The organism is Agromyces aurantiacus (genome assembly GCF_016907355.1).
GTDB lineage: Bacteria > Actinomycetota > Actinomycetes > Actinomycetales > Microbacteriaceae > Agromyces > Agromyces aurantiacus.
Map to the genome: position 1 here is coordinate 2,596,013 of NZ_JAFBBW010000001.1, position 57,158 is coordinate 2,653,170.

The window sequence follows — 57,158 nt, forward strand, 5'->3', positions numbered from 1 at the left end:
CGCCCCGACCTCGTGCTGCTCAACGACGACGACCTCGCGTACGCGAAGATCCGCCTCGACGCGGCGTCGCACGGCGTGGCCCTCGCGAACCTGTCCGAGATCGACGACTCGCTCGCGCGCGCGCTCGTCTGGGGCTCGGTGTGGGATGCCACGCGCGACGCGGAGACCCGCGCGAGCGACTACCTCGCGCTCGTGCTCGGCAACATCGCGAGCGAGACCGGGTCCACGACGCTGCGCATCGTGCTCGCCAACTCGATCCTCGCGGCGAACGCCTACACCGATCCGGCGCACCGCGCCGACGCGCTGCGTCGGCTCGCCGACGGCTTCTGGGAGCTCTCGACCCAGGCCGAGCCCGGCAGCGACGCACAGTTCCAGTTCGTGAAGTCGTTCGCAGCCGTCGCCGAGCGCGGCACCCGCCTCGACGACCTGCAGGCGCTCTACAACGGCACGCTCGAGCTCGACGGCCTCGCCGTCGACACCGACCTCGGCTGGGAGCTGCTCGTCGCGCTCGCCGCGGCCGGCCGTGCGACCGACGCCGACATCGACGCGCGCCTCGCGACCGACGACACCGTCACGGGCCGCGAGGCGGCCGCGAAGGCCCGCGCCGCGATCCCCACGCCCGAGGCGAAGGAGCGAGCGTGGGCGTCGATCGTCGAGGTCGACACCGCGTCGAACTCGGTGGTGCGCGACACGGCCGCCGGGTTCCTCCGCGCGGCCGACCCCGCACTGCTCGAGGCGTTCGTCGGGCGCTACTTCGACATGCTCGAGCGGGTGTGGGAGCAGCGCAGCTACGCGATCGCCGAGAAGCTCGTCGACGGGCTCTACCCGTCGCCGCTCGCGAACGCCGCCCTGGCCGAGGCGAGCCGCGGATGGCTCGACGCCCACCCCGACGCGCCGCCGGCACTGCGGCGACTCGTGGTCGAGAGCCTCGCGGGCGTCGACCGCGCGATCGCGGCGCAGCGCCGCGACGCACAGGAGGCGTGAGCGTGGCTCGTCCCGAGCTGACGCGGGCGGAGGCCGAGGAGCGCGCCGCGCTCATCGGTTCCCCCGCGTACGAGGTGACGCTCGACCTGACGGGCGAGGGCGGACGGTTCCGCTCCGAGACGCTCGTGCGGTTCACGGCGACGCCGGGCGCGTCGACGTTCATCGAGTCGACCACGGCCGAGCTGCACGAGGTGCGTCTGAACGGGGTCGCGCTCGACGCGGCATCCGTGTCCGACGGGCACCGCATCCGGCTCGAGGGGCTCGCCGCCGAGAACGAGCTCCGCGTCGTCTCGACGCGCGAGTACACGAACACGGGCGAGGGACTGCACCGCTTCGTCGACCCCGTCGACGGCGAGACCTACCTGTACACCGAGTTCGCGGTGGCCGAGGCGAACCGCGTGTACGCGGTGTTCGACCAGCCCGACCTCAAGGCCTCGGTGCGGTTCACCATCACCGCACCCGGGCACTGGACCGTGCTGAGCAACGCGCCGTCGCCCGAGCCCGCCGCGGGCGCGGCATCCGGCACCGCCACCTGGGCGTTCGAGACGGGCCCGGTCATCTCGAGCTACATCGTCGCGATCATCGCCGGGCCGTACGCGTCGTGGCGCGCGTCGGCGACGAGCCGGGACGGCCGCGAGGTGCCGCTCGGGCTGTTCACGCGACGCTCGCTCGCGCAGCACGCCGAGCCCGACGTGATGTTCGAGCTCGTGCGCGACGGCCTCGCGTTCTACGAGGCCGCGTTCGACGTGCCGTACCCGTACGGCAAGTACGACCAGATCTTCGTGCCCGAGTACAACTGGGGCGCGATGGAGAACGTCGGCGCGGTCACCTTCAACGAGGGCTACCTGTTCCGCTCGCGCGTCTCCGACGCGCGCCGCGAGCAGCGCGCGATCGTCGTGCTGCACGAGCTCAGCCACATGTGGTTCGGCAACTCCGTGACCATGAAGTGGTGGAACGACCTCTGGCTCAACGAATCGTTCGCCACCTGGGCGTCGACCCTCGCGACCTCGCGCATCACCGAGTTCGCCGACGTGTGGGCGACGTTCGCCACCGACGAGAAGACGCACGCGGCCGAGCAGGACCAGCTGCCCTCGACGCACCCGATCGTGGCCGACATCGAGCGGCTCGGCGACGTCGAGGTCAACTTCGACGCGATCACCTACGACAAGGGCGCGTCGGTGCTCAAGCAGCTCGTCGCGTGGGTCGGGCTCGATGCCTTCCAGCGCGGCGTCGGGGCCTACCTCGCGAAGCACGCCGGGGGCAACGCCACGCTCGCCGACCTCCTCGCCGAGCTCGAGGCCGCCAGCGGCCGTCGCCTCGGCGACTGGTCCGCGAAGTGGCTCGAGACGGCCGGCGTGAACACGTTGCGGCTCGTCGTCGAAACGGATGACGCGGGCACGATCGTCTCGGCGCGCGTCGAGCAGTCGGCGGCCACGTCGCATCCGACGCTGCGACCGCACCGGATCGCGATCGGCGCCTACGACGAGGTCGACGGCCGGCTCGAGCGCGTGCACCGCGTCGAGCTCGACGTCGACGGCCCGTCGACCGAGGTGCCCGGCCTCGTCGGGCTCGCCCGGCCCGCACTGCTGCTCGTGAACGACGACGACCTCACCTACGCCAAGGTGCGGCTCGACGACCGGTCGTTCGGCACGGCCCGCGACCGGCTCTCGGAGATCGCCGACCCGGTCGCGCGCGCCGTGATCCTGGGGTCGGCGTGGGACGGCGTCCGCGACGCCGAGCTGCCCGCGTCCGACTTCGTGCGGCTCGTCGTCTCGAGCGTCGGCCACGAGACGCAGTCGGCCGCGCGGGGCCTCGCGCTCGCGCGCCTCGAGATCGCGGTGAACCGCTACCTCGCCGAGGAGCACCGTGCGGAGCTCGCCGAGGAGGCGGCCGACGCGATCTGGGCGCTCGCCGAGCTCGCCGCTCCCGGCTCCGACGCGCAGCTCCAGTTCGCCAAGGCGTTCACGCGCCTGGCCTGCGCCCCGGCGCACGCCGACGTGCTCGACGCCCTGCGCACGGGCGAGGCGCGGCTCGACGGCCTCGAGATCGACCTCGACCTCCGCTGGGAGATCACGATCGCCCGAGCGGCGCTCGGCGCGGCCGACGAGGCCGAGATCGACGCGGCGCAGCGCGCCGACGACACCGCCAAGGGCCGCCAGCTGGCCGAGACCGCGCGCGCCGCGCGGCCCGAGCAGGCCGTGAAGGATGCCGCGTGGCACCGCGTCGCGACCGACGACTCGCTCTCGAACGACGTCGCCCGCGCGATCGCCGAGGGGTGGCAGCGCACGACCGATCCGGCGCTGCTCGCCGGCTCCGTCGACGGCTACCTCGGCATGCTCGAGCGGGTGTGGTCGGAGCGGAGCTTCACGATGGCCTCGCTCATCGTCAAGCGGCTGTACCCCGCTCCCGTGATCGACGCCGAGCTCGCGCGCCGCACGCGCGCGTGGCTCGACGCGCACGCCGAGCCAGCGCCGCTGCACCGTCTGGTGGCCGAGCAGCTCTCCGAGCTCGAGCGGGCGCTCGCCGCGCGCGAGCGCGACGCCGACGCGGTGCGCGAGGCGGCCGCCTGATCCGGACCCCGTGAGCGGCGGGGGCACGGGCATCACGCCCAGCCCCCGCCGATGCGGCCTCGCATTCTCGTCAGGTGGACGATGCCACCAACCAGATCGCCCCGAAGGCGGCCACGCCCATCGTGACGACGGCGACCCGATAGCTTCGGATCTCGAGCGTGGCCGACAGCAGGTTCAATGCGATCAGTGCGATGAGGGCGATGGGTGCGATGGGCAAGCCGTACCGGAACACGAGGATCGCGGCCGCGGCCGCGGACAGTCCGTCGAACACTGCGTGTGCGCTGATCCAATTGAGTCGCCCCGTGCCATTCGACCGCGGATCCAACCTGAGCCATCCGTGAATGCCGCGTCGCGCCTCGTCCGACGGATCGCGCAGCAGTTGGACGGGGATCTGCACCCGCATGATCAGCCCGATGGAATCGGCAGCGATGATCCCTGGAGGCACCAGCCACATCGCGCCAGGAACCTCCATGGTCGCGACGAGGGCGACCCCACCGATCCATAGGGTGTTGCACACGATCACCGTGATGACGGCTCGGATCCAGCCTTTGCCGCCCCTGATGCGCTGCGAGACGGTCAGCCCGGCTCTCAGCCCCATGAGTATCGAAGCGAAGCCCAGGAGAAGGCCGAAGACGAACACCACGAAGAACGCGATGACGGGAACGGTCGTCTCAACGACTGGACGATCGACCATCCGGAGCACTGGCACGATGAACGCCACGGCGGCAGCCGTCGAGATCGCCACCGGCGGGGCCACACGGCTGACACGTGCCGCGCGCGCCGAGAGCCGGTCGTAGTCGAGTCCGAGCGAGGCCGCTCGTTGAGCGGGCGACGCCGTCGACCATACGACGTCAACGCCCGGATCCCGCAGGCCGGCAGGAACCTCGGAAGGAATGGTCACGCCCCGAACCTAGGGCACACGCGGTCACCGATGCATTGCGGATCACGATGACGCCCGGCAATCGGGTCGAATCATCGCGCCCAGCCCCCGCCGATGCGGTCTCAGTACACTTCAGGATCATGCGTCCGTTCGAAGAGACCCCCGCCGAGCAGACCGACATGTGGGCACAACTCGATGCGTTCTGGGCGACCCCGTGGGGTCTGTTCCTGTCCAACGTGATCCAGGTCGCGCTCATCGTCGTGATCGCCCTGATCATCCGCTGGGTGCTCCACTTCGTGATCCGGCGCACGGTGAACCAGATCGTCAGCGGCGTCAAGCGCAAGCAGGACGTCACCGACACGCAGGCGCTCAGCGCGTCTCCGCTGGCGGCGGTCCGGCTGGTGCAGCGCACGCGCACGCTCGGCTCGGTCCTGACGAACATCGTCAACGTGACGCTCTTCGTAGTGGTCCTGCTCATGATCGTCGGCACCCTCGCGCCCGATGTCCTGGGCTCGTTCACGCTGCTCTCCGCGGCGGTCGGCGCGGGCCTCGGCTTCGGCGCGCAGAACATCGTCAAGGACGCACTGAACGGCCTGTTCATGGTCGTCGAGGACCAGCTCGGCGTCGGCGACATCGTCGACCTCGGCTTCGCGACGGGCATCGTCGAGGAGGTCCGGATCCGCGTGACGAGCGTGCGCGACGTCAACGGCACGCTGTGGTTCGTCCGCAACGGCGAGATCCTCCGCGTCGGCAACATGTCGCAGGGCTGGGCCCGCGTCATCGTCGACCTCGCGGTGCCCTACGACGCCGACATCGACGAGGTCGAGGCCACCCTGCTGCGCACCGCGACTGAGATGGCCCAGTCGGGCAAATGGCGTTCGCGGATCCTCGAGAAGCCCGAGGTCTGGGGCCTCGAGTCGATCTCGGCCGACGCGATGGTCATCCGGGTCGTCATGAAGGTGCGCACCTCCTCGAAGGACGACGTCGCGCGCGAGCTGCGCGTGCGCCTGAAGCGGGCGCTCGACGAGATGGGCCTGAAGCTGCCGAGCCTCGCGAGCGTCGTGCTGACCGGCTTCGACGGCGTCACACGGGTCAAGGGCGCGAAACCCCCGAAGACCGCGCCCAACCCCGTGCTCGACCGGCAGCCGCCGACCAAGCGCTCGCTGCGCGCGAAGCGCGCGGCCGAGTCGGTGACCGGCGCGGGCAGCGTGCCGAGCGATCCGGCTCCGACGACGACCGTGACGAAGCCCGCGAAGGCTGCGAAGACCCCGAAGACGGCGGATGACGCATCCGCCGCCGACCCGAAGGACGCCCCGTGACCCTGCCCTCCCCCAGCTTCTACGACCAGGTCGGCGGTCGCGAGACGTTCGTCAGGCTCGTGCACGAGTTCTACCGCGGCGTCGCCGAGGACCCCGTGCTGCGGCCGATGTACCCCGAGAAGGACCTCGGCCCCGCCGAGGACCGGCTGCGCATGTTCCTCGAGCAGTACTGGGGCGGCCCGACGACGTACAGCGACCAGCGCGGCCATCCGCGCCTGCGGATGCGGCACCTGCCCTTCAAGGTGAACCCCGACGCGCGCGATCGATGGCTCGCGCACATGCGCGCGGCGGTCGACACGCTCGACCTCCCGCCGGTCGCGGAGGCGACGCTGTGGGACTATCTCCAGCGGGCGGCCTTCGCGATGGTCAACACCTTCGAGGAGTAGGCCGGGCCGCCCCGACCCCGCACCCGTGCGGCCTGCGCCCGGCACCCGAGCCGAGCGGATGCCGCGACCGCCCGACGACGAAGGAGTCCACCGTGGCCGCACCCTCCCCCGCCCCGCACGCCGAGTTCGACGCGATCGTCGTCGGGGCCGGCCTGGCCGGCCTCGTCGCCGCAGCCGAGCTGGTCGACGCCGGCAAGCGGGTCGCCATCCTCGACCAGGAGCCCGAGGCGAACCTCGGCGGGCAGGCGTGGTGGTCGTTCGGGGGGCTGTTCCTCGTCGGTTCGCCCGAGCAGCGGCGCCTCGGCGTGCACGACTCGCTCGAGCTCGCGCGCGAGGACTGGCTCGGAACGGCCGGCTTCGACCGCGACGACGACGAATGGGGGCGCCGCTGGGCGGAGGCCTACCTGCAGTTCGCGGCCGGCGAGAAGCGCGCCTGGCTGCGCGAGAAGGGCATCCGCTTCTTCTCCGTGGTGGGCTGGGCCGAGCGCGGCGGTGGCATGGCGATCGGGCACGGCAACTCGGTGCCGCGCTTCCACATCACGTGGGGAACCGGCCCCGGCGTGGTCGCACCGTTCGCGGCGAAGGTGCGCGCCGGGGAGGCGGCGGGGCTCGTGACGCTGCAGTTCCGGCACCGCGTCGACGGACTCGTCGTCGAGGGCGGTGCCGTGGTCGGCGTTCGCGGCGCCGTGCTCGCACCCGACGACGCGCAACGGGGGGCGCCGTCGAATCGCGAGGTGATCGGCGAGTTCGAGCTGCGCGCCCCCGCCGTCGTGGTCGCGTCCGGTGGGATCGGCGGCAACCACGACCTCGTGCGCGCGGCGTGGCCCGAGCGTCTCGGCACGCCGCCGGCCACCATGCTCTCGGGCGTGCCCGCGCACGTCGACGGGCGCATGCTCGGCATCGCCGAGGCATCCGGTGCCCGGCTCGTCAACGGCGACCGCATGTGGCACTACACCGAGGGCATCCAGAACCACGACCCGATCTGGCCGCTGCACGGCATCCGCATCCTCCCCGGCCCCTCCTCGCTCTGGTTCGACGCGACCGGCCGACGCCTCCCGGCCCCGCTGTTCCCCGGGTTCGACACGCTCGGCACGCTCGAGCACCTCGCGAAGACCGGGCACGACCACTCGTGGTTCGTGCTCACGCAGCGGATCATCGAGAAGGAGTTCGCGCTCTCGGGCAGCGAGCAGAACCCCGACCTGACGAACAAGGACCTGCGCCTCCTCGCCGAGCGGCTCGGCTCGGGCGCCCCGGCCCCCGTCGAGGCGTTCAAGGAGCGCGGGGCCGACTTCGTGGTCGCCGACACGATGCCCGAGCTGTTCGACGGCATGCGCCGGCTCTCACCCGAGGGCCTCCTCGACACCGCCAACATCGAGCGCGAGATCGTCGCACGCGACCGGGAGGTGGACCACGAGTTCTCGAAGGACCTCCAGCTCACCGCCGTCCGGGGTGCGCGCACCTACCGCGGCGACAAGCTCATCCGCGTCGCCCCGCCGCACCGGATCCTCGACCCGAAGGCCGGGCCGCTGATCGCCGTGAAGCTGCACATCCTGACGCGCAAGAGCCTCGGCGGCATCCAGACCGGCCTCGACTCGCGGGCCCTCGGCGCCGACGGACGGCCGGTGCCCGGCCTCTACGCGGTCGGCGAAGCGGCGGGCTTCGGCGGCGGCGGCGTGCACGGCTACCGCGCGCTCGAGGGGACCTTCCTCGGCGGCTGCCTGTTCACGGGTCGCGCCGCGGGCCGCGCGATCGCCGGCCGCGCGACGTCGTGACCTCCTGACCGCCCGACGGCGAGCGCACGACGGCGAGCGGATGGTGCGGCGCGCGAGCGCGCCCCGCCGGCTACGCCTTGAGCGTCCACGCCTTCCGGCGCACGAGCACGTGCCCGCGCCGCGAGCTGAGGCGCGTCCACGGCCCGGTCTCGAAGACCGAGATCGGATCGTCGCCGAGGAAACCCAGGCTGAACGCGGCGAACGCCGCGCCCGCGGGGACGTACTCGAGGCCCTCGATGCCGCGCCCCCACACCTCGGCGCGCACGCGCTGCACGAGCTGCTCGCCGGTGCCCTCGGGGATGGCCGTGGCGATCTCGTCGATGCCGGCACGTGCGGCGCGCTCGAGCGTCGCGGCGTCGGTCTCGCCGAGCGGACGCCAGCCGCCGCGCGGCGGCGAGATGCCCGCCCAGGTCACGGTGTTCACCTCGGGCGGTCGCGTCATGGTGACGGGTCGGCCCTCGACGTCGGCGTCGTCCTCGCCGAGCTCGCCGCGAGCCCGCACGATCCGGTCGACGACCGAGCGCATGGGGACGACGACGTCGAAGTCGTCGGTCTCGAACAGCTGGAAGGTGCGCAGGCCCAGCACGGTCGGGCTCTCGTCGAGGATCCCGCGCGGGTAGAGGATCGCGGTGTACACGGCGAGGATGTCGTTGCCGGCGACCAGGCGCACGGCACCGTCCTCGACCCGCGCAGCGCGCTGCAGGTACGTGTGGAGGTCGCCGAGCGACAGGCTGTCGGCGAGCGTGAATTGCTGGACCATGGCCTGTCTAGACTACCGAGAGAGCGCCGCGGCCCCCGCCGCCGCGCGCCCGCCGGTGAGCGGGCCGGGCGGACGGCCGACCCAGACGGAGGAACGATGAGCGGTTCGATCGACGGCCTGCTGAGCACCCTGCGGCTCACCGACACCGGGGCGCGCACCACCGAGGACATCTTCACGGGTCCATCGCAGTGGATGCCGCTCGGCCGCGTGTTCGGCGGCCAGGTGCTCGCGCAGTCCATCATCGCGGCGACCCACACGGTGCCCGAGGACCGCACGATCCACTCGATGCACGGGTACTTCCTGCGCCCCGGCGATGTCGAGCACCCGATCACGTTCTCGGTCGACCGCATCCACGACGGGCGCTCCTTCTCGACGCGGCGGACCCAGGCGTTCCAGCACGGCGAGCCGATCCTCTCGCTCATCGCGTCGTTCCAGACCCACGACGAGGGCCTCGAGCACCAGACGGAGATGCCGGTCGACCTCCCCGACCCCGAGAGCCTGCCGTCGACCGCCGACGTGCTCGGCCACCTCGACCACGACGTCGCCCGGTACTGGTCGAGCGAGCGCGCGTTCGACGTGCGCCACATCCCGTCGCCGGTGTACCTCTCCGTCGAGGGCGAGCGCGTTCCCCGGCAGGCCGTCTGGATGAAGGCCTTCGGCAAGCTGCCCGACGACCCCCGCCAGCACCGCGCCGCGCTCGCGTACGCGAGCGACTACTCGATCCTCGAGCCCGTGCTGCGGGCGCACGGCGTCGCGTGGGCGACGCCCGGCCTCAGGGTCGCGAGCCTCGACCACGCGATGTGGTGGCATCGCGATGCGCGCGTCGACGAATGGCTGCTGTTCACCATGGCCTCGCCGTCGGCCAGCGGCGGCCGGGGACTCTCGGTCGGACGCATCCACACGCGCGACGGACGGCTGGTCGCGACCGTCGCCCAGGAGGGCATGGTCCGCGTGCCCGATCCGGGCGCCTTCGACTGAGTCCCGGCGGCGCGGCTGGGGGAACGCCGAGCAATCCTCCCGACGCGGCGTCCGGGGGCGCAGAATGGCAACGATGCCGTGCGCGACGCGGCCGGAGCAGGGAGGCGGCACCAATGGACGATGCTCGTGGACTGACACGCCGGACGGCGATCGCGCTCGGTGGCGCCGGCGCTCTCGGCGGGGTGGTCACCCTGGCCGGTTGCACGACGGGCGGCGGATCGGGCGGGACCGACACGTCCGCGACGCCCGACACGAGCGCGGCGGCCGGACAGGAGGTCGCCGCCCTGGCCGACATCCCCGTCGGCGGGAGCATCGACGCGACCATCGGCGGCGAGCCCGTGCTCGTCGCGCAGCCGACCGCCGGCGAGGTCGTCGCGTTCAGCGCGATCTGCACCCACCAGGGCTGCGTCGTCGCCGCCGCGGGCGACCGGTTCGAGTGCCCCTGCCACGGCTCGGTGTTCGATGCCGCCACAGGCGACGTGCTCCAGGGACCCGCGCCCGACCCGTTGCCCTCGGTCCCGGTGAGCGTCGAGGGCGACCGCGTGGTGGCGGGCTGACGATGGAGCTCCAGATCGCCGGGCTCCCGCTGCACATCCTCCTGGTCCACGTCGTCGTCGTGGGAGTGCCGCTCCTCGCGGTCGTCCTCGTCGTGCTGTCGGCGTGGCCCGCCGCGCGTCGCGCGCTCTGGCTCGTCACGCTGATCGCGGCGCTCGTGCTGCTCGGCCTGACCTACCTCACGATCGAGTCCGGCGAATGGCTGGAGGATCGGGTCGCCGAGACGCCGCTGACCGAGCAGCACACCGGTCAGGGCGAGGACATCCTGCCGTGGATGATCGCGCTCACCGTGGTCGCGGCACTGGTCGCGGCGCTCGCGATCGTGGAGCGCCGCGAGCGTCGCGGACGCACCGATGCGGAGGTCGCCGCGAACCGCGGCATCACGTCGACCGTGGCGCGTCGGAGCCCGGCGCGCTCGGCGATCGCGGTGCTGCTGATCGTCGCCGCGGTCGGGGTCGGCATCGGCTCGGTGTGGACGATGGTCCTCATCGGCGACTCCGGTGCGCGCGCCGTCTGGCAGGGGTCGTTCAGCGATCAGCCGTCGGGCGAGGGCGAGGGCGGTGACGACTGACCGCGGCGGGCGCCGAGCTCAGCGACGCCGGAACGCGATCGGCTCGCCGAGGTAGGGCTCCCACGCCGCCCGCTCCGCCTCGGTGATGCGACGCGGCGTCTCGGTGGCCGCGTCGACGAGCACGATCGTGGTGACCGCGCGCGTGTAGAGCGTGCGCGGCTCGGACCCGACGGGCGAGTACACCTCGTAGCAGACGTCGAGGCTCGCGCCGCCCATGTGGCCGATCCACAGCTCGATGTCGAGCGGGAGGCGCTGGTACGGGATCGGCGCGAGGTACTCGACCTCCTGCCGGGCGATGAGGGTGAGCGTCGCCGATCCGGGCGTCGCGTCGAGCACCGCGGTGGAGGCTCCGACGGCGTGCTCGGCGGTGCCGTCGTCGTTCACCCAGAACGCCTGGATGCGAGCCTCCTCGAGGAGGCTCAGCATCCGGGCGTTGTTGACGTGGCCGTACGCGTCGAGGTCGCTCCAGCGGAGCGGCGTGGGCACGTGCAGCCGCACGTCAGTCCCTCGTGAGCTTGCGGTACGTGGAGCGGTGCGGCTTCGCCGCGTCGGCGCCGAGGCGCTCGACCTTGTTGGCCTCGTACGCCTCGAAGTTGCCCTCGAACCAGTACCACTTCGACGGGTCCTCGTCGGTGCCCTCGTAGGCGAGGATGTGCGTGGCGATGCGGTCGAGGAACCACCGGTCGTGCGTGATGACGACCGCGCAGCCGGGGAACTCGAGCAGCGCGTTCTCGAGGCTGCCGAGGGTCTCGACATCGAGGTCGTTGGTCGGCTCGTCGAGCAGCAGCAGGTTGCCGCCCTGCTTGAGCGTGAGCGCGAGGTTGAGGCGGTTGCGCTCGCCGCCCGAGAGCACGCCGGCGCGCTTCTGCTGGTCGGGACCCTTGAAGCCGAACGTCGAGACGTAGGCGCGGCTCGGGATCTCGGTCTTGCCGACCTGGATGTAGTCGAGCCCGTCGGACACGACCTCCCAGAGCGTCTTGTTCGGGTCGATGCCCGTGCGCGACTGGTCGACGTACGAGATCTTGACGGTCTCGCCGATCTTCAGGTCGCCGCCGTCGAGCGGCTCGAGGCCGACGATGGTCTTGAAGAGCGTGGTCTTGCCGACGCCGTTCGGGCCGATGATGCCGACGATGCCGTTGCGCGGCAGCGAGAAGCTGAGCCCGTCGATGAGCGTGCGGTCGCCGAAGCCCTTCTCGAGCTTCTTCGCCTCGAGCACGACGTCGCCCAGGCGCGGGCCCGCGGGGATCTGGATCTCCTCGAAGTCGAGCTTGCGCGTGCGCTCGGCCTCGGCCGCCATCTCCTCGTAGCGGGCGAGGCGCGCCTTGGACTTGGCCTGCCGGCCCTTGGCGTTCGAGCGGACCCACTCGAGCTCCTCCTTGAGGCGCTTCTGGAGCTTCTGGTCCTTCTTGCCCTGCACCTGGAGGCGCTCGGCCTTCTTCTCGAGGTACGTCGAGTAGTTGCCCTCGTACGGATAGAGGCGACCGCGGTCGACCTCGCAGATCCACTCCGCCACGTGGTCGAGGAAGTACCGGTCGTGGGTGACGGCGAGCACGGCGCCGGGGTACTTGGCGAGGTGCTGCTCGAGCCAGAGCACGCTCTCGGCGTCGAGGTGGTTGGTGGGCTCGTCGAGCAGCAGCAGGTCGGGCTTCTGCAGCAGCAGCTTGCACAGCGCGACGCGGCGCTTCTCACCGCCGGAGAGCACGGAGACGGGGGTGTCGCTCGGCGGGCAGCGCAGCGCATCCATCGCCTGCTCGAGCTGCGAGTCGAGGTCCCACGCGTCGGCGGCGTCGATCTCCTCCTGCAGCGTGCCCATCTCGGCGAGGAGCGCATCGAAGTCGGCGTCGGGGTCGGCCATCGCCGCCGAGATGTCGTTGAACCGGTCGAGCTTCGCCTTGATCGGGCCGACGCCCTCCTGGACGTTCTCGAGCACGGTCTTCGACTCGTCGAGCTCGGGCTCCTGCATCAGGATGCCGACCGAGTAGCCGGGGGTGAGCCGCGCCTCGCCGTTGGAGGGCTGGTCGATACCGGCCATGATCTTCAGGATCGTGGACTTGCCCGCACCGTTCGGACCCACGACGCCGATCTTCGCTCCGGGAAGGAACGCCATCGTGACGTCGTCGAGGATGACCTTGTCGCCGACCGCCTTGCGGGCGCGCACCATTGAATAGATGTAATCCGCCATGTCGCTACCAGTCTATGGGGCGGGTGGACCCGACCAGACAGCCGCCCGTGCCGAGCGCGGGGCGGACGGCACTGTGGTACCCGTCGGACTTGGGCCCGTACTGGCCGATCAGGCACTCCCCCGCGAATTCGACCGAGAACTGGATCGAGTCGGCCGGGTCGCCGATGGTCGTGGTGTCGGCCGTCACCTGCATGGCCGCGCGATCGAATCCGGCCGCGGTGAGCGCGTCGACGAACGCACGGCCGCCCGCCCCGGCGTCGTCGGCGATCACGGCGCGGCTCACCGCGTCGAAGTAGGCGAGGTTGTCGGCTGCGGAGCCCTCGGGCCGCAAGGCGGGCGGGGGCTGATCGGCGGCTGGTGTCGCGCTGGGTCCGGCGGACGCCGACGCCGTCGGGCTCGCCGGCGGCGCGCCAGTCGGGTCGGTCGGCGCCGCCGAGGTGCAGGCCGAGAGCGCCACCACCGCGCCCGCGCCGAGCGCGCCGAGTGCCGACACCGCCATCCGCCGACCCATCGCACCCCTCGTCCGTCACCCAGCTGCCGCAGCGCCGAGTCTACGACGGCGCCCGGCGGCACGCCGGCCGCACCCCGCAGGTCAGACGAGCATGCGCTCGGCCTCGACCTCCTCGACTTCGGACGAGTCGACGTGCTCGCCCGCGTCGTCGCGGTCGTCGCGGTCGTCGCGCTCGTCGCGGTCGTCACCCCCGAGCGGCTCACCCGTGACGGTCGCCGTGGCGTCCCACCCGTTGCCGGGGACCGCCCAGGCATCCTCGACCGCCGCAAGCGACGTGCCGCCCGCGTGGGGAGCGTCGGCGGGATCGCCCTCCGGGACCTCCGCGGGCTTGGCGACGCTGCGCTTCGCGTACTGCGCGACGCCCCACGTCAGGTCGTGACCGAGCGACTCGGCCTCGATCTCGATCGCGGTGCCCGACTTCTCCTCGGTCTGCCACGCGCGCACCCGCAGCCGCCCGTGCACGACCACGCGCTGGCCCTTGCGGATCGACTCCGCGGCGTTCAGCGCCAGCTGGCGGAACGTCGAGACGGTGTACCAGTTGGTCTCGCCGTCGGTCCACTGCCCGGTCGAGCGGTCGAAGTAGCGCCGGGTCGACGCGAGCCGGAAGTTCGTGATGGGGAGTCCGGCGGGGGTGACGGTGTGGCGCGGGTCGTTGCCCACGACGCCGGTCACCGTGATGAGGTCGGTCATGTTCTGCTCCACAGGGGTCGGCGCCGCCGCGGATCGGCGGCTCGCGGCATCCGGGGCCCTCGTGCCGGAACGACCCCGGATGCCGCTGACCTCAGCGTGCCGGGACCCACGCGATCCCCGGGCCCACCCAGGCCCGACCGGGGCCGGCGAACGGCGCGGACCGCCTGTGGAGGAGGAGTCAGGCGACGATGTAGTCGGTGTATGAACGCCGGATCTTGTTGACCTTCGGCAGCGCGACCGCGAGGCAGTAGCCCTGCCCGGGGTTCTTGGCGAAGAAGTCCTGGTGGTACTCCTCGGCGCGGTAGAACTCGCCGAGCGGCTCGATGGTCGTCACGATCTCGCCCGGCCACCAGTCGGCCGCGCGCTCGCGCGCCTGCTCGAACAGCTCCCGCTGCGCCTCGCCCTCGAAGAACATCGCGGAGCGGTACTGCGTGCCGACGTCGGCACCCTGCCGGTTCAGCTGCGTCGGGTCGTGCAGCGTGAAGAAGACGTCGAGGATCACCTCGCGCGGGATCACGTCGGGATCGAAGTCGACCCGCACGGCCTCGGCGTGGCCGGTCGCGCCGGTGCAGACGAGTTCGTACGACGGGTTCGGGAGCGAGCCGCCCGTGTAGCCCGACACGACGTCGTGCACGCCGCGCAGCGTGCGGTAGACGGCATCCAGGCACCAGAAGCAGCCGCCGGCGAGAACGAAGCTTTCCATCGCCATAGGCTAACCGCATGACCTTCGCCGCTGTTCCCGAGCGCTACGACCGCATGACCTACAACCGGATCGGCCGCAGCGGCCTGAAGCTCCCGGCGCTCTCGCTCGGGCTGTGGCATAACTTCGGCCACGACCGGCCGCTCGACACGCAGCGCGCGATCGTGCGCCGCGCGTTCGACCTCGGCGTCACCCACTTCGACCTCGCGAACAACTACGGGCCGCCTCCCGGCAGCGCGGAGGAGAACTTCGGCCGGCTGCTCGCCACCGACCTGAAACCCTACCGCGACGAGCTCATCGTGTCGTCGAAGGCGGGCTACCTCATGTGGGACGGCCCCTACGGGGAGTGGGGTTCGCGCAAGAACCTGCTCGCCTCGCTCGACCAGAGCCTCGGACGTCTCGGGCTCGACTACGTGGACGTGTTCTACTCGCACCGCCCAGACCCCGAGACGCCCGTCGAGGAGACGATGGGCGCCCTCGCGCACGCCATGCGGCAGGGCAAGGCGCTCTACGTCGGCGTCTCCAACTACTCCCCCGAGCAGACCCGCCGCGCGGCCGAGGCGCTCGCGGCCGAGGGCGTGCCGCTGACCATCCACCAGCCGAGGTACTCGATGTTCGACCGGCACATCGAGGAGGGCCTCTTCCCCGTGCTCGACGAGGTCGGCGCCTCGGCGATCGTGTTCTCGCCGCTGGCCCAGGGCCTGCTGACCGATCGGTACCTCTCCGGCGAGGTGCCCGCCGGCTCGCGCGCCGCGACGAGCCACTTCCTGCCCGCCGACCGCATCAGCGAGGAGTACCTCGAACGCGCCCGCGCGCTCAACGAGATCGCGCTCGGGCGCGGCCAGTCGCTCGCGCAGCTCGCGCTCTCGTGGGTGCTGCGGGTGCCCCAGGTGGCGAGCGCGCTCATCGGCGCCTCGAGCGTCGCGCAGCTCGAGCAGAACGTCGCGGCGCTCGACGCGGCGCCGCTCACCGACGACGAGATCGCGGCGATCGAGCCGTTCGCGGCGCACGGCACCGCCCTCGGCTGACGCCGCCCGGCCGGTCACCCGGCACGCGGGAACGGCCCGCGGTGGCACGCCGACCGGCCTGCCGGGCGGCGCGCCCGCGCGGCGCTACCCTTCGCTCATGCAGTGGTGGAATGACTTCGTCGGCTGGGTCCTCTCCGATGCCGCTCGCCCGATCCTCTTCGCGGCTGCGGTGATCTTCGTCTCGCTCATGGCCGCCGGGCTGCTCTCGGCGTGGATCGCGCGCCGCGCGGTGCGCGGCATCATCCGCCAGCGCGACCGCGAGCTGCGCAACGCGGCCGTCGCGGCGCTCATCGACGCGGCCACCGAGGCATCCGTCTGGAACTCGCTCACGCCCCAGGAGCAGGTGCTCGCCGACCGCGCGGTCGGGCAGGCCGACATCCAGGTGCGGCTGCTGCCCATCAAGGGCTCGGATGTCGCGGCCGACTGGGCCGCGCACCAGCTGCACGAGCTCAAGCGGGCCTCGGCGACGTTCGGCTACCAGCTCGACCCCGCCGTGGTGGAGTTCCGCGAGCGCCTGCTCGAATGGCAGCGCCACCCGTCGCGCACCCGCCGCGACTTCCGGAACGACCTCGACCGCTGGCGCGCGCAACGCGACGAGCCGGGCCAGGCGCTCGCCACCGAGCAGGACGCGTGGGTCGCCGAGCAGCACCACGACCGCTACGCCGACGCGCCCCTGCCCGAGCCGTCCGCCACGCCCGCGGCGGACACGGCGGCGATCGACGCCACCCCCGCCGACGACGCGATCGCCGACGCCGACACGGACCGTCGGCCGGTGGGGCAGCGCGACACCGTGGCGACGGACTGACCGCGCCCGGTCAGGCCCGTCGGATCAGCCGCGCCACCAGTCGTCGAACATCGTGACCGGCTCGGCGCGCTTGTGCCGGGTCTGGAGGAACCTGGCCTCGATCTTCTCGGCGACCTCGGGGGCGATGTCGCCGCCCTCGAGGTACTCGTCGATGTCGGAGTAGCGCAGCCCGAGGTTGGCCTCGTCGGCCTGGCCCGGGTCGTGGTCGAGCAGGTCGGCCGTCGGCACCTTCTGGTGGAGCCGCTCGGGCGCACCGAGGTGCACCATCAGCGCACGACCCTGGCGCTTGGTGAGCCCGGACAGGGGCAGCAGGTCGGCCCCGCCGTCGCCGTACTTCGTGAAGAAGCCCGTGACCGCCTCGGCGGCATGGTCGGTGCCGACGACGAGGAGCCCGCCCTCGCCGGCCAGCGCGTACTGCGCGACCATCCGCATGCGGGCCTTCACGTTGCCCTTGCCGAAATCGCTCACCGGCGTGCCCGCCGCAGCCTCGAACTCGGCCGCGAGGCCGTCGACCCCGCCCTTGATGTTGAAGGTCACCGTCTCGGCGGGCCGGATGAAGTCGAGCGCGAGCTGCGCGTCGGCCTCGTCGCGCTGCACGCCGTACGGCAGTCGCACCGCCACGAACCGCGCCGCGCGGCCCTCGTCCGCCAGTTCCTCGACCGCCAGCTGGCACAACCGCCCGGCGAGGGAGGAGTCCTGGCCCCCGCTGATGCCGAGGATCAGCCCCTTGGCTCCTGAGGCCACGACGTAGTCCTTGAGGAAGCCGACGCGCCGGCGCACCTGCTCGGCCGGGTCGACGACGGGTTCGACGTGGAGTTCTTCGATGATCCGAGCCTGGAGGTCGCGCATGCCACGACCCTACGGCACGCATGTGACGGGCGGATGTCGCTCGCAGCCCACGCACGGCTCGCGCTCGGCGCTCTCGCGGGGCATGCTCGGCGCCCTCGGCAGGAATCGAACCTGCGACCAAGAGATTAGAAGGCTCCTGCTCTATCCGCTGAGCTACGAGGGCCGATCGCCACCACGATACCGCAGCCGCCCGGGACGCTCCCGGACATGCACGGGGCGGTGTCGGGGCGCACGATTAGACTCGCGGCATGGCTTCCTCGAGCGACCGACTGGTCTGGATCGACTGCGAGATGACCGGACTCGACCTCGAGGTCGACGAACTGGTCGAGATCGCGGTGATCATCACCGACTACGACCTGAACCCCGTCGACGAGGGGATCGAGATCGTCATCAAGCCCGATGCGAGCGCCCTCGAATCGATGAGCGACTTCGTGCGCGCCATGCACACCGAGTCCGGGCTGATCGAGGAGATCCCGAACGGCGTCTCGGTGGCCGAGGCCGAGTACGAGGTCCTCGAGTACGTGCTCAAGCACGTGCCCGACGAGCAGCGGGCCCCGCTCGCCGGCAATTCGATCGGCACCGACCGGGCCTTCATCTCGCGCTTCATGCCGCGCCTCGACGCCCACCTGCACTACCGCAATGTCGACGTCTCCTCGATCAAGGAGCTCGCGAAGCGCTGGTATCCACGGGCGTACTTCAACGCGCCGGCGAAGGATGGCGGGCACCGCGCGCTCGCCGACATCCTCGAGTCGATCCGCGAGCTGCAGTACTACCGCCGCGCCGTGTTCGTGGCCGACCCCGGTCCGACGAGCCAGGAGCTGCAGGCGATCGCCTCCGACATCGTCGCGTCGGCCACCGCCGACGCACCGCCGGCGGGCGCCGACGTGTCAACGACCACCCCGAACGTGGTGTAATCTCGTAGGGTTGCGAATCGCGGAACGCGAGCGCACATGGTGGGTATAGCTCAGTTGGTAGAGCGCCTGGTTGTGGTCCAGGAGGTCGCGGGTTCAAGCCCCGTTACTCACCCCAATACTCCCGGGAGCGACCGTGGAACTCGACGCAGAGGCCTTCGAGCAGCTCGTCGTCGATGAGCTCGATCTGCTGCCCGACGACATGGTCGACGGGCTCGAGAACGTCGTGTTCGTCGTCGAGGACCGCCCCGAGGACGGCTCCCTCGACCTCCTCGGCCTCTACGAGGGCACGGCGCTGACCGAACGCGACCGCTACGGGTTCGGCGAGATGCCCGACCGCATCGTGCTGTACCGCGAGCCGCTGCTCGCGGTCGCCGAGACCGAGGAGGAGCTGCGCGACGAGATCCACGTGACGCTCGTCCACGAGATCGCCCACTTCTACGGCATCGACGACGACCGGCTGCACGACCTCGGCTGGGCGTGAGCCCCGCCGCGTTAGCCTGATCGCATGAGTCCTTCCCCCGGCCGCGTCGTCGGCATCGCCGTCGGCGCGCTCGCGATCCTCGCCGTCGGCGTCTACGGACCGGCGATGCTCCTCGGCCCGCTGCCGGAGGTCGCGGTCCGCATCGACCAGGCCAGCGCCGCGGCGCCCGAACCCGCTGCGGTCGCCCTGCCAGAGGACGGCGCATCCGCCGTCGCGCTGGTCGACGAGGAGGGCGAGGCCGAGCTGGTCGCGTCCGCAGCGGACGAGGAGGCCGCCCCGATCGGCGGAGCGGCCAAGCTCGTCACGGCCCTCGTGACGGTGGACTCGCTGCCGCTCGAGGCCGACTCGGACGGACCCGCCATCCGGATCGCCGCAGCCGACTACTCGTCGTACCTCGCCTACCAGCGTGAGGGATCGCGTGTGCTGCAGGTCTCCCCCGGCGAGTCGTGGACCGAGCGCGACGTGCTGCGTGCGGTGCTGCTCGCCTCGAGCAACAACCACGCCGACACCCTCGCGGCCTGGGCGTTCGGCAGCGTCGACAACTACGTGCGCGAGGCGAACGCCTGGCTCGAGGAGCACGGGTTCGAGCAGGTCAGGGTCGCCGACGCGACCGGGCTCTCCGGCGAGAACGTGGGCACCGCGGGCGAGCTGACCCGGCTGGCGGCGATGGTGCTCGCCGACCCCACGCTCGGGCCGATGTTCGAAGGCGACGAGGGGCCGCTCGCGGCCGACCAGCGCCGCATCCCCGACGTGATCGCGCATCTCGACGGCGACGACATCCGCGCCATGAGCCGCAGCTACACCGACGAGGCCGCGCTGTCGTTCGTGTTCACCTCCACGATCACGGTGGCCGACGAGGCACGACGCATGGTCGGCGCGATGACCGGCGTCGACGACTACGAGACGCTCGACCCCGCGGTGCTCGCGGCCGTCGAGAGCATGCAGGCGGCATCCGAGCCCGTCGAGATCATCGCCGCCGGAGCCGTGTACGGCGAGGTGGAGTCCGCGTGGGGCGACCGGGCTCGCCTGGTCGCCTCGACCGGCCGCACCGACGCCGCGTTCGGCGCCGCAGCCGACGACGCCTCGGTCGACGTGGAACCGTTCACGACCGCCTCAGCCGGCCGGCAGGTGGGCACCGTGACGGTGCGGCTCGGCGCGCGCGACGTGAGCTCCGCGCTCGAGCTCGACGGAGCGATCCGCGATCCCGGCCCGATCTGGCGGCTCACGCATCCGGGCCTGCTGATCGACGCGTTCCTCGCCGGGAACGCCTGACGGCGCTAGTCGTTCTCCTGGTCGTACTCGACCGGGTCGGAGTCGTCGGCGTCGAAGCGGAAGCGCACGCGCAACTGACCGTTGACCTCGTGCTGCTCGACCGCCTCGTACCAGAACAGGGACTCGAGGCCGTCGACCGCGGCGACCATGCCGACGCGCTGCTCGGGCTTGCCGCCGACGAGCGCCCGCTGCTCGAAGTCGCCTTCGAGGGGGCCGTCGATGAACTCCGCGACGTAGGTCGATGCATCTGCCATGAGCCAACCGTAGTCCCGAGCGGCCCGCCGGGTCATCCGCCGCGCGGCTCGAGTCGCGCGAGCCGGACCCGGAGCGCGCGCGTCCGCTGCGGGCCGAGCCGTCCGAGGTAGCGGCGCCAGTCGGCCTCCCAGCCCTCCCAGTGGGGATCGAACGCGCCGCGGTCGCGCGCGAGCGCCCGACGGCGGCGCTCGGCATACGGCGCATCGACCCACACGCGAACGGCGTCGGGTCGATCCCTCCCGGCGAGGAACGCGCCGCATCCCTCGATCACGAGCGCGCGACCGGGGCGGAGCCGCGCGACCGCGCCGGCTCGATCCGCGAGCCAGTCCCACCGGTGCACCACGCCGGTGGCCCGCCGCGCGTGCGGCGCGACGAGCGACGTCCCGAGCCGCTCGGCCCCGCGTCGCAGGCCCCGCCAGCCGGGGATGGCCTCGTCGACGCGCACGACCTCGGGCGCGGTGCCGGGCCACGCCTCGACCAGCGCGGCGGCGAGCGAGGACTTGCCCGCGCCGCTGGGTCCGTCGACGAGGACGAGCGGATGGCGCCGCCCGGCGGCCGCGCGCAGGACCGCCCGCACGGCGGGGTCGAGCGCGAGCGCGCCGCGGTCCGTCACGCCCACACCGGGTGGAACGTCCCGGCCCACACCGCACCCGCGACGGAGACTGCCGCGATGGCCGCCGCGAGCGCGAGCAGCACCGCGTCGGGCGCACCCACCCGCGAGGGACGCGCCCACGTGCGGCGGACGTCCGCACCGAACCCGCGCGCCTCCATGGCGGTCGCGAGCTTGGAGCCGCGGCGGATCGCGAGCACGAGGAGGGCGAACGCCATGGTCGCGGCACGGCGGACGGCGCCGTGGTCGCCGATCCCCCTCGCGCGTCGCGCGAGCGCCATGGCGTGCCAGTCCTCGATGAAGAGGCCGACGAGCCGCGTCGCGGCGAGGGCGCCGAGCACGAACCTCGCGGGCAGCCGGGCGATCTGCGCGAGCCCGTCGGCGAGGTCGGTGGGGTCGACGCGCATGAAGAGCAGTGCCGCCGGCAGCCCGATCGCGAGCACGCGGACGGTGACCGCGATCGCGAGCTCGATCGAGCCGTCGGTGACCTTCGCGAGCCAGAACTGCCAGTGGACGGTGCCCGAGGGCTCGCCATAGAGCAGCATGCTGAGGCCCGCGATGGGGGCGGCCACGAGGATCGGCCACGTGCGCCGCACAAGCACGCCCGGGGTGACGCCCGCGACGGCGAACAGCACGAGCTGGATCGCGAGGGCGATGGTCGCGCTCACCCAGTCGACCGTGAGCAGCAGCGGCGTGGTGAGGACCATCGCGGCCGCGAGCCGCGTGACCGGGTTCACCCGATCGACGAATCGGAGCGTCGGGTGCGCGTCGGCGGCGACGAGCTCGTGGGTGCTCATGCGCGACTCCCGGCCCGATCGTGCAGGTCGAGCTCGATCCGGCGCTCGCCGAGCGACGCGACGTAGGCCAAGTCGTGCGTGACCGAGAGCAGGGTCGTCCCGTCGCGGACGAGTTCATGGAGCAGCCGCACGAGCTCGACCCAGCCGAGCCGATCCTGTCCGAACGTCGGCTCGTCGAGGATCACGACGTCGGGCCGCGTCGCGAGCACGGCTCCCACCGAGAGCCGCCGCGCCTCGCCGCCCGAGAGCGTGAAGGGATTCGCGCCCGCGAGGTGATTCAGTCGCAGGCGCGTCAGCACCTGGTCGACACGGGCGTCGACCTCGCTCGTCGCGAGACCCAGCGCGCGCGGTGCGACGGCCACCTCATCGCGCACCGTGGCGGCGACGAACTGGTGCTCGGGCTCCTGGAACACCGTGCCGACGCGCGTGAGCAGGTCGCGCGACCGCCAGCGCACCGGCGAGGCGCCGAGGCCGCGCGCGAGCGCGGGTGACGCGACGACCGATCCGGCGCGCGGCGCGAGCAGTCCGCCGAGCGTGAGGGCCAGCGTCGACTTGCCGGCGCCGTTCGGTCCGGTGAGCACGGTCGAGGTCCCGGCCGGCAGCGCGATCGCGAGGCCCTCGTGCAGCACCGGTGCGCGGTGTCGGCCGATCGCGAGATCGCGAGCACCCAGCAGGCCCGTGTCGCCCGCGTCGGCGACATCCGCACGGGAGGCCTCGGGCACGCCGAGCGGCACGCCGGGCACCCACACGCCGGCGGCCGCGAGCTCGTCCGCCCGAGCGGCGAGGACGTCGGCGGGGGCGCCGTCGGCGACGATCGCCCCGTCGGCCCCGAGGATCACGACCCGGTCGACCAGGTGCCGCCAGACCTCCACGCGGTGCTCGACGACGACGAGCGTCGCGCCCGTGCGGTCCAGCACGCGCGCCACGGCCTCGCGCACCTCGGCGACCCCGTCGGGGTCGAGGTTCGCGGTCGGCTCGTCGAGCAGCAGCAGGCCGGGGCGCATCGCGATCGCGCCCGCGAGCGCGAGCCGTTGCTTCTGCCCGCCCGAGAGGCGCGAGGTCGGATGGTGAAGCGGCAGGTCGAGCCCGACCGCGTCGATGGCGTCGGCGACCCGCCGCCACGTCTCGTCGCGAGGCACGCCGAGGTTCTCGCAGCCGAAGGCGACGTCGTCGCCCACGCGCGCCAGGATCACCTGCGAGTCGGGATCCTGCAGCACGAGGCCGGCGCGACCCCGGGCGGAGGCCGCGGGGCGGCCGTCGATGCGGAGGGAGCCGGTCTGCTCGCCCTCGTCGTCGCCGCCGAGCACGCCCGCGAGGGCGTGCAGCAGGGTCGACTTGCCCGAGCCGGACGGGCCCAGCAGGAGCACGCGCTCCCCCGGCTCGATCGACAGGTCGATGCCCTGGAGCGCCGCCCTGCGACGTCCGGCGTGCCGCCACCCCCACCCGGTGGCGTCCACGCGGGCGGGGCCGGCGAGGTCGGCACGGTGCGCCATGGCTCAGACCCGCTCGGCGACGTCCCGTCCGGCGCCGAAGCGGTTCAGCGCGCCGGTGGCCGCCAGTGCACGGACGACGATCCAGCCGAGCAGGCCCGCGAGGATCGCGCCCGACACCACGATGGTGCCGAGGTAGAGGACGAGGAACTCGGCCGACTTCTGCAGGTTGCCCGACAGGAAGAGTTCGAGCGTCCACGCGCCGACGCCCGCGGCGGCGCCGGCGAGCATCGCGGTGACGACGCCGAACCGGCGGTAGCCCGTCGCGAGGAACACCAGCTCGGCGCCGAGGCCCTGCGCGAGGCCCGAGTAGATCGTCTCGACCCCCCACTGGTTGCCCACGAGCGCCGACACGATCGCCGCGAGCAGCTCGACGTAGAGCGCCGCCCCGGGCTTGCGGATGATCAACCCGCCGAGCACGCCGCCGATGAGCCAGATGCCCACCGCGATGCCGCCGAGCCCGGGGGTCACGGCGTCGGCCGCGCTGAACCAGGCGTAGCCGACGTTGTTCCAGAAGAGGAAGACCAGTCCGGTCGCGACGCCGATGACGCTCGCGACGACGATGTCGACCACGCGCCAGCGCGTGCTTCGTGCGGCCGGCTCGGTCGTCTCGCTCGCGCCGGCGGAGATGGTGCGGTCGGTGCCGCTGGTGGTCTCGTGCACTGTTCGTGCCCTTTCTCTCAAGTGAAAGCGGCACGGGAGATGAGATCGTTTGCCCTCCCTGCGCTGGCATGACCCAGATCAGGTTCGACGGTCGAAGGTTGGAGAACCTTCCTCTCAGCCCGGCTCACCGGACTCCCGTGTTCGAGCACGAGTATACGCCCGGCGCGCGAGCATGACGCCGGGCGACGGAGACGACGGAGCGAGCGCCCGCTATCGCTTGAGCGCGCGGATGATGAGCTTGAGGGCCTTGCCCGTGACCATGACCAACGGGATGGCGACGATCATGACGCCGAGCACGTTCGGCTCGAAGCGCACGTCGCCGCCACGGCTCACGTAGGCGCCGAGCGGCACCGACCACCCGCCACCGCCGCCGCCCGACCCCTCGCCCTGCTCGGGGGCGTTCCCCGAACCTCCGCCGAAGCCGTAGGCACCGAGCGCGACCGGCACGACGTCGACGCCGCCCAGCTGGACCTTGTCGGCGTAGGAGGTGCGCACGCCGACGCCGGCGACCTTGTCTGCGAGATCGAGCACGAAATCAGCCATGCCGCCACGCTACCGGCGCGTCGGAGACCTCGGAAGGCCCTTGACGGATGTCGCGCGGCCGCGGCCTCACGAGAACGTGCGGGCACCCGGCGGGAGGGGGCCGTCGGATCGGTCGGCAGGCGCAGCTCGCGGCGCGCGGGCCGGCCGGCGCGTCGTCGCCGTGCCGGCGTCGTCGCGCTCCCACCCTTCGCCCGCGGTCGGCAACGCGCCCGGCGTCCCCGGCCGCACGAGCGAGGCAGGCCGCACCGCCCCGCGGCCGAATCTCCGGACCACCTCGTCGACCGTGCGTTCGGCGTCGCGCCAGTCCTCGTCGGGGTCCCACAGGGGCGCGCCATCCCCCGCGGGACGCAGTTGCTCGCCGCGGACGCCGATGAGCCGGACCCGCCGCCCGTCGCCCACGAGCTCGCCCAACGGCACGAGCGCCTCCTCGTAGATGCGACGCGCGACATCGGTCGGTTCGGCGAGCGTGCGCGACCGCGTGACGGTCGTGAAGTCGCCGTACCGGAGCTTCAGCGTGATCGTGCGCGCCAGCATCCCGGCCCTGCGGAGCCGCACGCCCACGTCGGTCGCGAGGCGCAGGAGCTCGCGGGCGATGTCGTCGTGCTCGACCAGGTCGTGGTCGAACGTGGTCTCGTGGCCGATGCTCTTCTCGACCCGGCGCGTCTCGACCTCCCGCGGATCGACGCCGTTCGCGAGCTGGGAGAGCCGCGCGGCGAGGGCGGGGCCGACCGCACGGGTCAGCGCATCGGCCGGCATCTCGGCGACATCGCCCACGGTGCGCAGGCCGAGCTTGCGCAGCGATTCCTCGGTGACGCGGCCGACGCCCCAGAGGGCCGAGACGGGCAGCGGATGCAGGAACGCCGTCGTCTGGTCGGCCGGGACCACGAGCATTCCGTCGGGCTTGGCGCGGCTCGAGGCGACCTTGGCGACGTACTTGCTCGCCGCCACGCCGACCGAGCAGGTCAGGCCCGTCTCGTCGTGGACGCGCCGGCGGATCGTCCACGCGATCTCGGCGGGACTGCCGTGGAGCCGACGCGCGCCCGACACGTCGAGGAACGCCTCGTCGATCGAGAGCGGCTCCACGAGCGGCGTGAGCTCGCGGAAGATCGTCATGACCCGCTCGGAGTACTCCGCGTACCGCCCGTAATCGCCGCGCAGCACGACCGCGTTCGGGCAGCGCTGGAGCGCGACCGACATGGGCATCGCGGAGTTCACGCCGAACCGCCGCGCCTCGTAGCTCGCGGCCGCGACCACGCCGCGGCCCGCGGTTCCGCCGACGAGCACCGGCCTGCCCCGGAGCTCGGGGCGACGCAGCAGCTCGACGGAGACGAAGAACGCATCCATGTCGACGTGCAGGATCGGGGTCGCCGAGTCGTCGACCGGCCCGGTCGTGACCTGGCGCGACGAGCCGTCCTGCTTGCTCATGCTGCGACCCTACCGGTGGGCACCGATGACGGGCCCGACGGCCGGGACCGCTGGCGGTTCACCGACCGGTCAGAACCCGCCGAAGTCGCCGCCCCCGAAATCACCGCCTCCGAAGTCGCCGCCTCCGAAGTCGCCGCCCGAGCCGCCCCAGTCGCCGCCGCCGAAATCGCCGCCCGAGCCACCCCAGTCGCCGCCCGAGTCTCCCGCGCCGGCGTCGCCCGCGCCGGCACCCGCGTCGCCGGCATCGGCGCCGCCGGCATCGGCCGCATCCGCGCCCGACGCGTCGAACGCACCGGGGTCGGGCAGGAACGCCTGCGCGATCGCCGAGCCGATCACGACACCCGCGACCGTGCCGAGCAACGAGCTGCCCACCATCGAACCGAACGAGGGGCCGCCGCGGCCGTACGCGGCACCGCCGGCCGGCGCGCCGGCGAACGCGCGCTCCATCGAGCCGGGCTGACGCAGCTCCTGGCGTGTCGCCGCGCGCGCGAGCGCCTGCGGGTCGTCGGAGACCAGTCGCTCCCCCGCGGGCGCCTGCTCGGCGAGCGAGCGGAACACCTGCTGGCGCTGCTCGGGCGTCAGCTTCGCGAACGCCTCGGCATGCACGGCCTCGATCGACTCGGGCGGCGCCGTGCGGAGCAGGTAGCGGTAGCGCTCGATCGCGAGCTCGTCGTCACTGAGGCGACGCTGCTGCGGCGCCTGCGGCACCGGCGGTGCCGCCTGCCGGGCGCGGTCGTCGCCGCCGAAGAGCCGGTCAAGGAATCCCATGATGTCCTCACTCTCGTAGGGGCGGCCAGCGTAGCGATGCCCGCCTTGAAGGCGCTGGGAACGCCCGGGACGACGAGAGCGGATGTCGCAGCGCGCGCGTGCGCGTCGCGACATCCGCTCTCGTCGAGACGGTCGGGCTACCCCTCGGCGCCCGCGCGCTCGAGCACGAGTTCGCGCACGCGAGCGGCATCGGCCTTGCCCTGCATCGCCTTCATGACCGCGCCGATCACGGCGCCGGCGGCCTGGACCTTGCCGTCGCGGATCTTGGCGAGCACGTCGGGCTGCGCGGCGAGCGCGTCGTCGATCGCGGCGATGAGCGCGCCGTCGTCGGAGACGACCGCGAGACCACGCGCGTCGACGATCTCGCGCGGCGACCCCTCGCCCGCGATGACGCCCTCGAGCACCTGGCGCGCCAGGCGGTCGGTGAGCGTGCCCTCCTCGACGAGCGCAGCCAGTTCGGCGACGTCGGCCGGCTCGGCCAGCTCCGAGGCATCCGTGCCCCGAGCGTTCGCGATGCGGGTCAGCTCGCCCGTCCACCACTTGCGCGCGGCGGAGGGCGTGGCGCCGGCCTCGACCGTCGCGAGCACCTCGTTGAGCAGGCCGCCGTTGACCACGCCCTGGAAGTCGATGTCGCTGAACCCCCACTCGGCCTTGAGCCGGCGACGCCGGGCCGCGGGCGGCTCGGGCAGCGCGGCGCGCAGCTCCTCGATGAGGGCGGGCTCGGGCTCGACCGGCAGCAGGTCGGGCTCGGGGAAGTACCGGTAGTCGTCGGCGTCGGACTTCGGACGACCCGGGCTCGTCGTGCCCGTGTCCTCGTGCCAGTGGCGGGTCTCCTGCGTGATCGTGCCGCCCTCGGCGAGGATGGCCGCCTGGCGCTGGATCTCGTAGCGCACGGCGCGCTCGACCGAGCGCATCGAGTTGACGTTCTTCGTCTCGGTGCGGGTGCCGAACTTCTCCTGGCCCTTGGGTCGCAGCGAGACGTTCGCGTCGCAGCGCAGGTTGCCCCGCTCCATGCGCGCCTCGGAGATGCCGAGCGAGAGCACGATGTCGCGGATCGTCGCGACGTACGCGCGCGCGAGCGCGGGAGCATCCGCCCCCGCCCCGACGATGGGCTTGGTCACGATCTCGACGAGCGGCACGCCGGCCCGGTTGTAGTCGACGAGCGAGTACTCGGCGCCCTGGATGCGGCCCGTCGTGCCGCCGACGTGGGTGAGCTTGCCCGCGTCCTCCTCCATGTGCGCACGCTCGATCGCGACCTGGAACGTGCGGCCGTTCTCGAGCTCGACCTCGACCGAACCCTCGAACGCGATGGGCTCGTCGTACTGCGAGATCTGGTAGTTCTTGCCGAGGTCGGGGTAGAAGTAGTTCTTCCGCGCGAACCGGCTCGACGGCGCGATCGAGCAGCCGAGCGCGAGCCCGAGCGAGATCGAGTACCGCACGGCGGTGCCGTTGACCACCGGGAGCGAGCCGGGCAGGCCCATGTCGACCGGCGCGACGAGCGTGTTCGGCCCGGCGCCGTGGTAGGCGCTGTTCGCCGGGTTCGGCGCCGGCGAGAACATCTTGGTCGCCGTGTTGAGCTCGACGTGCACCTCGAGGCCGATCACCGGCTCGAAGCGCGCGAGCGCCTCGTCGAAGTCCATCAGTGCCGCGCGCGCCATCAGACCACGCCCTCCTCGGTCGCCTTGAGTTCGTGGGTGGACAGGTCGGGGGCCTGCGCGAGCAGCGGGCCGCCCCACCGGTCGACGAGCAGCGCCTCGAGCGCGCCGCCGACGTTGTAGAGCCGAGCGTCCTCGCGCGCGGGCGCGAGGAACTGGATGCCCGCCGGCAGCCCGTCCTCCGGCGCGAGGCCGGACGGCACCGAGATGCCGGGGACGCCCGCGAGGTTCGCGGGGATCGTCGCGACGTCGTTGAGGTACATCGCGAGCGGGTCGTCGAGCTTCTCGCCGAGCTTGAACGCGGTCGTCGGCGCGGTCGGCGTGGCGAGCACGTCGACCTCGGCGAACGCGGCGTCGAAATCGCGCTGCACGAGCGTGCGCACCTTCTGGGCGCTGCCGTAGTAGGCGTCGTAGTACCCCGCCGAGAGGGCGTAGGTGCCGAGGATGATGCGGCGCTTGACCTCGGGGCCGAACCCGGCCTCGCGGGTCGCGGCCATGACCTGCTCGACGGTGCCGCCGCCCTCGGGCGTGACGCGCAGGCCGAAGCGCACGGAGTCGAACTTCGCGAGGTTCGACGACGCCTCCGCAGGCAGGATCAGGTAGTACGCCGCGATCGCGTACTCGAAGCTCGGCGCGCCGACCTCGACGATCTCGGCGCCGTTGGCGGCGAGCAGCTCGAGCGCCTCGTGGAAGCGCTGCCGCACGCCGGCCTGGACGCCCTCGGAGTCGAGTTCCTTCACGACGCCGATGCGCAGCCCCGAGACATCCGCTCGCCGGACCGCCTCGGCCATCGAGGGCCACGGGTCGGGGATCGAGGTCTGGTCGTGCGGGTCGTGCCCGGCGATCACGTCGTGCAGCAGCGCCGCGTCGAGCACCGTGCGGCTGACCGGGCCGATCTGGTCGAGCGAGCTCGCGAGCGCGATCGAGCCGTACCGGCTCACGCCGCCGTACGTGGGCTTCACGCCGACGGTGCCGGTCACGTGCGCCGGCTGGCGGATGGAGCCACCGGTGTCGCTGCCGAGCGCGAGGGGCGCCTCGAAGGCCGCGACCGCGGCCGCGGAACCGCCGCCCGAGCCGCCGGGGATGCGCTCGAGGTCCCACGGGTTGTGCGTCGGGCCGTACGCCGAGTGCTCGGTCGAGGAGCCCATCGCGAACTCGTCCATGTTGGTCTTGCCGAGCGGGATCATGCCCGCCTCGCGCACCTTCCGGACGGGCGTCGCGTCGTACGGCGGGATCCAGCCCTCGAGGATGCGCGAGCCGGAGGTCGACGGCATGCCCCTGGTGACCAGCACGTCCTTCACCGCGATCGGCACGCCCGCGAGCGGGCCGAGCTCCTCGCCGGCCGCTCGGCGGCGGTCGACCTCGGCAGCAGTCTCGAGGGCGGCCTCGTTGACGTGCAGGTACGCGTGCACGGCGCCGTCGACGGCGGCGATGCGGTCGAGGTGGGCGCGGGTCGCCTCGACGGACGAGACCTCGCCGGAGGCGAGCTTGGCGGCGAGGTCGGCGGCGCTGAGCCGGATGAGGTCGCTCACTGCTCCTCCCCCAGGATCGCGGAGACGACGAACCGCGCGCCGTCGTGCTCGGGGGCGCCCGAGAGCACCTGCTCGACGGTGAGCACGTCGGTCGGGACGTCCTCGCGGAGCGGGTTGTGCAGCGGGATCGGGTGGCTGGTGGGCACGACGTCGGGCGTGGCCACCTCGCTCACCTTCTCGACCGCCTGCATGATCTGGCCGAGTTCCGTGGTGAGGTGGCCGATCTCTTCCTCGGTGAGCGCGATGCGAGCGAGGTTCGCGAGGTGCGCGACCTGCTCGGCGCTGATTTCAGACATGCTGCTCCGTCGTGTGGGGATGGGGATGCCCAGCGATTCTATCGAGGCGCGCCGAACAGGCCGACGCCGTACTTCTGCAGCGCCTCGTACGCGTCGCCGTAGGTCTCGGGCTCCGGTTCGCCGTCGGCGCCGTACTTCGCGATGAGCATGCCGAGCAGGCCGCGTGCCGGCGGGCTGAGCGGCGCCGCACGGTGCGCGTCGCCCGGGTGCGGCGGTTCGGCCTCGGGATTCGGCGGCGTGTACTGCGGCGTCGTGACCGGCCAGCTGAGCGGATGCCGCGGGGTGTCGCGGGTCACGGCGTTCAGGATGTCGGGCGCGCCGTCGTCGCGGGCCGTGAGCGGGTCGAGTCGGTGGAGCTTGCAGAGCGTCGCGATGACCGACCCGTGGTGCATGGCGTCGTGGATGACGCCGCCCTCGGCGGTGTACGCCGAGATCGCGATCGCCGGCACCCGGCAGCCGAGGCGGTCGAACGCGAAGCCCATCTCGCCGGGCTTCGCGTCGGGGTGCGGCGGCGTGCCAGCGGGCGGCGCGACGTGGTCGTAGGTGCCGCCGTGCTCGTCGAACGTGATGAGGAGCATCGTGTTGACGGCGTTGGATCCGCCCTCGGTGGCGCTCTCGCGGATCGCGCTGTAGATGCGGTGGATCAGCAGCTCGCCCGCGCGCACGTCGGAGATCGCGCTGTCGGTGACCTCGCCGCCCTCCACCTCGGACTCGCGCAGCGGCCCCACCGGCGGGTGGAAATCGTTGTGGTCGTAGATCATGCGCGGCTCGACGAACGAGTAGGGCGGGAGCTTGCCGTCGGCGACGTCGCTCCAGAACTGCGACATGGGTGCGAAGTGCTCCGTGCGCCAGTACTTCTCGAGTGCCGGTGCGTGGATGATGCCGGTCATCGACACGAGCTGCAGGTCGTCGAAGTAGATGCGCCAGTCGAGCCCGGCGTCCTCGAGCCGGTTGAAGATCGTCGGGGCGGGCTTCGCCTCGAGCCACTTGCGGTAGCCCGCGCCGCCGCGATTGGTGACGAAGCCGTGCGAGGTCGACGCATGGAAGAAGGAGCGGTTGCAGAACGTCTGCGAGGGCACCGCGCAGTGCCAGGCGTCGTAGACGGCGAATCCCTTCGCGAGCGTCGAGAGCACGGGCAGCATCTCGGGCGAGAACGACCCCATGATCTGGCGGAGGTCGCGGTGCCCGGCGACGTCGACGTCGTGCTCGACGTGATGGGCGTAGTCGGTGAGGAAGCCCGACATGCTTGCAGCGGCGCCGGCATCGGGCGCGTTGTACGGCGCCGTCATGTCGTCGATCGCGGCGGTCGCGTTCGACGCGGGACGGATCGTGCCGAAGAGCTGGGTGTTGACGTGCGGGTACTCCTCGCCCGGGTCGGGGTGCGGGCGGCTCATGATGAGGTCGGTCGCACCGGCGTACACGTGCGCCGCGACGACCTCGCCGTCGGGTGCGGTGTTGGCGTAGTCGCCGAACGCGAGCCCGTCGAACGTGGTGCCGTCCGGCACGGTGTCGGCGTCGTAGAGCCAGCCGAGGAGGTTGTCGAACGAGCGGTTCTCGCCCATCACCACGACGAGGTGGTCGAAGCCGGGCTTCGACCGCGGCGTCGGCGGGGCGGGAAGGGCGGCGAACCCGGCTGCGCCCTCGCTCAGCCCGGTCGAGTGCCCGGCCGCGGCGCCCACCGCGGCCGCACCGCCACCGGCCACGACGGCGGCGGCGCCCGCGACGCCGCCCAGCTTCAGGAACTCACGGCGCGTCGCGCCGAACCGCGCCGCCTCCTCGTCGTGATCCCGGTCGTCGCCGGCCTCCGCCATGCCGCCCCCTCATCGATCGAGCGCGTCCGGCCCCTCCGTGACGAGGACCGCGAACTGCGCCGCGTCGAGGACCCGGATGCCGAGTTCCTCCGCCTTCGCGAGCTTGGATCCGGCACCGGGACCCGCCGCGACGAAGTCGGTCTTCTTGGAGACGCTCGACGCCGCCTTGCCCCCTGCCGCGATGATAGCCTCCTGCGCTCCCTCGCGAGTGAAGCCGTCGAGGCTCCCGGTCGCGACGACCGTGAGCCCGGCCAGCACGCCGCCCGCCTCGGCCGCCCGCCCTGGACCGGGATGGCCCGGCGTGGCGAACTGCACGCCCGCGGCCGCCCACCGCTCGACGATCTCGCGGTGCCAGTCGACCTCGAACCAGTCGAGCAGCGAGTCGGCGATGATCCCGCCGACGCCCTCGACCTCGGCCAGCTCGTCGCGGCTCGCGGCGCGGATCGCCTCGAGCGAGCCGAAGTGGTCGGCGAGCGCGCGCGCGGCGACGGGGCCGACGTGGCGGATGTTCAGGGAGACGAGGATGCGCCAGAGCGGCTTGGTCTTGGCCTTCTCGATCTCGGAGACGAGCTTGAGCGCGCTCGCCGACGGCTGCGGACCCTCGAGGCCCGCCTTGCGCTCGGCCGCGCTCGGGTTGCGCCGGAACGGGGCGCGGACCCGCGCGGTGCCGTCGGCCTCGAGCTTCTCGAGCCCGGTCTCGGCGTCGCGCACGACCACCTCGATGGGGATGAGGTCGTCGACCGTGAGGTCGAACAGGCCGGCCTCGGTGGGCAGGGGCGGCTCGGCGGGCACGCGCGGCTGGGTGAGGGCGGCGGCGGACACCTCGCCGAGCGCCTCGATGTCGAGCGCGCCGCGCGATCCGATGTGCTCGACCCGGCCGCGCACCTGGGCCGGGCACGCGCGCGCATTCGGGCACCGGAGGTCGATGTCGCCCTCCTTCATCGGGCGGAGCGGCGTGCCGCACTCGGGACACTCGGCCGGCATCACGAACGCGTGCTCGGTGCCGTCGCGCAGCTCGACCACGGGCCCGAGGACCTCGGGGATCACGTCGCCCGCCTTGCGCAGCACGACGGTGTCGCCGATGAGGACGCCCTTCGCCTTGACGACGTCCTGATTGTGCAGGGTCGCCTGGCGCACCACCGACCCGGCCACGCGCACGGGCTCCATGACGGCGAACGGCGTGGCGCGGCCGGTCCGCCCGACGCTCACGACGATGTCGAGCAGCTTGGTGTTCACCTGCTCGGGCGGGTACTTGTAGGCGATCGCCCAGCGCGGCGCGCGACTGGTCGCACCCAGCTCGTCGTGCAGCGCGAGCTCGTCGATCTTGACGACCACGCCGTCGATCTCGTGCTCGACGGAGTGCCGGTGCTCGCCGTAGTACGACACGAACTCCTGCACGCCCGCGACCGAGTCGACGACGCGGTACCGGTCGGAGGTCGGCAGGCCCCATCCGGCGAGCAGCTCGTACACCTCGGACTGCGCGGCGACGGGCGGGTCGGGCCACGCGCCGATGCCGTGCACGAGCATCTTGAGCCCGGAGAGCCGACGGTGCATGAGGTCGAGCTGCGCGGCGTTCTTGCCCTCGGCTTTCTGCCGGAGCGACCCGCTCGCCGCGTTGCGGGGGTTGGCGAACTCGCGCTCCCCGGACTCGGCCTGCCGGGCGTTCAGCGCGCCGAACGCCTCGGTGGGGAAGTACACCTCGCCGCGGACCTCCACGAGCTCGGGGTGCCCGTCGCCCTCGAGCTTCATCGGGATGCCGGGGATGAAGCGGACGTTCTCGGTGACATCCTCGCCGACGCGCCCGTCGCCGCGGGTGGCCGCGGAGACGAGCCGCCCGCGCTGGTAGCGCAGGTTGAGGGCGAGCCCGTCGATCTTGAGCTCGCACAGCCAGTGCACGCGACGGCCGGCCGCGGACTCGGCGCGCACGGCCCAGTCGGCGAGCTCGTCGGGCGAGAAGACGTTGTCGAGGCTGAGCATGCGCTCGGCGTGCTCGACGGGTGCGAACAACGTGGTCTCGCCGCGGCCGCCGACGGTCAGGGTGGGGCTGTCCTGGCTCTGCAGCTCGGGGTAGAGCCGCTCGAGCTCCTCCAGCCGGCGCATGAGCTCGTCGTACTCGGCGTCGCTGATGAGCACGGTGTCGCGCTCGTAATAGGCGTCGCGCGCCTCGTTGATGCGGATCGTGAGGTCTTCGACCTCGTCGGCCGCGTGCTCGCGGGTCACGGTCGGGGTCGCGGTGTCGTCGACGGATGCCACGGGGCCAGCCTAACGACGGCCGCCGACGCCCATGCGCCGGGGGCGCGGATCAGCGGTCCGTGCGCACCGATCCGCCCGCCGCGCCGGCGCGGAGGCGGGGTGCGCGGCCCCCACCGCGCACCCCCTCCGGCGCAGCACTCCCCAAGCGCTATGCGCCGAAGCCGGCGGCGTCCACCTTGCGGTGATACCGCGTGCCGGTCTTGCCGCCCAGGATGGCGCCGCCGAGGCTGGCGAGCAGCACGATGACCAGGGTGACGATCCCCGCGACCGTGAGCTCGCCCTCGGTGACGGGGATGCGCGGGAACGTGTTCAGGCTGGCGAGGACGTCGTACTGCGCGCCGGCGCCGGCCGCGATGACCGCACCGACGACCGCGATGACGATCGCCCAGAGCCAGACGGCGATGCCCTGCTTCATGCCGTTGAAGCGCGCCATCCGCCCGGCGACGTAGCCGCCCGCGAAGTAGGCGACGAACAGGATCACCAGCAGCGCGATCGCACCGACGATGCCGATGGTCTGCGCGTTCTGCGCGGCGGCCTCGTCGACCGCCTCGCCGAGCGTGCCGATGCCGAGCGCCGCGCCGGTCGCCGCGAGCAGCGCGGTGAGCAGCACGCCGACGCCGACGGCGGTGAGCCATCCGAAGAACGCCGCGCCGAACTTGATGCCGCCGTATCGCTCGCGCTCGCGGTCGACGACCGCTGCGCGCACCGCCGGGTCGGCGATGGGCCGCTCGTCGCGGACGGCGCGGTCCTCGCGCACGACCCGCTCGTCGGCGATGCCGTCGCCGTCGGTGTCGACGCGGCGTTCGGCCACGCGCTCGCGCTCGACCGTGCCGTCGTCGCGCACGATCGTGCGGTCGTCGTGCACGGTGTCGGTCGGAACCGGGCGCTCGGCCGGCGTGCCCGCCGGATACGGCTCGCGGCCGGGCCGATCGGATGAGGTGCTCATGACAGGTCCCCTCTCGTCGTGCGCCGCACGGCGGATGGTGCCTGCGGCGCCGTCTCGACCATAGGGCGAACCCGGCTCGTCGGGAGGGGCCTTGACAACGGTGCGATCAGTGCCCTCGGATGCAGCGAACGTCCGGCCCGCGTTCAGCCCGGGGTCAGGCGTCGAGGCCGACCGCGTCGACGCGACGGTGGTACCGCACGCCGACGACGGCGCCCAGGATCGCCCCGCCGAGGCTGACGATCGCGACGCCGACGCCCACGGCGATCCAGGCGATCACGAGCAGGTCCGCGGACACGGGCAGGCGAGGGACCGCCTGCGCAACCGCAGCCAGGATGCCGTACCGGACGTCGAGCGCCGCACCCGCCACGGCGACCGCGATCACGGCGACGAGGGCCCACACCCAGACCGCGACGCCCTGCGCGATCGGGCTGAAGCGGGCCATCCGCCCCGCCACGTAGCCGCCGCAGTAGAACGCCGCGAGCAGGATCGCGAGCAGCGCGCCCGTCACCACCCAGCCGACCGTGAGCGCGTCGAGCGGGCCGACGGCGCCCACGGCCCAGGGGTCGGGCAGCACGCGCACGCCGAGCAGCGCGGCGACGACGACGAGGACGCCGACGACGCCCGCCCCGCTCGCGGACGCGGTCAGCCATCCGAAGAACGCCGACCCGATCTTCGGACCGCCGAACGCCGCGCGCTGGCGTTCGGCGACCTCCTCGATCGTGATCGGGCGGTCGTCGACGACCACGTCGTCCCAGGGCGTCTCGGCGTCGGCGCCGATCCGGGCGAGCGGAGTGGGCGCGGTGTCGAGCGTGCGGAACGGCTCGGCGGGGTCACGGGCGGGGTCGGCGGGGTACAGCGGGTAGGTCACGACAGCTCCTCGTCACTCGCGTGACGCCGGGGTGCGCCGCGCGAACCTACGCGAATCTACGCGAAACGACCACCGGATGTCACCCGTTCGGGTGACATCACGTCATGCGGCGCGGCTGGGGCGCAGCGAGGACGGCCGCCGAAGCCGTCTCAGGCGTCGGCCGGAACCGCACTCACGGTGCGGTCGATCGTGCACTGGCCGAGCACGCGCGTGCCGACGTACACCACCGCCGTCTGGCCCGGGGCCACGCCGTCGAGCGGGACCTCGGGCGTCACGACGAGCTCGTCGCGCCCCGACGCATCCGTCGCCACGCGGGCGCTCGCCGGCACCGGCTCGGCGTGCGCGCGGATCTGGACCTCGCACGCGAACGGCTCGGCGGGCTCGACCGGCGGACGGCCGGCCCAGGTGAAGCGCGAGCCGGCGATCTCGGCGATCGCGAGCGCCTCCTTCGGGCCGACGACGACCGTGTTCTCCTTCGGGCGCACCTCGAGCACGAAGCGGGGCCGCCCGTCGGGCGCGGGCGTGCCGAGCCGAAGGCCCCGGCGCTGGCCTACCGTGTAGGCGTGCGCGCCGTCGTGCGAGCCGACCACGGCACCCGAGCGATCCACGATCTCGCCCGGCGCGATGCCGACCTTCTCGCCGAGCCAGCCGCGCGTGTCGCCGTCGGGGATGAAGCAGATGTCGTGCGAGTCGGGCTTCTGCGCGACCGACAGGCCGCGGCGCGCCGCCTCCTCGCGCACGAGCTGCTTGGAGGGCGTGTCGCCGAGCGGGAAGTACGCGTGCGCGAGCTGCTCGGCCGTGAGGACGCCGAGCACGTACGACTGGTCCTTCGCCCACGCGCTCGCGCGGTGGAGCTCGCGGTGGCCCGCGGCATCCGTCACGATGGTCGCGTAGTGCCCGGTGCAGACCGCGTCGAAGCCGAGCGCGATCGCCTTCTCGAGGAGGGCGGCGAACTTGATGCGCTCGTTGCAGCGCATGCACGGGTTCGGCGTGCGACCGGCGGAGTACTCGGCGATGAAGTCGTCGACGACGTCGGCCTTGAACCGCTCGGAGAAGTCCCACACGTAGTACGGGATGCCGAGCACGTTCGCGGCGCGCTGCGCGTCCATCGAGTCCTCGATCGTGCAGCAGCCGCGGCTGCCCGTGCGGAGCGTGCCCGGCATGCGGCTGAGCGCCAGGTGCACGCCGACCACGTCGTGGCCGGCGTCGACGGCGCGCGCGGCCGCGACGGCGCTGTCGACGCCGCCGCTCATCGCTGCCAGGACTCGCATGGGTTCCAGTCTACGAACCCGGTCCTGAGCGGATGCCGCGCGCCCGCGCCGCCGCCCGCCCATCGCCCCGCCGCCCCGCGCCGCGCACCCGCTCGCGACTCGCCGGGAATCGACCCATACGCCGGGCGTTTCGGTCGATTTCCGGCGACTCGATGCCGGCGAAGTGCGACCCGGATGCCGCGCCCGGGCGCGCGGGCGGCACGCCGACCCATTCGGAGGCGCAGGCATCCCCCGACCCGGAGGATGATGGGTGCATGCCCGCTGCGCACCGCCCCGGTCTCCGGGTCGACTCCGGGCTCACGATCCCAGAGTCGGAGCTGTCGTGGCGGTTCTCGCGGTCGTCCGGCCCGGGCGGGCAGGGCGTCAACACCGCCGACTCGCGCGTGGAGCTCACGTGGAGCGTGGCCGGCTCCGACGCGCTCTCGCCGCTCCAGCGGCAGCGGCTCCTCGAGCGCCTGAGCGGTCGCCTCGTCGACGGCGTGCTCACGATCGCGGCATCCGAGCACCGGGCGCAACTGCAGAACCGGAGTGCTGCGCGCGCTCGGCTCGCCGCCGTCGTCGCCGACGCGCTGCGGCCGCCGTCGCCGTCACGACGTCCGACCCGCCCGAGTCGCGGCGCGAAGGAGCGCCGCCTCGATGCGAAGAAGCGGCGTACCGAGGTCAAGCGCCTGCGTCGCCCCCCGCAGGACTGACCGTCGAGGTCGCGCTCAGCGGTCGAAGCTCGTCGCCCGGGCGGCCATGCCGGCGCGCGCCGCGCGCTCGTATGCCGCGGGGAGCGCCGCGAGGAACGCGTCGACGTCGGCCTCGGTCGTCGTCCAGCCGAGCGTGATGCGCAGCGCGCCGCGCGCCTCCTCCTCGGTGCGGCCCATCGCGAGCAGCACGTGCGAGGGCTCGGGCACGCCCGCCTGGCAGGCCGACCCCGTCGAGACCGCCACGCCCGCGGCATCGAGCAGGAAGAGCAGCGAGTCGCCCTCGCAGCCCGGGAACGCGAAGTGCGCGGTGCCCGGCAGCCGACCGCCGGGCTCGGGGTCGCCCGAGAGCCGCGCGTCGGGCACGGCCGACGCGACGCCCGCGACGAGCCGGTCGCGCAGCCGCGACATCCGCTCGTTCTCCTCGTCGCGTCGTGAGACCGCCACGCGCGCCGCTGCCGCGAATCCCGCCGCAGCCGCGACATCCTGCGTGCCCGAGCGGATGCGTCGCTGCTGGCCGCCGCCGTGCAGCAGCGGCTCGAGGCGCGTCGAGCGGTCGAGCTCGAGCGCCCCGACCCCGACCGGGCCGCCGATCTTGTGGGCCGACACGCTGATCGCGACGAGCCCGGCGCCCGCCGGCGCGTGCGTCTCGCGGCGCAGCGCGTGCAGGTCGATCGGGACGTGCCCGTACGCCGCGACGGCGTCGAGGTGCAGGGGCACGCCGGCGCGGGCGGCGAGCCCCGCGACCTCCCGCACGGGCTCGATCGTGCCGACCTCGTTGTTGGCCCAGAGCATCGTGACGAGGGCGACGGATGGCGCGTCGCGCTCGAGCGCCGCGGCGAGCGCGTCGACGCGGACCCGACCCAGCCCGTCGAGCGGGATCTCCTCGACCTCCGCCCCCTCGAGCCCGGCGAGCCACTCGACGGTGTCGATCGTGGCGTGGTGCTCGCCCGCGGGCACGAGGATCCGGCGAGCGCCCGTCTCCAGGCGCCGCCGCCAGAAGAGGCCCTTGATCGCCAGGTTCACCGCCTCCGTGCCGCCCGCCGTGAAGACGACCTCGATGGGGTCGACGCCGAGCGTCGCGGCGACCTGCTCGCGCGACTCCTCGAGCAGGCGGCGGGCGCCCTGCCCGGCGCTGTGGATCGAGGACGGGTTGCCCACGAGCCGCAGGGCCTCGGTCATCGCCTCGAGCGCCTCCGGGCGGATGGGCGTGGTCGCGGCGTGGTCGAGGTAGACGGTGCCGGCCTGCGGCATCGGGCACCTCCTCACGGGGATCCGCGTCCCCACGAACTACTGTAGTTCGCATGTCTTCGGCCGATCCGCTCCACGACCTGGGCGTGCGCACCGGACCGGACGGCGGCACGATCCGCGTCTGGTCGGCGCACGCGACCTCGGTGGAACTGGTCGTCTTCGACCCCGACGACCTCGACTGGGCGACCAGCCGCACTCGGCTCGAACGCGACGCCGACGGCGTGTGGACGGCGACGTCGCCCGACCTCGTGCCGGGCGCGCGGTACGGCCTGCGCGTCGACGGCCCGGCGGGGATCGAGCACGCGTTCAACCCGGTGCACACGTTGCTCGACCCGTGGGCGCGCGGGCTGCATCAGGCCGCAGACGGGTCGTGGCGCGGCGTCGCGCTCGACTCGCTGGACTCGGAGGGGTTCGACTGGGGCGGCGTCGCGAAGCCCCGCGTGGCGCTGGACCACACCGTGGTCTACGAGGCGCACGTGCGCGGCTTCAGCCGGCTCAACGATCGCATCCCCGAGGCGCTGCGCGGCACCTACGCCGGACTCGCGCACGACGCGTCGCTCGAGTACCTCACGGACCTCGGGGTCACGACCGTCGAACTGCTGCCGGTGCAGGCGTTCGTGCCCGAGGAGCGGCTCGTGCGCCAGGGCCAGGTCAACTACTGGGGCTACAACACGCTCGGCTTCTTCGCCCCGCACACGCCCTACGCGAGCGCCGCCGCCCAGGCCGGCGGTCCGGCGGCCGTCCGCCGCGAGTTCGCCGGGATGGTCAAGCGTCTGCACGAGGCGGGGCTCGAGGTCGTGCTCGACGTCGTCTACAACCACACCGCGGAGGAGGGCCGCCAGGGCCCGACCTACAGCTTCCGGGGGCTGGACAACGCCTCGTACTACCGGCACGACGTGCACGGCCGGTACGTCGACACGACGGGGTGCGGCAACACCCTCGACTTCGGGCACGAGGCGCCCGTGCGGCTCGTGCTCGACTCGATGCGCTACTGGGCGGAGGAGCTCCAGGTCGACGGGTTCCGCCTCGACCTCGCGGCGACCCTCGGGCGTGACGAGCTCGGCGCCTACTCCCCCGATCATCCCCTGCTGCGGGCGATGCTCGCCGATCCGGTGATCGGCGCGGGCAAGCTCATCGCCGAACCGTGGGACGTCGGCCCGTTCGGCTGGCAGACCGGCAACTTCGCACCGGGGTTCACCGAGTGGAACGACCGCTACCGCGACCGCATGCGCGACTTCTGGCTCGGCGACCTGCGCCGCGAGCGCCACGGCGAGGCGGGCAGCGGCATCGGTCGGTTCGCGACGCGCCTCGCCGGATCGGCGAACACGTTCGCCCACGAGCGCGGGCCGCTCGCGAGCCTCAACTTCATCACCGCGCACGACGGCTTCACGCTCGCCGACCTCACGGCCTACGACGTCAAGCACAACCTCGGCAACGGCGAGCACAACCGCGACGGCGCCGACCACAACAACTCGTACAACCACGGCGTGGAAGGCCCGACCGACGACCCGGGCATCGCCGCGGCGCGCCGTCGCAGCATCCGGAACCTGCTCGGCACCCTGCTGCTCTCGGCGGGCGTGCCGATGCTCACCGCCGGCGACGAGTACGGTCGCAGCCAGCGCGGCAACAACAACGCGTACTGCCACGACTCCGAGCTGACCTGGCTCGCGTGGGACCCGGCCGAGCGCGACGGCCCACTCGAGGCGACGGCGCGCCACCTGCTGGCCCTGCGCCGCGAGAACCCCGCGCTCCGCCCGGTCCGCTACGGCCGCTTCGGCGAGAGCGTGCCGAGCGCGTCGCAGATGGACTGGTACAACGCCGACGGCGAGACGATGACCATCGACCACTGGAACGACCCGTCGCAGCGCACGCTGCAGTTCGTCGCGGCCTCGACGCCCGAGTTCGAGGCGTACAACCGGATCCTGCTCGTCGTGCACGCCTCCGAGACCGAGAGCGCCGTGCTGCTGCCCGAGCACCCGGGCGTCGACGACTACGAGCTGCTCTGGGACTCCGCACGCGAGCAGCCCGACGGCGACCTCGGCACGCGCTTCGCACCCGGCGAGCGGATGCCGGTGGCGCCGCAGTCGATGCGCCTGTTCCGCGCGCACGGCGAGCCCTCGCCTGCACCCGTGGCCGCTGCGGCGGACGAGCGACCCACCGGGAACGACCACGAGGCCCAGGGCTGATGGCCAAGCGAGCGGATGCCTCGGCCGGTACGCCCGCGACCGTCGCGCTCACGCGCGCCGGGATCCCCTTCACGGCGCACGCGTACGAGCACGACCCGCGGGCCGCGGCGTACGGGCTCGAGGCGGCTGAGAAGCTGGGCCTCGACCCGGCGCGCGTGTTCAAGACGCTGCTCGCGACGGTCGACGGCGCGCTCGTCGTCGGCATCGTCCCGGTCGCCGACCAGCTCGACCTGAAGGCGCTCGCCGCGGCGCTCGGCGGCAAGCGCGCCGATATGGCCGACCCCGCGCTGGCCGAGCGCAAGACCGGGTACGTCGTCGGCGGCATCAGCCCCGTCGGCCAGAAGACGGCCCTGCCGACGGTGGTCGACGAGACCGCGATCCTCTGCGAGACCGTGTTCGTCTCGGGCGGCCGGCGCGGCCTCGACCTCGAGCTCGCGCCCGACGACCTGCTCGCCGTCACGAACGGCCGCTACGCCCCCATCGCCCGCACCCGCCCCTGAGGGTCGCGGGTCGAGGAGGCGCGCCTGCTCGACCCGCAGCACCCGCTCAGGTCGCCGCGGCGACCAGCCCGAGCTCGGCGGTCGAGAGGAGCAGCGGATGCCGTGGGACGACGCGCACGGTGTACCCGAACGCGCCCGCCCGGTCGAGCGTGATCGTGCCGACGTAGACGCGCGTCGCGCCATCCGTGTTCGAGACGCCGTCGGGCTCGAGCAGGGCCACGCGCGCGTCCTCGATGCGGTCGTCGCCGTGCGAGTGCCCGTACACGACCTGGACGGCGACGTCGTCGGGAGTGAGCCAGCCGAGCGCCACGTGCGCGCGCAGGTGCAGCTCGTCGCCGACGTGCGGCGTCGCCTCGACCCCGCCCGATTCGACGTGCGAGACGTGCACGCTCGGCCACGCGGCCCGCACGCCCGCGACCCATTCGGCGAGCTCGCGCGCGGGCTTCGCGCCGTTCGCGCCGACGAGCGCCGCGTGCTCGGCTGCGGGGCGATAGAGCCGCTCGACGTACTCGCGCACCATCCGGTCGGCGCCGAGCTCCGGCGAGAGGTTCGCGAGCGTGCGCCGCACGCGCGTCATCCACTCGGTGGGCACGCCGTCGTGGTCGCGGTCGTAGAAGAGCCGCGTGATGCGGTGCTCGATGAGGTCGTAGAGGGCGTTCGCCTCGAGGCGGTCGCGCTCGGCGGGATCGGGCGCGGCATCCGCGGTCGGGATCACCCAGCCGTGGTCGTCGGCGGCGTACTCGGCCCACCATCCGTCGAGGATCGAGAGGTTCAGCGCGCCGTTCATGGCGGCCTTCATGCCCGACGTGCCGCACGCCTCGAGCGGGCGCAGCGGGTTGTTCATCCAGACGTCGCAGCCCGGGTAGAGCGTCTCGGCCATGCCCATGTCGTAGTCGGGCAGGAACACGATTCGCTCACGCAGCTCCGGCCGCTGCGCGAACTGCACGAGCCGCTGGATGAGGCGCTTGCCTTCCTCGTCGGCGGGGTGCGCCTTGCCGGCGATCACGAACTGCACCGGCCGGTCGGGGTTGGTGAGGATCGCCGCGAGCCGCTCCGGGTCCTGCAGCATGAGCGTCAGCCGCTTGTAGGTCGGCACGCGACGCGCGAAACCGATCGTGAGCACGTCGGGATCGAGCACGCGGCGCACCCAGTCGGGCGCGACGGCGCCGGCGTGCTGGTCGGCCCAGGCGGCGGCGAGCCGGCGGCGGGCGTCCTCGACGAGCTGGAGGCGCATGCCGCGCTTGACGCTCCACAGCTCGGCGTCGCTCACCGCGGTGCTCAGCCAGTCGGCGTGCTCGGTGTCGCCCGTGCCGAGCCGCTCCTCGGCGAGCTCGAGCAGGGCGGGGTCGGTCCAGGTGGGCGCGTGCACGCCGTTGGTGATCGACGTGATCGGCACCTCGTCGGCGTCGAAGCCCGGCCACAGGCTCGCGAACATCGAGCGGCTCACCTCGCCGTGCAGCTTGGAGACGCCGTTGGCGTGCTGGGCGAGTCGCAGGCCCATCATGGCCATGTTGAACGCGCTCTCCTCCGCCGCGACGCCGGGTTCGAGGCCGAGCGGCAGCGCGTCGGCGGGGTCGATGCCGGGCAGCAGCCCCGACTCGAGGTAGCGGGCGACGAGCGCCCGGTCGAAGCGGTCGATGCCCGCGGGCACCGGCGTGTGCGTCGTGAACACCGTGCCGGCGCGCACGAGCTGCAGCGCCTCGCCGAACGCGAGCCCTTCGCCGATGCACGCCGAGATGCGCTCGAGCCCGAGGAAGCCGGCGTGGCCCTCGTTCATGTGGAAGACGTCGGGGAAGGCGCGCCCCGTCAGCTCGCTCCAGGCGCGCAGCGCCCGCACGCCGCCGATGCCGAGCAGCAGCTCCTGCTGCAGGCGGTGCTCGCCGCCGCCGCCGTAGAGCCGGTCGGTGACCTGCCGCAGGTCGTCGTCGTTGGCGGGGATGTCGGTGTCGAGCAGCAGCAGCGTGACTCGGCCGACCGCGACCTGCCAGACCCGCGCGTGCAGGCTGCGGTCGTCGGGCACCGCGAGCGTGACCTGCACCGGCGTGCCGTCGGCGCGGCGCAGCACCGACAGGGGCAGCCCGTCGGGGTCGAGGGCCGGGTAGCGCTCCTGCTGCCAGCCGTCGGGCGCGATCGCCTGGGAGAAGTAGCCGGCCTTGTAGAACAGGCCCACCGCGACGAGCGGCACGCCGAGGTCGGAGGCCGCCTTGAGGTGGTCGCCGGCGAGGATGCCGAGCCCCCCGGAGTACTGGGGCAGGGCCGCGGCGATGCCGAACTCGGGCGAGAAGTACGCGATGGTCCTCGGGGTGTCCGCTCCGAGCGACTGGAACCACCGGGGCTCGCTCACGTACGTGCGCAGCGCGTCGCGCTCGCGCTCGGCCCAGGCGACGAAGCCGTCGTCGTGCGCGAGCTCCTCGAGTCGGCGCGCGTCGACGTCGCCGAGGAACGCGATCGGGTCGCGCTCGGAACGTCGCCAGCCGAGCGGATCGATGTGCTCGAACAGCCGGCGGGTCGGCTCGTGCCACGACCAGCGGAGGTTCGCAGCCAGCTCCTCGAGGGCGCTGAGCTGCGGCGGCACCACGGCCCGGACGATGAACTTGCGGATCGGCTTCACGGGACCACCCTAAGCGGGCGCGTGTGTCGGCGAGGTGAACGGAGGTCACGATCAGGTCGCGGACCGCGGTGCCACGGCAAGCGCGTACAGTCCGGCCGTCACACGCCCGAACCCGGCCTGCCGTTCGCATGGCATCCACGCTACGGTCGGAACGTGACCAGCCGTCCCGTTCGTGCCGGCCGGATCCCCGTGACCCGGCTCACGCCCGCCCTGCCCGATCCGCGATGGAACCCCAAGGCGTTCTCCGGGGAGGTGGTCCCGTTCCGCGCCACGGTGTTCCGGGAGGGGCACGACCTGGTCGGGGCGATGCTCGTGCTCGCCGATCCGTCGGGGGCGGTGCAGCGGCATCGGATGTCGCCGCTGGCCGCCGGCACGGACCGCTGGGAGGCCTCGGTGCGGCTGGACGCGCTCGGTACGTGGCGCTGGCACGTGACGGGCTTCGGCGACGAGGTCGGCACGTGGATCCACGACGCCGAGGTGAAGATCGACGCGGGTGTCGACGTCGAGCTCATGTACGAGATCGGCGCGCGCCTGGCCGAACGCGCCGCGGCGCAGCCCGAGCGGCCCCGGGCGGTGCGCACGCGCCTCGGCTCCTTCGCGGCGGCGCTGCGCGACGCGTCGGCCGAGCCGTCCGCCCGCCGGGCGCTCCTCCACGACCCGGTGCTGGCCGAGTTCGACGTGCGGCCGCTCGCGCGCCTCACGAGCGACTCGGAGGAGCACGAGATCCTCGTCGAACGGCGCCGTGCGGGCGTGGGCTCGTGGTACGAGTTCTTCCCGCGGTCCGAGGGCGCACGGCAGCTGAAGAAGGACGGCTCCTGGAAGTCGGGCACGTTCCGCACGGCCCAGCGACGGCTCGACGGGGTCGCCGCGATGGGCTTCGACGTCGTCTACCTGCCGCCGATCCATCCGATCGGGTTCGCGTTCCGGAAGGGCCCCAACAACACGCTGACCCCGGGCCCGCACGACCCGGGCTCGCCGTGGGCGATCGGCGCGGCGACGGGCGGTCACGACGCCGTGCACCCCGACCTCGGCACGCTCGCGGACTTCCGCGCCTTCGTGCGCCGGGCCGGCGCGCTCGGCATCGAGATCGCGCTCGACCTGGCGCTCCAGGCCTCCCCCGACCACCCCTGGGTGGGCACGCACCCCGAGTGGTTCACGACCCTGCCCGACGGCACGATCGCGTACGCCGAGAACCCGCCGAAGAAGTACCAGGACATCTACCCGATCAACTTCGACGACGACTTCGAGGGCCTCGTCACCGAGGTCACCCGCATCGTGCGGCACTGGATGAAGCAGGGCGTGCGGATCTTCCGCGTCGACAACCCGCACACGAAGCCGCTCATGTTCTGGGAGCGGCTCATCGGCGACATCAACGCGACCGACCCCGACGTGGTGTTCCTCGCCGAGGCCTTCACGCGCCCGGCGATGATGCAGGCGCTCGCGATGGTGGGCTTCCAGCAGTCGTACTCGTACTTCACCTGGCGCAACACCAAGCAGGAGCTCGAGGAGTTCCTGACGAGCGTGTCGCAGGAGACGGCCGACTTCATGCGGCCCAACCTCTTCGTCAACACGCCCGACATCCTCACCGAGTACCTGCAGTTCGGCGGTCCGGCGGCCTTCACCGTGCGCGCCACGATCGCGGCGACCGCCGCGCCCACGTGGGGCGTCTACTCGGGATTCGAGCTGTTCGAATCGGTCGCCCGCCCGGGCGCCGAGGAGGCCATCGACAACGAGAAGTACGAGTACAAGCCGCGCGACTTCGCCGCGGCGGAGGCCGAGGGCCGGTCCCTCGCGCTGTACCTCGGCATCCTCAACCGGATCCGCGCCGAGCACCCCGCGCTCGGCCAGCTGCGCAACATCCGCTTCCACTTCAGCGACGACGACGCCGTGCTCGTGTACTCCAAGCACCTCGAGGGGCGCTTCATCGACGGTCGCGCCGACGACGACCACGACACGATCATCGTCGTCGCGAACGTCGACCCCCACTCGGTGCGCGAGACGACGGTGCACCTCGACCTCGCGGCGGTCGCCCTCGAGCCCGGCGGCACCTTCGCCGTCGAGGACCTCGTCACGGGCGAGCGCTGGCACTGGGGCGAGCACAACTACGTGCGGCTCGACGCCTTCACGCAACCGGTCCACATCCTGCGAGTGATTCGAGGCGCGTCATGACCGACATCTCCCCCGTCCAGGCGCCGCCGGTGTCCGACGACCTCCTCCGCGCGGTGGCCGAGGGCCGCCACCACGACCCGCACGCGGTGCTCGGCCAGCACGGGTTCGACGCGGCCGGGCACGGCGGCGCGCACACCGTCATCCGCGTGCGGCGGCCGCTCGCGGCATCCGTCGACGCACTGCTCGACGACGGCACCGAACTGCCGCTCGAGCACGTGGCGCACGGCGTGTGGGCCGGCGCGGGCGAGTTCGGCCCGACCGGGTACCGCGTGCGCGCGCGCTACGACGACGGCAGCCAGTGGACCAGCGACGACCCGTACCGCTACGCCCCGACGATCGGCGAGGTCGACCTGCACCTCATCATCGAGGGCCGGCACGAGGAGCTGTGGAAGGTGCTCGGCGCGCACCACCGCGAGTTCCCGTCGGTCACGGGGCCGTTGCGCGGTGTCTCGTTCACCGTGTGGGCGCCGCGCGCCCGCGCCGTGCGCGTCGTGGGTGACTTCAACCGCTGGGACGGCACGGGGCACGCGATGCGCAACATGGGTGCGAGCGGGGTGTGGGAACTCTTCGTGCCCGACGTCGAGCCCGGCACCGCCTACAAGTTCGAGATCCTCGCGCAGACGGGCGCGTGGACGATGAAGGCCGACCCCATGGCCCGCCGGGCCGAGGTGGCGCCGGCGACCGCCTCGGTCGTCGCGACCAGCGACCACGAGTGGGGCGACGGCGAGTGGATGTCGCGGCGCGCGCACGCGAACCCGCATGAGCTGCCGATGAGCATCTACGAGCTCCACCTCGGGTCGTGGCGACCCGGCAAGGGGTATCGCGACGTCGCCGACGAGCTCATCGAGTACCTCCAGTGGCTCGGCTACACGCACGTCGAGTTCCTGCCGCTGGCGGAGCATCCGTTCGGCGGCTCGTGGGGATACCAGGTCACGGGCTACTTCGCGATCACCTCGCGGTTCGGCAGCCCCGACGACCTCAAGTACCTCATCGACCGCCTGCACCAGGCCGGCATCGGCGTGATCATGGACTGGGTGCCCGGCCACTTCCCCAAGGACGAGTGGGCGCTCGCCCGGTTCGACGGCGAGCCGCTGTACGAGCACGCCGACCCGCGTCGCGGCGAGCAGAAGGACTGGGGCACGCTCGTCTTCGACTACGGCAACCCGCGCGTGCGCAACTTCCTCGTGGCGAACGCCCTGTTCTGGCTCGAGGAGATGCACGTCGACGGCCTGCGCGTCGACGCGGTCGCCTCGATGCTCTACCTCGACTACTCGCGCGAGGAGGGCGAGTGGCTGCCGAACTGGTACGGCGGGCGCGAGCACCTCGAGGCGATCGGCTTCCTGCAGGAGGCCACCGCGACGGCCTACAAGCGCAACCCCGGCGTGGTGATGATCGCCGAGGAGTCCACGAGCTGGCCCGGCGTCACGGCGCCCACCACCTCGGGCGGCCTCGGCTTCGGCTACAAGTGGAACATGGGGTGGATGCACGACACCCTGCAATACATCCAGCGCGACCCGATGTACCGCGCGCACCACCACGGCGAGCTCACCTTCTCGTTCCTCTACGCGTTCAGCGAGCACTTCATCCTGCCGATCAGCCACGACGAGGTCGTGCACGGCAAGGGGTCGCTCGTGCGCAAGATGCCCGGCGACCACTGGCAGCAGCTCGCGAACACGCGCGCGTACCTGGCGTACATGTGGGCGCACCCGGGCAAGCAGCTGCTCTTCATGGGTCAGGAGTTCGGCCAGCTCTCCGAGTGGAGCGAGGAGCGCGGACTCGACTGGTGGATCCTCGACCAGCCCAGCCACCGGCAGCTCGCCGAGCTCGTCGGCCGGCTGAACCGCACCTATCGCGAGACGCCCGCGCTCTGGCAGCTCGACGACGACTCGGCCGGATTCGACTGGGTCGAGGGCGGCGCGGCCGACCTGAACGTGATCGCGTTCCTGCGCTACGACCGCGACGGCCGGCCGCTGCTGTGCATCGTGAACTTCGCCGGTCGCCCGCACGAGGGGGTCCGGCTCGGCGTGCCGTCGGCGGGCCGCTGGCGCGAGGTGCTCAACACGGATGCCGCGGAGTTCGGCGGCTCGGGCGTCGGCAACCTCGGCGGAGTCGACGCGGTCGACGAGCCGTGGGCCGGCAAGCCCGCGTCGGCGACGTTCACGCTGCCGCCGCTCGCGGCGGTGTGGTTCCAGCCCGAGTAGGGCTCAGTACAGGAGCATCGCGAGCCGTCGGCGTGCCGCCCCGACCCGAGGATCCTCCGCGCCGACGACCTGGAACAGCTCGAGCAGGCGCTCGCGCACCACGTTCCTCCCGGCGGGATCGAGCGTCGGGAAGAGCTCGAGCAGCCGATCGAACGCGTCCTCGACGTGCCCGCCCGACAGGTCGAGGTCGGCCACGTCGAGCTGCGCGTCGAGGTCGGCCGGGGCGGCGGCCGCCCGGTTGCGGATGGCGTCGAGCGTCTTGCCCTGCAGTCGTCCGAGCAGGTTCGCCTGCGCGAGCCCGGCCATGGCGAGCTCGTCGCGGGGGTCCTGCGCGATCGCCGTGCGGTAGGCGGATGCCGCGGCCGCGAAGTCGCCCCGGTTGATCGCGTCGAACGCCTCCTGGTGCAGGGGCGGCAGCGGCTCCTCGGCGGGCTCCGACGCCTCGACCGCCTCGTCGCCGGCGGGGACGCGGCCCGTGACGCCGTTGCGCTCGGCGATCTCGAGCAGCTGGTCGAAGACCTGCTCGATGACGTCGTCGGGCTGCACGCCCTCGAACAGCGGGACGGGCTGCCCGCCCACGAGCGCGACGAGCGTGGGGATGGCCCGCGCCTGCAGCGCCTGCACGAGCTGCGGGCTCCGGTCGGCATCGGCCGCGGCCAGCACGAGACGGCCCTCGCGGGCGGTCACGAGCCGCTCGAGCGTCTCGACGAGTTGCGCGGACTGCTCGCTCCAGGACGCCCAGAGCACGACCACGACCGGCACCGAACGCGAGAGCTCGAGGACCTGGCCGAACCCCTGGTCGTCGGTCGCCACGACCACGCCCGACGGTGCGTCGGTGCGCGGGCCGTGCGCGGCATCCGCGGCTCGGCGCTCGTCGCGGTGCACGAGCGCCGACAGGTCGACGGCCCCGCGGAGGTTCGCGGGCTGCTGCGGGGGGACGGCGTTCGTCACTGGACCTCCGATGCTCCGATGAGGGACTCCGACCATCCGAGCAGGCGGATCTTCTCGTCGGAGCCGATGGCGGGGACGTAGAACATCAGCTGGATGCCGATCACGCGCTGGACCCCCTTGGCGCTCTTGTCGTCGAAGCCGGACAGCGCCGCGGCGGGCTGGCCCGACTTGAACCCGACGGTACCACCGTCGTTCGGGGTCACCTTCTCGGTCTGCTTGATCGAGACGGTCACGAGCGCGCCGGAGTCGTTCGTGGCCAGCGCGACCGTCGGGCTGTCGCCCGGCGCGTTGGAGAACGCCACGTCGGCGGTGTCGGGCAGTGCGTCGGCGATGGCCTTCTGCCCCTCGACGCCGAGCTGTGCTCGCACGGTGTCGCCCTCGGGGTCGAAGAACTGCGCGAACTCGGACTCGTCGCCCTTCAGCAGGACGTCGCCGTAGGCCGGCGCCACCTGCCCGGTGGGCATCACCAATCCCTTGAACTCGGGGTTGATGGGCGGCGCGCCGATGCTGGCCGGCGCGACCTCGGGCACATCGGCGTCGGGCACCAGGGCGGTCGCGTAGAGCACCTTGTAGTTCTCGCGCGGACTCTCCTGGCGAAGCACGAGGGCGGTCGGCGCGACGGTCTCGTCGTCGCTGTTCTTCGCGATCGTGAGGACCGTGCGGGGCCAGCCCGTGGCCTGCTGGGGCAGGGTCAGGGTGAGCGGGGCGGCGGGGATCGCCGGGAGCGCGGGGTGGTCGGCGAGCGTGGCGCGGATCGCGTAGTTGGCCTTGCGGGCCTCGAGGGCCGGACCGGTGAATCGCTCGGGGAGCCGCTTGCTGTCCCGAGCCTCGTCGACCTCGGTCGTGAAGACCGCGACGCTGCGCATGATGCGCTCCATCTGGGGCACCGTCACCGCCGGGACGATCTCGGGGGTCTCCGCGGCGTCGCCCCCGTCGCCAGGCTCGTCCGTCGCGGCGGGCGTGGCCGGTGCGGTGGTCTCGGGCGCCGACGAGAGGTCGGGCCAGTAGTCCGCCGAACACGCGGAGAGCGCGAGCGCGGGCACGAGCAGCGCGGGGACGAGCACGACGCGGCGCGCCCGCCCGCTCGACCGGCGCGGCCCGCCGGCCGCGGCGCTGCGCTGCGCCCGCGACGGCCGAGGCGCGCGCATGAGCTTGCCCTTGGGTCCCTTCGGCAGGTTGCGGCGCGGGCCGCGCGAGCGACGGTGCGCGAGGAACCCGGAGATCACGAGGCCGACGCCGATCAGGAAGACCAGCGCGCCTCCGGCGATCAGCGGACCCGCCCACGGGGTGGAGTTGTCCAGCGGCCAGGAGACCACGATCCGGCCGGGCGCCGGCTCGGTGCCATCCGACGCGAGGATCACCGAGATCCCCTCGGGCACGTCGATCGTGGTCGTGAGCGTGCGCTCGGCCGTCACCTCGTCGAGCCAGAGATCGCTGCCCGCCGGCGAGACCGCGGGCTCGGCCGCCTCGTCGGCGGCACCCTCGGCATCGGTCTCGGGCGCGGTGGGCGTGTCGTCCTCGACCGGAGTCGCGACGACGGTCTCGCTCACCAGGTCGCCGGTCTCGGCGTCGTAGCCGACGGAGACGTACGGGTCGTCGCCGATCCACGCGAGCACGTCGTCGGTGCGCCCGTAGGCGAAGAAGACCGTCGCCGCCCCGGACACGGTGATGGTCTGCTTGCCCGGGTTCGCCGCGAGGGCGTCGGGCTGGAGCACGATGTAGTCCGCCTGGTTCTCGACGACCGTTCCGAGCGAGACCCGATCGGGCTCGAGGAACACCGTCCGCTGGGCGATGCCGACGCCGATCATCACGGCCGCGGCGGCGAACGCCAGAATGGCGAGAACGAATCTCACGCAGTTACCTCCAGGCCGCGCGCGCGGCATCCGACAAAGACACCCAACACTACCGACGGTGTCTGGGAGTCTCCTAACGGCTCACTGGATGCGCGCGGCCTCGGACGACCGTCGCGAACCCCGCGGCATCCGGCGGTCACAGGACGGACACGAGGCGGGCGCCGGCGCCCGCCCGGCCGTATGATCGGAGTCGACCCGCGCGCCCCCACAACCCCCCACATCGCGGGACACGGACCCCGGAGGAAGAATTGGCCGTCGAAGAGACCGAGTTCACGCAGGTATTCCGCGGATACGACAAGGACGAGGTCGACCGGAGCATCAACGCGCTCCGTCGCGAGATCATCGCCGCGAACAACGCGACCGGCGAGACGCAGAAGGAGAACAAGCGCCTCCTCGCCCGCATCGAGGAGCTCACCGCGGAACTCGAGGAGGTCGGCAGCCCCACCTTCTCCGGACTCGGCACCAAGCTCGAGAACACCCTCCGCGTGGCCGAGGAGCAGTCCACGCGCCTCATCGCGCAGGCCGACATCGACGCCGAGAAGCTCCGCCGCGCCGCCGAGGACGAGGCGCACCTCATGCGCTCCGACGCGCACGAGCTGGCCGAGCGCACCCTGTCGGAGGCGCGTGCGCAGGCCAACCGCCTGCTCGAGAACGCCCGCGCCGAGGCCGACGACATGGTCGCGCGCGCGCAGGAGGCGAGCGAGCAGTTCCGCGAGGATGCCAACCGCGACGCCGCCGCCATCCGCGGCACCGCCTCCACCGAGGCGGCCGAGGCGCGCTCGACCGCCAAGCGCGAAGCCGCCGCGCTCGTCGCCGAGGCCGAGCGCAAGGCCGCCGAGATGCTCGTCGCCGCGAACACCGAGGCCAACGAGGCCCGGGCCGCGGCCGCCGGCCTCCAGGAGGAGACCGAGCAGACGCGCGCCGAGGTCGCGATCGAGCTCGACCAGAAGCGCGCCGAGCTCGCGCGCGAGACCGAGCAGGCGCGCATCGACCTGGCCCGCGAGACCGAGCAGGCCCGCCTCGACCTCGAGCGCGAGACGGCCGAGGCGCACGCCGCGATCGAGGCTGAGATCGCCGAGCGCCGCGCGGTGCTCGAGCACGAGCTCGAGCAGGCCCGCACCGACCTCGAGCGCGAGCTCGCGGCCGAGCGCGCGAAGCTGGAGGAGCAGCGCGAGCAGACCGTGGTCGACCTCAAGCGCGAGTCCGAGACCTCGCGGCTCAAGCTGCAGAACGAGCTCGAGCGCATCCGCGCGAAGCACGCCGCCGAGCTCGACCAGATGCGCGCCGACCTCGCGCTCGAGCAGGAGCAGGCTCGCGCCGACTTCGAGGCCGAGGCCGAGCAGGCGCGTATCGACCTGGACAACCAGCTCACGTCGATGAAGAAGAAGACGACGCACGAGGTCAACCGGATGCGTCGCGAGATCGAGCGTGCCCGCATGGACCTCGACGCCGAGCTGGCCACCAAGCGCGACGAGGCCGAGCAGGAGCTCCTCGCCGCCCAGCAGCAGGCCGCCGAGCAGACCAAGAAGTTCCTCGCCGACGCCAACGCCGAGCTCGAGGAGGCCATCGCGCGCACCAACCAGAGCCGCGCCGAGGCCGAGCGCCTCGAGAGCGAGGTCCGCACCGAGGCCGCCGCGTCCCGCGAGAAGGCCGACGAGGAGGCGCGCGAGCGCGTCGCCGCCGCCCACGCGCAGGCGCGGAAGCTCATCGCCGACGCCGAGGAGCGGACGCGTGCGCTCGTGGCCGACGCCGAGGACCGGCTCGCGCAGATCAAGATCGAGCGCGACGCGGTCGCCGGCTACTTCGAGAGCCTGCGCGGCGTGCTCACGCAGGCCGAGCAGGTCGCGAACCGGAAGTAACGGGACAGGACAGGTCGGGGCGCGTCGGTGAGGATCCAGAACGCGTTCCGGCTTGCCCTGGTCGGCACGCTCGGCGTCGGCGTCGGACTCCTGATCCTCTCCGCCGTCGCGAACCTGTCGACGATCCTCACCTACATCGGAGCAGCACTGTTCCTGGCCCTCGGCCTCGAGCCCGCCGTGAGCGGGCTCGAGCGCCGGGGGCTTCCCCGTTGGGCGGCGATCCTGGTCGTCATCCTCGGCGTGGCGGTGGTGGTCGCCGCGCTCCTGCTCGCGGTCATCCCGATCATCGTCGACCAGATCGCGGAGCTGATCGCCCAGATCCCGGGCATCGTCGCGCAGCTGAACCGGGTCGACTGGATCGAGTGGCTCCAGCAGCAGTTCCCGCTGCTGAAGATCGACGAGATCAGCGAGCAGGCCGGCGCCGCGCTCACCGAGTTCTTCACCAACCCCGACAAGCTGAGCGAGCTGCTGGGCGGGGTGTGGGCCGTCGCCATCGCGATCGGCGGAGGCGTCTTCGCCGTCATCGTCGTGGCCGTGCTGACGGTGTACTTCACCGCGTCGCTCGACACGATGAAGCGGGCGACCTACCAGCTCGTGCCGGCATCGCGGCGGGCCCGCTTCGCCGACCTGACCGAGCAGATCACGCAGTCGGTGGGCCGCTACGTGATCGGCCAGGTCTCCCTGGCGGCCGTCAACGGCTTCCTGAGCTTCGCGTTCCTGTCCATCATCCGAGCGCCGTTCCCGGCGGTGCTCGCCTTCATCGCGTTCCTCTTCTCGCTCGTGCCGCTCGTGGGCACGCTGACGGGCTCGATCATCATCGTGCTGATCTGCCTCATCCCGGGGATCGGGTCGCCGCTCACGGGCCTCGTCGCCGCGATCTACTACCTGGTGTACATGCAGGTCGAGGCGTACGTGCTCTCGCCGCGCATCATGAGCCGCGCGGTGAAGGTGCCCGGCGCGGTCGTGGTCGTCGCGGCGCTCGCGGGCGGCGCGCTGCTCGGGATCCTCGGCGCACTGGTCGCCATCCCGATCGCGGCCGCCGTCCTGCTCATCATCAAGCAGGTCGTCATCCCGCGGCAGAACGAACGCTGACGCGCTACGCGCCGGGCGTCGAGACCGACCCGGCGGGCCACTGCGTCGGCAGCGGAAGCGCCGCGGGATTGACCGCGCGCACGATCTCCTCGAGCACCCGACGCGTCTGCGATTCGCCCACCCAGAGGTGTTTGCCGCCTTCCACGTCGATCCGCGTCAGGTGCGGCAGGCCCGCGAAGCGCTGCGCGGCCTCGGCGGGCTTCAGGTAGTCGTCGTGCTCGGGGATCAGGGCCACCAGCGGAACGGGCGCGGCACGCCATCTCGCGAGCTCCTCGTCGCTCGTCCGGTGCAGCGGAGGCGAGAGCAGGATCGCCCCCGCGATGCCGTGGTCCAGGCCGTACTTCAGCGCCAGCTCGGTGCCGAACGACCAGCCGACGAGCCACGGCGCGGGCAGGCCGCGCTCGTGCACGAACCCCATCGCCGCCGCGACATCCGCACGCTCGGCCACGCCCTCGCCGAACGTGCCCTCGCTCGTCCCGCGCGCGGACGTCGTGCCGCGCGTGTTGAAGCGGAGCACGGCGAGCCCCGCGAGCGCGGGAAGGCGCGCGGCGGCCTTGCGGATGATGTGTGAGTCCATGAAGCCGCCGGCGGTGGGGAGCGGATGCAGCGTCACGAGCGTCGCGACCGGGGCGCGGTCGACCGGGGTGGCGAGCTCGCCGACCAGGCGCAGGCCGTCGCCGGTGCGCAGCTCGATCTGCTCGCGGTGCGCGGGAAGCTCGACGCCCGCCCTGATCTCGGTCATCGTCTCATCCGTCACGTCGGTCCGATCCTCCAGCAGTGGATGTGCCAGTGCCGCCTCGAGGCGAGGTCGGCGGCGTCGCCCAGCACGCCGTCGGCGCGCCAGGCGACCAGGTGCGCGATTCCCGGCTCGATCTCGAGCCCGCAGCCCGGGCAGAGGTAGGCCTTCACGGCCTGCCGCTCGCTCACCGGCTGCACGTTCCATTCGCGGCCGCCGCGCACCTCGGTACGGCGCCAGCCGGCCGTGAGGCTCGCGACGTCGAGTTCTGGATGCGGCGCTCGCGACTTGGCCGCGCGACCACGGGAACGGTGCGAGCGGGCCATGCCCCCAGTCTACGGGCGGCACTCGCGCGGCCAGGCGCGGCCGCGACTCAGTACCAGCCGACGCTCTGGGAATGCCCCCACGCGCCGCAGGGCGTGCCGTAGCGGCCCTGGATGTAGCCGAGGCCCCATTCGATCTGGGTGGCCGCATTCGTCTCCCAGTCGGCCCCGGCCGTGGCCATCTTGGATCCGGGCAGCGCCTGCGGGATCCCGTACGCGCCGCTCGAGGCGTTGTAGGCGTTCACGCGCCAGCCGGACTCCTTGTTCCACAATGCGACGAGGCAGTCGAACTCGGTGCTCGGCCACCCCCGCGCCGCGACCGCACCGGCCGCGTACGCCTGGGCGGAACCGGGGTCGGGCACGACGGCCGGCGGCGCCCACGCGGCGGACTCGGCGGGCTCGGGCTCGGGCTCGGGCTTCTCCTCGACGAGGTACCCCTCTGAGGCGACGGATGCCGCGGCGACCTCGCCGTCGACCGCGAACTCCTGGACCGACTGGCCGCCGAACCGATCGGCCGGGGTCCAGGTGGCGGAGGCGGTCGCCCCGGAGTACGGGTCGACGATGTTGACGAGCAGGAAGCTCACCGACGCGGCGAACGCGCACACGACCGTCGCGGCCTGCTTGACCCGTCCCGCGGTGCGGGCGCCGCGGCCGGGCGCGACCGCGGCGGTCGTGCCATGCGGGCGCGGCCGGGGCGCGGGGTCGTCGCGGCGCATGCCGGCGGGTCGAACGGGAGCGGATGACACGCCCGCGGAGGATGCCGGAGCGGATGACGCGGAAGCGGATGGCGCGGAAGCCGATGACGCGGGACCGGACCACGCGGAAGCCGCTGACGCCGGAACGCGCGGCGCCGGTGCGGACCACGCAGGAGCGGGCGGCGCGGGCACGGACCACGGGTCGCGTGCGACATCCATCGGCGTCTCGCCGTACTCACCCGAATGCCTGCCCACGATGGCATGAGCATATCGGAGGGACGGGCCGGCGAGCGAACCGCCGCGGGGGTCAGCGCACGGCGAGCATGACGTCGACGACGGCGTCCAGGACGAGATCGACCTGGGACTCGCGGTAGCCGCCGCGCTGGGCGGTGAACACGACCCCGCGAACGTCGTCGATCGCGATGGGCCAGCCGTCGCGGAAGTACCGGAGGAGCCGGTCGGCGAAGCGATCGACCTCGTGCACGTCGTAGCCGAGCGCGAGGACGCTCACGCGGTCGAAGCGCTCGCCCTCGGGACGGGCGAGGCGGTTGGCGACGACCTGCGCCGTCGTGCGCGCCTCGGCCAGCCAGGCGTCGTCGCCGTGCAGCCGCGAGGCGATCTGGCGCTCGCGGTACGCGAACGCATCCTCCAG

The 57,158-nt window shown here is 72.7% G+C and carries 52 protein-coding genes, 2 tRNA genes and 1 riboswitch (2 of these 55 running past the window's edge); of the genes, 21 read left to right on the forward strand and 33 right to left on the reverse strand.

Features of this window, described 5'->3' with window-relative positions; genetic code table 11:
- Together pepN (JOD46_RS12300) and pepN (JOD46_RS12305) are read left to right on the forward strand one after the other, a co-directional pair.
- Positions 1-984, forward strand: the final stretch of a protein-coding gene (gene pepN / locus JOD46_RS12300) for an aminopeptidase N (protein WP_204394833.1). 1,569 nt of this gene lie to the left of the window's left edge; only the last 984 of its 2,553 coding nucleotides appear in the window; the start codon falls outside the window, past its left edge; it ends in the stop codon at positions 982-984.
- Positions 985-986: 2 nt separating this feature from the next.
- Positions 987-3,554 (forward strand): aminopeptidase N, encoded by a 2,568-nt coding sequence (pepN, locus tag JOD46_RS12305; protein ID WP_307835024.1) that lies wholly within the window; start codon positions 987-989, stop codon positions 3,552-3,554.
- 70 nt (positions 3,555-3,624) lie between these two features.
- Here pepN (JOD46_RS12305) and JOD46_RS12310 read toward each other — a convergent pair whose 3' ends face one another.
- Positions 3,625-4,455, reverse strand: coding sequence for a hypothetical protein (locus tag JOD46_RS12310; RefSeq protein WP_204394835.1), 831 nt, complete (start codon positions 4,453-4,455; stop codon positions 3,625-3,627).
- Between the two features lie 119 nt (positions 4,456-4,574).
- On the opposite strand from JOD46_RS12310, the gene JOD46_RS12315 reads away from it, so the two are divergent.
- The 3 genes from JOD46_RS12315 to JOD46_RS12325 all read left to right on the forward strand — a co-directional run bounded on the left by JOD46_RS12315 (position 4,575) and on the right by JOD46_RS12325 (position 7,911).
- Positions 4,575-5,753 (forward strand): mechanosensitive ion channel family protein, encoded by a 1,179-nt coding sequence (locus JOD46_RS12315; RefSeq protein WP_372432559.1) that lies wholly within the window; start codon positions 4,575-4,577, stop codon positions 5,751-5,753.
- A 2-nt stretch (positions 5,754-5,755) separates the two neighbouring features.
- On the forward strand, positions 5,756-6,139 hold the full coding sequence (locus JOD46_RS12320) for a globin (protein WP_204396623.1): 384 nt from the start codon (positions 5,756-5,758) through the stop codon (positions 6,137-6,139).
- Positions 6,140-6,231: 92 nt separating this feature from the next.
- Positions 6,232-7,911, forward strand: a complete 1,680-nt coding sequence (locus JOD46_RS12325) for an FAD-binding dehydrogenase (protein WP_204396873.1) — start codon at positions 6,232-6,234, stop codon at positions 7,909-7,911.
- A 70-nt stretch (positions 7,912-7,981) separates the two neighbouring features.
- On the opposite strand, the gene JOD46_RS12330 is transcribed toward JOD46_RS12325, so the two are convergent.
- Positions 7,982-8,671, reverse strand: coding sequence for a DUF8185 domain-containing protein (locus tag JOD46_RS12330; protein WP_204394836.1), 690 nt, complete (start codon positions 8,669-8,671; stop codon positions 7,982-7,984).
- A gap of 96 nt (positions 8,672-8,767) precedes the next feature.
- Between JOD46_RS12330 and JOD46_RS12335 the strand changes: the two genes are divergently transcribed.
- From JOD46_RS12335 to JOD46_RS12345, 3 genes are all read left to right on the forward strand, one after another.
- Positions 8,768-9,649, forward strand: coding sequence for an acyl-CoA thioesterase (locus JOD46_RS12335; RefSeq protein ID WP_204394837.1), 882 nt, complete (start codon positions 8,768-8,770; stop codon positions 9,647-9,649).
- A 113-nt stretch (positions 9,650-9,762) separates the two neighbouring features.
- Positions 9,763-10,206 carry a QcrA and Rieske domain-containing protein gene (locus JOD46_RS12340; RefSeq protein WP_204394838.1) on the forward strand — a complete coding sequence of 148 codons (444 nt, stop codon included), beginning with the start codon at positions 9,763-9,765 and terminating at the stop codon, positions 10,204-10,206.
- Between the two features lie 2 nt (positions 10,207-10,208).
- Entirely contained in the window at positions 10,209-10,775 is a 567-nt protein-coding gene (locus JOD46_RS12345) for a hypothetical protein (RefSeq protein ID WP_204394839.1), read from the forward strand.
- An 18-nt stretch (positions 10,776-10,793) separates the two neighbouring features.
- On the opposite strand, the gene JOD46_RS12350 is transcribed toward JOD46_RS12345, so the two are convergent.
- From JOD46_RS12350 to msrA, 5 genes are all read right to left on the reverse strand, one after another.
- Positions 10,794-11,273 carry an acyl-CoA thioesterase gene (locus tag JOD46_RS12350; RefSeq protein ID WP_204394840.1) on the reverse strand — a complete coding sequence of 160 codons (480 nt, stop codon included), beginning with the start codon at positions 11,271-11,273 and terminating at the stop codon, positions 10,794-10,796.
- 1 nt (position 11,274) lies between these two features.
- Positions 11,275-12,957 carry an energy-dependent translational throttle protein EttA gene (gene ettA, locus JOD46_RS12355; RefSeq protein WP_204394841.1) on the reverse strand — a complete coding sequence of 561 codons (1,683 nt, stop codon included), beginning with the start codon at positions 12,955-12,957 and terminating at the stop codon, positions 11,275-11,277.
- Between the two features lie 4 nt (positions 12,958-12,961).
- Positions 12,962-13,456, reverse strand: a complete 495-nt coding sequence (locus tag JOD46_RS12360; RefSeq protein ID WP_204394842.1) for a DUF6993 domain-containing protein — start codon at positions 13,454-13,456, stop codon at positions 12,962-12,964.
- A gap of 93 nt (positions 13,457-13,549) precedes the next feature.
- The gene (locus tag JOD46_RS12365; protein WP_204394843.1) at positions 13,550-14,158 is read right to left on the reverse strand and encodes a single-stranded DNA-binding protein; all 609 of its coding nucleotides are present in this window, start codon (positions 14,156-14,158) and stop codon (positions 13,550-13,552) included.
- Between the two features lie 178 nt (positions 14,159-14,336).
- Entirely contained in the window at positions 14,337-14,861 is a 525-nt protein-coding gene (gene msrA, locus JOD46_RS12370) for a peptide-methionine (S)-S-oxide reductase MsrA (protein ID WP_204394844.1), read from the reverse strand.
- A 17-nt stretch (positions 14,862-14,878) separates the two neighbouring features.
- On the opposite strand from msrA, the gene JOD46_RS12375 reads away from it, so the two are divergent.
- Positions 14,879-15,886, forward strand: a complete 1,008-nt coding sequence (locus JOD46_RS12375; RefSeq protein ID WP_204394845.1) for an aldo/keto reductase — start codon at positions 14,879-14,881, stop codon at positions 15,884-15,886.
- Positions 15,887-15,983: 97 nt separating this feature from the next.
- A complete protein-coding gene (locus JOD46_RS12380; RefSeq protein ID WP_204394846.1) occupies positions 15,984-16,691 on the forward strand; it encodes a hypothetical protein in 708 nt (235 codons plus the stop codon).
- A 24-nt stretch (positions 16,692-16,715) separates the two neighbouring features.
- Here the strand turns inward: JOD46_RS12380 and nadE are convergent, their stop codons facing one another.
- Positions 16,716-17,540 (reverse strand): NAD(+) synthase, encoded by an 825-nt coding sequence (nadE, locus tag JOD46_RS12385; protein ID WP_204394847.1) that lies wholly within the window; start codon positions 17,538-17,540, stop codon positions 16,716-16,718.
- A gap of 90 nt (positions 17,541-17,630) precedes the next feature.
- Positions 17,631-17,703: transfer RNA gene (locus tag JOD46_RS12390), tRNA-Arg, on the reverse strand.
- Positions 17,704-17,788: 85 nt separating this feature from the next.
- Between JOD46_RS12390 and orn the strand changes: the two genes are divergently transcribed.
- The 4 genes from orn to JOD46_RS12410 all read left to right on the forward strand — a co-directional run bounded on the left by orn (position 17,789) and on the right by JOD46_RS12410 (position 20,207).
- Positions 17,789-18,454 carry an oligoribonuclease gene (gene orn, locus JOD46_RS12395; RefSeq protein ID WP_204394848.1) on the forward strand — a complete coding sequence of 222 codons (666 nt, stop codon included), beginning with the start codon at positions 17,789-17,791 and terminating at the stop codon, positions 18,452-18,454.
- 39 nt (positions 18,455-18,493) lie between these two features.
- A tRNA-His gene (locus tag JOD46_RS12400) sits at positions 18,494-18,569 on the forward strand.
- Between the two features lie 18 nt (positions 18,570-18,587).
- Positions 18,588-18,935 (forward strand): metallopeptidase family protein, encoded by a 348-nt coding sequence (locus JOD46_RS12405; protein ID WP_204394849.1) that lies wholly within the window; start codon positions 18,588-18,590, stop codon positions 18,933-18,935.
- 24 nt (positions 18,936-18,959) lie between these two features.
- Positions 18,960-20,207 (forward strand): serine hydrolase family protein, encoded by a 1,248-nt coding sequence (locus JOD46_RS12410; RefSeq protein WP_204394850.1) that lies wholly within the window; start codon positions 18,960-18,962, stop codon positions 20,205-20,207.
- A 5-nt stretch (positions 20,208-20,212) separates the two neighbouring features.
- Here the strand turns inward: JOD46_RS12410 and JOD46_RS12415 are convergent, their stop codons facing one another.
- The 16 genes from JOD46_RS12415 to mnmA all read right to left on the reverse strand — a co-directional run bounded on the left by JOD46_RS12415 (position 20,213) and on the right by mnmA (position 37,390).
- Positions 20,213-20,461 carry a hypothetical protein gene (locus JOD46_RS12415; RefSeq protein ID WP_204394851.1) on the reverse strand — a complete coding sequence of 83 codons (249 nt, stop codon included), beginning with the start codon at positions 20,459-20,461 and terminating at the stop codon, positions 20,213-20,215.
- 32 nt (positions 20,462-20,493) lie between these two features.
- Positions 20,494-21,075, reverse strand: a complete 582-nt coding sequence (locus JOD46_RS12420; protein WP_204394852.1) for a nucleoside/nucleotide kinase family protein — start codon at positions 21,073-21,075, stop codon at positions 20,494-20,496.
- Positions 21,072-21,869: an energy-coupling factor transporter transmembrane component T family protein gene (locus JOD46_RS12425; protein WP_204394853.1), complete on the reverse strand. Its 798-nt coding sequence runs from the start codon at positions 21,867-21,869 to the stop codon at positions 21,072-21,074. Before JOD46_RS12425 ends, JOD46_RS12420 begins: the two co-directional genes overlap by 4 nt.
- Positions 21,866-23,362 carry an ABC transporter ATP-binding protein gene (locus JOD46_RS12430; RefSeq protein WP_204394854.1) on the reverse strand — a complete coding sequence of 499 codons (1,497 nt, stop codon included), beginning with the start codon at positions 23,360-23,362 and terminating at the stop codon, positions 21,866-21,868. The genes JOD46_RS12425 and JOD46_RS12430 overlap by 4 nt, the downstream gene beginning before the upstream one ends.
- Positions 23,363-23,365: 3 nt before the next feature.
- On the reverse strand, positions 23,366-24,022 hold the full coding sequence (locus tag JOD46_RS12435) for an ECF transporter S component (RefSeq protein WP_204394855.1): 657 nt from the start codon (positions 24,020-24,022) through the stop codon (positions 23,366-23,368).
- Positions 24,023-24,060: 38 nt separating this feature from the next.
- A riboswitch (TPP riboswitch) is annotated at positions 24,061-24,171 on the reverse strand.
- A gap of 61 nt (positions 24,172-24,232) precedes the next feature.
- The gene (locus JOD46_RS12440; protein WP_204394856.1) at positions 24,233-24,565 is read right to left on the reverse strand and encodes a hypothetical protein; all 333 of its coding nucleotides are present in this window, start codon (positions 24,563-24,565) and stop codon (positions 24,233-24,235) included.
- A gap of 66 nt (positions 24,566-24,631) precedes the next feature.
- Positions 24,632-25,990, reverse strand: coding sequence for a DNA polymerase IV (locus JOD46_RS12445; RefSeq protein ID WP_204394857.1), 1,359 nt, complete (start codon positions 25,988-25,990; stop codon positions 24,632-24,634).
- Between the two features lie 69 nt (positions 25,991-26,059).
- Positions 26,060-26,758, reverse strand: a complete 699-nt coding sequence (locus JOD46_RS12450; protein ID WP_204394858.1) for a hypothetical protein — start codon at positions 26,756-26,758, stop codon at positions 26,060-26,062.
- A gap of 137 nt (positions 26,759-26,895) precedes the next feature.
- Entirely contained in the window at positions 26,896-28,416 is a 1,521-nt protein-coding gene (gene gatB, locus JOD46_RS12455; RefSeq protein WP_204394859.1) for an Asp-tRNA(Asn)/Glu-tRNA(Gln) amidotransferase subunit GatB, read from the reverse strand.
- On the reverse strand, positions 28,416-29,945 hold the full coding sequence (gatA, locus tag JOD46_RS12460; protein ID WP_204394860.1) for an Asp-tRNA(Asn)/Glu-tRNA(Gln) amidotransferase subunit GatA: 1,530 nt from the start codon (positions 29,943-29,945) through the stop codon (positions 28,416-28,418). The genes gatB and gatA overlap by 1 nt, the downstream gene beginning before the upstream one ends.
- Complete coding sequence (gene gatC / locus JOD46_RS12465) at positions 29,942-30,241, reverse strand: Asp-tRNA(Asn)/Glu-tRNA(Gln) amidotransferase subunit GatC (protein ID WP_204394861.1); 300 nt, start codon at positions 30,239-30,241, stop codon at positions 29,942-29,944. The genes gatA and gatC overlap by 4 nt, the downstream gene beginning before the upstream one ends.
- 38 nt (positions 30,242-30,279) lie before the next feature.
- Positions 30,280-32,052: an alkaline phosphatase family protein gene (locus tag JOD46_RS12470; RefSeq protein ID WP_204394862.1), complete on the reverse strand. Its 1,773-nt coding sequence runs from the start codon at positions 32,050-32,052 to the stop codon at positions 30,280-30,282.
- A gap of 9 nt (positions 32,053-32,061) precedes the next feature.
- A complete protein-coding gene (gene ligA, locus JOD46_RS12475; protein ID WP_372432569.1) occupies positions 32,062-34,305 on the reverse strand; it encodes an NAD-dependent DNA ligase LigA in 2,244 nt (747 codons plus the stop codon).
- Positions 34,306-34,453: 148 nt separating this feature from the next.
- Entirely contained in the window at positions 34,454-35,251 is a 798-nt protein-coding gene (locus tag JOD46_RS12480) for a hypothetical protein (protein WP_204394863.1), read from the reverse strand.
- A 154-nt stretch (positions 35,252-35,405) separates the two neighbouring features.
- Positions 35,406-36,119 carry a hypothetical protein gene (locus JOD46_RS12485; protein WP_204394864.1) on the reverse strand — a complete coding sequence of 238 codons (714 nt, stop codon included), beginning with the start codon at positions 36,117-36,119 and terminating at the stop codon, positions 35,406-35,408.
- 149 nt (positions 36,120-36,268) lie between these two features.
- Positions 36,269-37,390: a tRNA 2-thiouridine(34) synthase MnmA gene (mnmA, locus tag JOD46_RS12490; protein WP_204394865.1), complete on the reverse strand. Its 1,122-nt coding sequence runs from the start codon at positions 37,388-37,390 to the stop codon at positions 36,269-36,271.
- Between the two features lie 254 nt (positions 37,391-37,644).
- Here mnmA and arfB point away from each other — a divergent pair, with 254 nt between their 5' ends.
- Entirely contained in the window at positions 37,645-38,082 is a 438-nt protein-coding gene (gene arfB / locus JOD46_RS12495; RefSeq protein ID WP_204394866.1) for an alternative ribosome rescue aminoacyl-tRNA hydrolase ArfB, read from the forward strand.
- Between the two features lie 15 nt (positions 38,083-38,097).
- On the opposite strand, the gene JOD46_RS12500 is transcribed toward arfB, so the two are convergent.
- Positions 38,098-39,333, reverse strand: a complete 1,236-nt coding sequence (locus JOD46_RS12500; protein WP_204394867.1) for a cysteine desulfurase family protein — start codon at positions 39,331-39,333, stop codon at positions 38,098-38,100.
- A 50-nt stretch (positions 39,334-39,383) separates the two neighbouring features.
- On the opposite strand from JOD46_RS12500, the gene glgX reads away from it, so the two are divergent.
- Positions 39,384-41,516: a glycogen debranching protein GlgX gene (gene glgX, locus JOD46_RS12505; protein WP_204394868.1), complete on the forward strand. Its 2,133-nt coding sequence runs from the start codon at positions 39,384-39,386 to the stop codon at positions 41,514-41,516.
- Positions 41,516-42,016 (forward strand): Cys-tRNA(Pro) deacylase, encoded by a 501-nt coding sequence (gene ybaK, locus JOD46_RS12510; RefSeq protein WP_204394869.1) that lies wholly within the window; start codon positions 41,516-41,518, stop codon positions 42,014-42,016. Before glgX ends, ybaK begins: the two co-directional genes overlap by 1 nt.
- 46 nt (positions 42,017-42,062) lie before the next feature.
- On the opposite strand, the gene glgP is transcribed toward ybaK, so the two are convergent.
- Positions 42,063-44,627 carry an alpha-glucan family phosphorylase gene (gene glgP / locus JOD46_RS12515; protein ID WP_204394870.1) on the reverse strand — a complete coding sequence of 855 codons (2,565 nt, stop codon included), beginning with the start codon at positions 44,625-44,627 and terminating at the stop codon, positions 42,063-42,065.
- A 153-nt stretch (positions 44,628-44,780) separates the two neighbouring features.
- Between glgP and JOD46_RS12520 the strand changes: the two genes are divergently transcribed.
- On the forward strand, positions 44,781-46,796 hold the full coding sequence (locus tag JOD46_RS12520; RefSeq protein ID WP_204394871.1) for a maltotransferase domain-containing protein: 2,016 nt from the start codon (positions 44,781-44,783) through the stop codon (positions 46,794-46,796).
- Positions 46,793-48,997 carry a 1,4-alpha-glucan branching protein GlgB gene (gene glgB / locus JOD46_RS12525; protein ID WP_204394872.1) on the forward strand — a complete coding sequence of 735 codons (2,205 nt, stop codon included), beginning with the start codon at positions 46,793-46,795 and terminating at the stop codon, positions 48,995-48,997. The genes JOD46_RS12520 and glgB overlap by 4 nt, the downstream gene beginning before the upstream one ends.
- 3 nt (positions 48,998-49,000) lie before the next feature.
- On the opposite strand, the gene JOD46_RS12530 is transcribed toward glgB, so the two are convergent.
- Positions 49,001-49,948 (reverse strand): tetratricopeptide repeat protein, encoded by a 948-nt coding sequence (locus JOD46_RS12530; RefSeq protein ID WP_307835025.1) that lies wholly within the window; start codon positions 49,946-49,948, stop codon positions 49,001-49,003.
- Positions 49,945-51,801 (reverse strand): DUF8094 domain-containing protein, encoded by a 1,857-nt coding sequence (locus tag JOD46_RS12535; RefSeq protein ID WP_204394874.1) that lies wholly within the window; start codon positions 51,799-51,801, stop codon positions 49,945-49,947. The genes JOD46_RS12530 and JOD46_RS12535 overlap by 4 nt, the downstream gene beginning before the upstream one ends.
- A gap of 248 nt (positions 51,802-52,049) precedes the next feature.
- On the opposite strand from JOD46_RS12535, the gene JOD46_RS12540 reads away from it, so the two are divergent.
- Positions 52,050-53,660: a DivIVA domain-containing protein gene (locus JOD46_RS12540; protein ID WP_204394875.1), complete on the forward strand. Its 1,611-nt coding sequence runs from the start codon at positions 52,050-52,052 to the stop codon at positions 53,658-53,660.
- A 27-nt stretch (positions 53,661-53,687) separates the two neighbouring features.
- Positions 53,688-54,752 carry an AI-2E family transporter gene (locus JOD46_RS12545; protein WP_204394876.1) on the forward strand — a complete coding sequence of 355 codons (1,065 nt, stop codon included), beginning with the start codon at positions 53,688-53,690 and terminating at the stop codon, positions 54,750-54,752.
- A 4-nt stretch (positions 54,753-54,756) separates the two neighbouring features.
- On the opposite strand, the gene JOD46_RS12550 is transcribed toward JOD46_RS12545, so the two are convergent.
- From JOD46_RS12550 to JOD46_RS12565, 4 genes are all read right to left on the reverse strand, one after another.
- On the reverse strand, positions 54,757-55,494 hold the full coding sequence (locus JOD46_RS12550) for an alpha/beta hydrolase (RefSeq protein ID WP_204394877.1): 738 nt from the start codon (positions 55,492-55,494) through the stop codon (positions 54,757-54,759).
- An 11-nt stretch (positions 55,495-55,505) separates the two neighbouring features.
- Entirely contained in the window at positions 55,506-55,814 is a 309-nt protein-coding gene (locus tag JOD46_RS12555; RefSeq protein WP_204394878.1) for an Rv1322 family protein, read from the reverse strand.
- 47 nt (positions 55,815-55,861) lie between these two features.
- Positions 55,862-56,557, reverse strand: coding sequence for an aggregation-promoting factor C-terminal-like domain-containing protein (locus JOD46_RS18615; protein ID WP_307835026.1), 696 nt, complete (start codon positions 56,555-56,557; stop codon positions 55,862-55,864).
- Between the two features lie 256 nt (positions 56,558-56,813).
- On the reverse strand, positions 56,814-57,158 hold the 3' portion of the coding sequence (locus JOD46_RS12565; protein ID WP_204394879.1) for a DivIVA domain-containing protein. The gene runs 210 nt beyond the window's last position; the window shows 345 of its 555 coding nt (coding positions 211-555); its start codon lies off the right edge, out of view; it ends in the stop codon at positions 56,814-56,816.

Coding starts and splice junctions, on each gene's coding strand:
- JOD46_RS12315 (WP_372432559.1), top strand. CDS start 4,575: ATGCGTCCGTTCGAAGAGACCCCCGCCGAGCAGACCGACATGTGGGCA.
- JOD46_RS12330 (WP_204394836.1), bottom strand. CDS start 8,671: ATGGTCCAGCAATTCACGCTCGCCGACAGCCTGTCGCTCGGCGACCTC.
- JOD46_RS12335 (WP_204394837.1), top strand. CDS start 8,768: ATGAGCGGTTCGATCGACGGCCTGCTGAGCACCCTGCGGCTCACCGAC.
- JOD46_RS12340 (WP_204394838.1), top strand. CDS start 9,763: ATGGACGATGCTCGTGGACTGACACGCCGGACGGCGATCGCGCTCGGT.
- JOD46_RS12345 (WP_204394839.1), top strand. CDS start 10,209: ATGGAGCTCCAGATCGCCGGGCTCCCGCTGCACATCCTCCTGGTCCAC.
- ettA (WP_204394841.1), bottom strand. CDS start 12,957: ATGGCGGATTACATCTATTCAATGGTGCGCGCCCGCAAGGCGGTCGGC.
- JOD46_RS12360 (WP_204394842.1), bottom strand. CDS start 13,456: ATGGCGGTGTCGGCACTCGGCGCGCTCGGCGCGGGCGCGGTGGTGGCG.
- JOD46_RS12365 (WP_204394843.1), bottom strand. CDS start 14,158: ATGACCGACCTCATCACGGTGACCGGCGTCGTGGGCAACGACCCGCGC.
- msrA (WP_204394844.1), bottom strand. CDS start 14,861: ATGGAAAGCTTCGTTCTCGCCGGCGGCTGCTTCTGGTGCCTGGATGCC.
- JOD46_RS12375 (WP_204394845.1), top strand. CDS start 14,879: ATGACCTTCGCCGCTGTTCCCGAGCGCTACGACCGCATGACCTACAAC.
- JOD46_RS12380 (WP_204394846.1), top strand. CDS start 15,984: ATGCAGTGGTGGAATGACTTCGTCGGCTGGGTCCTCTCCGATGCCGCT.
- nadE (WP_204394847.1), bottom strand. CDS start 17,540: ATGCGCGACCTCCAGGCTCGGATCATCGAAGAACTCCACGTCGAACCC.
- orn (WP_204394848.1), top strand. CDS start 17,789: ATGGCTTCCTCGAGCGACCGACTGGTCTGGATCGACTGCGAGATGACC.
- JOD46_RS12410 (WP_204394850.1), top strand. CDS start 18,960: ATGAGTCCTTCCCCCGGCCGCGTCGTCGGCATCGCCGTCGGCGCGCTC.
- JOD46_RS12415 (WP_204394851.1), bottom strand. CDS start 20,461: ATGGCAGATGCATCGACCTACGTCGCGGAGTTCATCGACGGCCCCCTC.
- JOD46_RS12425 (WP_204394853.1), bottom strand. CDS start 21,869: ATGAGCACCCACGAGCTCGTCGCCGCCGACGCGCACCCGACGCTCCGA.
- JOD46_RS12430 (WP_204394854.1), bottom strand. CDS start 23,362: ATGGCGCACCGTGCCGACCTCGCCGGCCCCGCCCGCGTGGACGCCACC.
- JOD46_RS12440 (WP_204394856.1), bottom strand. CDS start 24,565: ATGGCTGATTTCGTGCTCGATCTCGCAGACAAGGTCGCCGGCGTCGGC.
- JOD46_RS12445 (WP_204394857.1), bottom strand. CDS start 25,990: ATGAGCAAGCAGGACGGCTCGTCGCGCCAGGTCACGACCGGGCCGGTC.
- JOD46_RS12450 (WP_204394858.1), bottom strand. CDS start 26,758: ATGGGATTCCTTGACCGGCTCTTCGGCGGCGACGACCGCGCCCGGCAG.
- gatB (WP_204394859.1), bottom strand. CDS start 28,416: ATGGCGCGCGCGGCACTGATGGACTTCGACGAGGCGCTCGCGCGCTTC.
- gatC (WP_204394861.1), bottom strand. CDS start 30,241: ATGTCTGAAATCAGCGCCGAGCAGGTCGCGCACCTCGCGAACCTCGCT.
- JOD46_RS12470 (WP_204394862.1), bottom strand. CDS start 32,052: ATGGCGGAGGCCGGCGACGACCGGGATCACGACGAGGAGGCGGCGCGG.
- JOD46_RS12480 (WP_204394863.1), bottom strand. CDS start 35,251: ATGAGCACCTCATCCGATCGGCCCGGCCGCGAGCCGTATCCGGCGGGC.
- mnmA (WP_204394865.1), bottom strand. CDS start 37,390: ATGCGAGTCCTGGCAGCGATGAGCGGCGGCGTCGACAGCGCCGTCGCG.
- arfB (WP_204394866.1), top strand. CDS start 37,645: ATGCCCGCTGCGCACCGCCCCGGTCTCCGGGTCGACTCCGGGCTCACG.
- JOD46_RS12500 (WP_204394867.1), bottom strand. CDS start 39,333: ATGCCGCAGGCCGGCACCGTCTACCTCGACCACGCCGCGACCACGCCC.
- glgX (WP_204394868.1), top strand. CDS start 39,384: ATGTCTTCGGCCGATCCGCTCCACGACCTGGGCGTGCGCACCGGACCG.
- ybaK (WP_204394869.1), top strand. CDS start 41,516: ATGGCCAAGCGAGCGGATGCCTCGGCCGGTACGCCCGCGACCGTCGCG.
- glgB (WP_204394872.1), top strand. CDS start 46,793: ATGACCGACATCTCCCCCGTCCAGGCGCCGCCGGTGTCCGACGACCTC.
- JOD46_RS12550 (WP_204394877.1), bottom strand. CDS start 55,494: ATGACCGAGATCAGGGCGGGCGTCGAGCTTCCCGCGCACCGCGAGCAG.
- JOD46_RS12555 (WP_204394878.1), bottom strand. CDS start 55,814: ATGGCCCGCTCGCACCGTTCCCGTGGTCGCGCGGCCAAGTCGCGAGCG.